Source organism: Candidatus Pantoea communis, assembly GCF_011752685.1.
Lineage (GTDB): Bacteria > Pseudomonadota > Gammaproteobacteria > Enterobacterales > Enterobacteriaceae > Pantoea > Pantoea communis.
In genome coordinates, this window is the sequence record NZ_VWXC01000005.1 from 172,556 (window position 1) to 230,226 (window position 57,671).

The following is a 57,671-nucleotide window of genomic DNA, read 5'->3' on the forward strand; positions in this document are numbered from 1 at the left end:
AGGGCAATGTGCCTGGGCTAAAGCCTATCAGGATGCGGCCAGCCCGCAGCCGCGTACCAACTGTGCGATGGCGATTTATCGTGATGGCACGGTGTGGGGGGTATCAACCATCGACGTAACGCTCGGTTTCTTCAACCAACTGGCGAAACAGATGGGCGACGCCATTCACGGACGTGTGTTGATCGTTGAAGCGGATGGCAAAGTGGTGGGCAACGCCGCACTGCTGGAAGGTGCACCGAAGCTGGAAAATCTCGCGGATACGCAGCTGCCGATGGCGGGCGCGCTGAAAGGTCTGCTGAGCCAGGCAGGTCATCAGCCTACGCAAACCACCTTTAAAGGCGAAGATGGCGAACACACGCTGTTCCTGCAGGCGATCGCCGGTAGCCCGTGGTATCTCGCCAGCGATGTGCCGTCCAGTTTGCTGGATGCGCAAACCCACAGCATGCTGACTCGCCTGGGGCTGGTGCAGATCCCGCTGGCGGTGATCCTGCTGCTGGTGCTGCTCGGCTTTGTGCGCGCCATGATGAAACGTCTTAGCCTGCTGAACCGCAATATCGAAGCCCTGTCGACCGGCGGCGCGGATTTAACCCAGCGTCTGCCTGCCAGCAACAGCCCGGAATTTAACGCGGTGGCGCAGAGCTTTAACCAGTTTATTGAGTATCTGCAGGGGCTGATGCGTCAGGTGGGCGACAGCGCACTGGCGATTACCTCTGCCTCGCGTGAAATTGCCAGCGGCAATGCCGATCTGTCTGCGCGTACTGAATCGCAGGCGAGTTCGATTGTCGAAACCGCCGCGTCAATGGAAGAGCTGACCGGCACGGTACGTCAGAACGCCGACAATGCTACCCATGCCAATCAGCTGGCGGACGGTGCCTCGCAGGTGGCGGCGCGCGGAACGGACGTGGTGCGTCAGGTGGTCACCACCATGGGTGCGATTAATCACTCATCCCGTAAAGTGGTGGATATCATCAGCGTGATTGACAGCATCGCCTTCCAGACCAATATCCTCGCACTTAACGCGGCGGTGGAAGCGGCGCGTGCGGGTGAGCAGGGGCGTGGATTTGCTGTGGTGGCGTCAGAAGTGCGTAATCTGGCGCAGCGCTCCGCTAACTCGGCGCGTGAGATCAAGAAGCTGATTGAGGAGTCGGTGGCCAATATCGATACCGGCAGCCAGCTGGTGGAACAAGCCGGTCAAACCATGGATGAGCTGATGCAGGGCGTGAGCAGCGTGACCACCCTGATGAGTGAAATCATGTCTGCCAGTCGCGAGCAAAGCATGGGCATCGAGCAGGTTAATCTGGCAATCACGCAGCTGGATGGCAGCACCCAGCAGAATGCCGCACTGGTCGAGCAGGTGTCGGCTGCCGCACGCGCCATGGAAGAGCAGAGCGTGCAGCTGGAGCTGGTGGTGCAGAGCTTTAAGTTGTAAGGCTGGTTCAGGGCAGGCTGCTGAACGACAGGTGATAACGCAATCTGGTGCCGCTCAGGGGCCGGCGGTCCTCGCGCCGCTGACGCGGTACCCTCACGTCATTCGTCCGCCTTACGGACCGGCTGGGATGGAACATCCCTGTTCCAGCCCAGCCTTTCGACCGCATCCTTGCGGTCTCTCCTGGCAGACTCACTCTGTTCGGCGCTGCGGATTGCCTGCCCCTGAGCGGCACCAGCCTGCTTTTTAGCTTTGGTGTGACTTTTAGAGAAGGCTATGTGTTTCAGGCTTGAAAGGATTGGTGACTCAAAGGGCTATTACCAGCGTTGAGGTTTTGATGTTGGGTTTGGATGTACAGGCACGATGCGCTGATGACGTGCGTTTCTGCTTTAGGGCATCTCACGAAAACGCGTTGCGGATCTCTTCTCGTGCCGCATGGCGGGTGGCATTCGCCACCGTGCCGCGATCCACCAGTTTCCCCTGCAACAACAGATTGTAAATCGACGACTGCGGACGATTGAGGCGATTCTGGATCAGCTGGATTGCCTCATAACCCAGTTCACGGCACGGCACCGCAAAGCCGGTGATGGGCATCTCTGGCGATCCTTCCAGCCGGCTGGCTAGATCCGTGGTCATCAGCGAAATGTCTTCGGGAATGCGCAAGCCGCGTGACAGCAGTGCATTCTGCACACCAGTAATAATGCCTTTGCCGCCGGGCAAAATCACATCAGGCCACTGATCGCGTGGGTGCGTATCCAGCCAGTGATTCAGTGCGATCTCGGTGTCCTGCGAGGAGTAGGCTTCGATGACAATCAAATCCTGCTGTGCATTAAACGGCATATGAAAATGGCGGTAGGCGTCTTTGATCCCTTCCAGGCGCAAAAACAGCGTCTCACGTCGCAGACAGGTGACGGTCAACACCCGGCGGTGGCCTTGCTCAAACAGATGCTGCATAGCGCTGAAACCAATCGCCCGATGATCGGGTGACACCGCATCCAGCCGCATATCTTTATCGCGTGAGTTGATCAGCACACAGGGTTTACCAAGTGACGCCGCCAGGCTGAAGATCGCTTGATCGTCGGTGCCGATAATGATGATGGCGCTAATGTTTTTTGCTGCGGCTTTTTCCAGAAACAGCTTCACATCGGCGCGCTGTTCCTCCAGTGGGCAATAGCTGATATGTACATCATGCGACGCGCAGGCCTCAGCAATCCCGCGTGTCACTTCATGGTAAAAGTGATCGCCGCGTGGGGTGAAAGTGCGCCCTGGGGCAAACACCACAATGTCATTGATCAGCAGGCGACCACTCACCATTTCCTGCAATACACCTAGCCTGCGCGCGCAGTCGACAATCGCCTCACGCGCTTTTTCGCTGGTGTAGGATTTCCCGCTCAACACGCGTGAAACCGTACTCACCGAGTAGCCGGTGATTGCTGAAATTTCGTCCATTCTGAGCTTGCCAGCCATAGTGTGATCCCCATCCCAATCAATTTTTGCAAATTTTTGCAGACGCAGTGGACTGATATTAAGACGGTTTTACATTTGCTTCACAAACTCCCGCATCGCTCTGCGAGCATTCTCACAAAAACAGATTGTCCGACCCGCAGCGCTTTTTTATGTTCCTCGCAGACACCTCAACAGCGGTCATGAGCGGAGAATCACCATGTTAAAAATTGCGATAGTGGGCATGGGCAATATTGCCAATTCACATATCCAGGCGTTTCTGCAGTTTCCTGAGCGCGGCAAAATTGTCGCGGTAGCGGACGTGTATCCCGAAAAAGCGCGGGAGAAATTGCAGCGCTACGGCCTGCACGATGTGCGGGTTTACCAGGATCACCGCGAGATGCTGGCCGAGGGCGCAGATATCGACGTGGTCGACGTCTGTACGCCGCCTTATGTGCATGCGGAAAACACCATTGCGGCCCTGAAGGCGGGCAAGCATGTGCTGTGCGAAAAGCCGATGGCGGCGTCGCTGGAAGAGTGCGATGCGATGATCGCCGCGCAAAAAGCCAGCGGCAAAATTCTGTCAGTGGTGGCGCAGAACCGCTTCACCGACGCGTTCTGGCAGTTGAAAGCGGCGGTGGATTCGGGCCTGGCGGGCAAAATTTGCCACGCGCAAATCGATTCATTCTGGTGGCGTGGCCATTCGTACTACGACCTGTGGTGGCGCGGCACCTGGGAAAAAGAGGGCGGCGGCTGCACGCTTAACCATGCGGTCCACCACATCGATGCGATGCAGTGGATGCTCGGTGCGCCCAGTGAAGTGGTGGCGATGATCGGCAACGTGGCACATGACAATGCCGAAGTGGAAGATCTCAGTGCCGCGATATTTCGCTATCCCAACGGCACGCTGGCGCAGTTGACCGCTTCCGTTGTGCATCACGGTGAAGATCAGAAAATCGTGCTGCAGGGAGAAAAAGCGCGTCTCTCGGCACCGTGGAAAGCGGTCGCCATGCAGGCGGCAGAGAATGGCTTCCCGGAAAAAGAGAACAATCTGGCGCTGGAGCAGGAGCTGGAACGCTTTCATGCCAGCACGGCACCGCTCACCTGGACACTGCACGCCGGACAGGTCGATGACTTCTTCTCAGCGATCGAACAGCAGCGTGCACCGCTGATTGATGGTGAGCAGGGCAAACGCTCGCTGGAACTGATTACCGCCATCTACAAATCGGCTATCACCAAAAGCACCGTCTCGTTACCGATCGCCAAAAATGATGCCTTTTATCGCACTGGCGGGCTGATCGCCCATGCACCGCACTTCTACGAAAAACAGGCTTCAGTAGACAACTTCGCCGATGTCGATGACATCCCACTGGGTAAAAACTTTGCGTGAGGAAACAACCATGAATAAGCAGGATGGCATGAACTACGCGCCGAAAGGCAAACCGCAACCGGTGGTGCAACCGGGGGAATTTGTCATTGCCGCCGCCGGGCTGGATCACGGCCACATTTACGGTATGTGCAATGGCCTGACCGAAGCCGGGGCCACGCTGAAGTGGGTATACGATCCCGATGCCGCCAAAGTCGATAAGTTTGTGCAGCAGTTTCCGCAGGTGCAGATCGCCGATTCGCTGGAGACCATTCTGGCCGATACGCAGGTACAACTGGTGGCAGGCGCGGCGATTCCCTCGGAACGCTGTGCGCTGGGGCTGAAAGTGATGGCAGCGGGCAAGGATTACTTCACGGATAAAGCCCCGCTCACCAGCCTGGAGCAGCTGGAAGACGCCAAAGCGATGTGCGCTAAAACCGGGCGCAAATATGCGGTGTATTACAGCGAACGTCTGCACGTGGAGAGCGCGGTGTTTGCCGGGCAATTGGTGGAAAAAGGGGCTATCGGGCAGGTGGTACAAACCCTTGGCACGGGTCCACATCGTGAAGGCACCGGACGGCCCGACTGGTTCTATCAGCGTCGCTATTTCGGCGGCATCCTGTGTGACATCGGCAGCCATCAAATTGAGCAATTCCTCTACTACACCGGCAACAGCGACGCCACGGTGGTGGCGAGCCAGGTGCGGAATTTCCGCCATCCACAGCACCCGCAATTTGAGGACTTTGGCGATGCGATGCTGGCGGGCGAGAACGGCGCCACTGGCTACTTCCGCTGCGACTGGTTTACGCCGGATGGCTTATCCACCTGGGGTGATGGGCGCATGACGCTGCTCGGTACCGACGGTTATATCGAGATCCGCAAATACACCGATCTCACACGTGGCGAGCAGGATGTGGTGTATCTGGTGAACAAAGAAGGAGAGTTCCGCTATGCCGTTTCCGGCGAAGTGGGCTTCCCGTTCTTTGGACAGCTGATTAACGACTGCCTCCATCGTACAGAGCACGCCATGACGCAAGCCCATGCCTTTAAGGCGGCGGAACTCTGTGTCAAAGCGCAGATGCTAGCCAATGCGGGATAGCATCCCGGCCCTATAAGTTGATTTCCAATTCTGTTGATAACAACGGCGGCAGGGCATAGCACCTTGCCGCTATTACATACCCTACCAGAACAGGAATCGGATCGATGGTTAAACCTACAGAACGTCGCGTCGGTTATGGCGTCGCGATCGGCTACGGCCTGACGGATCTCTTTGGCGGCGGTGCCTTTGCGGTGATTGGCACCTGGTTGCTGTTTTTCTATACCACCTACTGCGGATTATCGGTGTTTGAAGCGGGCTCGATATTTGCCATCGCCCGCGTCATCGATGCGATATTAAGCCCGATCATGGGCTACATTACTGACAACTTCGGCAACACCTGGCTGGGGCGTAAATTTGGCCGCCGCCGTTTCTTCCTGCTGATCTCCTCTCCCTTGATGCTGCTGTATGGCGCTTTGTGGGTGACGGATATGGGCTACTGGTACTATCTCGGCACGTATCTCACCATCGAGCTGCTGTCGGCAATGGTGCTGGTGCCGTGGGAAACCTTGTCCTCGGAGATGACCAATCGCTTTAGCGAGCGCACGCGTCTTTCGGGCGTGCGCCTGATGTTCTCGGCGCTTGGCAGTTTTCTTGCCGTCTCAGTGCCGGGCATCATCATGACCTATACCGGCAAAGACAACGCTATTACCTATACGCTGACCGGCGTCATCTTCTCGGTGATTTACTGCGTGGCGGTGTTTATTACCTGGTTGACCACCTGGGAAGCCAAAGATATTCAGCCGGAAGAGGATGTGGCGCAACATTCGGCGCGCCAGGGGAGCCTGAAGGCCCACCTAAAGTATCTGTTTGTCGATTTGGCATCGTCGTTCAAAATCAAAGCCTTTCGTCAGCATCTGCTGATTTATATCTGCTCCTTCACCGCGATGGATGCCTTTCTGGCGGTGTTCACCTATTTCGTGATCTACGGCCTGAAGCAGGATGCCTCACTGGCTTCACTGCTGCTAAGTAACATGATGTTTATGTCGATTCCCGGCACTTTCATTTTCATGATGCTGCTTGGCCGCTTTAATATGACGCCCTCCAACGCGCTGCGTATGTCCTACCTGAGTATCGTCGCTATCTTCCTGTTCCTGTTTGCCGTGTATCTGTGGCAATGGCAGGTGCCCACGCTGCTGTTCAGTGCAGTCTTTCTGTTTTTGGGCATCGTGCGGGCCGGGCTGTTTTACATCCCGTGGAACATTTACAGCTTCATTCCCGATATTGATGAGATGGTCACCTGTAAACGGCGTGAAGGGATTTTTGCCGGGGTGATGGTGTTGACGCGCAAAAGCTCGGTGGCCATCGCCATTTTCATGATTGGCATCGTGCTGCAGGAGAGTGGTTTTGTGAAAGGCAACGGCGCGCAACCGGAGAGCGCCATCCATGCGATTGTCGGGTTGATGGTGTTTGTCACCACGGCACTGCTGGCGGCGAGCTTCTGGCTGACCTTTAAATTCAAACTGACGCAGCGTAGCCATAAGTTGCTAATCAAAGAGGTGGCGCGCCGCAAACTGGGTGGCACGGCAAGAGGTTGCGATGCTGAAACGCGTGTGGTGATTAAAGATCTCACTGGCTATGAATATGATGAAGTGTGGGGCGCAAGCCGGCATACAACTGCCCGCGATACGACAATCGAATCCGAGCTAAAACTGAAGGGGCGGCTTTAAGGGCGAATGCCTGTCAGGTAATCACTCAGTCAAATCAGGCTGCCCTTTAAGAGAGGGCAGCCTTATCTGTGCGCATAGGCGGAATTGAGCGTTTCAGAGCGTGGCGACGTCAGACTCAAGGCGGCCCGGGACTGTGCACGCCTCCTTATCCTGGCTGATAACGATGACGACTTTATAGCGCCCATGGTTGGCCGATTTGAATTCTACATCCTGAGTCGTTACCGCTTTGTCTGATGACTGCTAAGCTTAAATTTCTCTACTTAAGCGCACGGAATGTGCGCGATTTCCTCAGTTTCAGTCTTTGAGGTTGTGTACAATAGCTGAGAATTATCTGAAGGAGTTGTCATGCCCGCCATTGAAGTTATTCTCGTCGACCACCTCGATCGTCCCACCGGCAAGATGGAAAAGCTGGAAGTACATGAGAAAGGATTGCTGCATCGTGCGGTGACGGTTTACGTGTTCAATTCGCGCCATGAACTGCTGCTGCAACGTCGTGCTAACGGTAAATATCACTGTGGCGGCTTGTGGAGCAACACCTGCTGCGGCCACCCTTATCCGCAGGAATCGACCCGGGATGCCGCTGAACGTCGCTTGCGTGAAGAGATGGGGATGGAAGTGGCGCTGACGCCGGTGTTCGAACTGAGCTACAACCTGCCATTAAGCAACGGTCTGACCGAGCACGAGTATGGCCATGTATTCTTCGCCACCAGTGATGTTGAACCCGATCTGAATCCGGAAGAAGCGGATGCCTGGTGTTATCGCTCGATTGAGCAGATTCAGCAGGAGATGCTGGATCAACCCGAACAATTTACGCCCTGGTTCCTGCACACCTTCCCGCGCATTCCCCATACGTTCGGCGATTTCCGCCTGACCGCATAAAAAACGCCCCTTAACGGGGCGTTGTTGTCTTAAGTGAAGTCTTCCGCATCCACATCGTAGCCTGAGGGCTCCCAGCGGATCGCCAGCAGCGCCAGCAAGCCAATCAGCGGGGCGAGGAAAATCACCCAGAATACGCCGGTGCCGAATGCCGCCACCAGTAGTGGGAACAGGAACAGAGACACGGTTGAACTGCCGCGCATCAGCGTCTGGTTAAAACCAACCCCCACGCCGCGCAGTGAAGCAGGGTAGCTCAGCGAGGCAAAGGTCATGGTGTGTGAGCCCGGGCCAAACCCCTGACCAAACAGGAACAGCGCCAGCATCGCAATCGCCAGTGCCGCTTGTTCACCGCCTTCCGGGCGACCAATCAGCGCTAACCCCAGAAGGGCAATGCACTGACAGCTGTAACCCGCCACCGACATCTTCCACGCGCCGAGACGCGGCACCAGACGCACGGCCAGCAAGCCACCCACGAAAGCGAACAGCAGATTCAACGCCAGCGACACCAAAATAGTGGTCAGCATCGATTGCGCAAAGAAGCTGGAGATGATCACCGGCAGGCCAAAGGCCACCGCGTTGTAGGCGAACGAAGAGGCGATGGAGGTGACGGTCGCCAGAATAGTACGACGACGATAAACCCCCTGCAGCAGCGCGCCATAGTTACGCCAGCTGGCTTTGCGCACCGGCTTGGCCTGCGTCAGTTCGGCATCTTCCGCGACATGGGCATTGATGTTGTAGGAGCGCTGCAGGATCTGCGCGGCGCCGTGCAGGTTGCCCTGATTGGCCGCCCACACTGGAGACTCACTCATATAACGGCTGCGAATGGCAATAATCAGCAGCGCAGGTGCCGCGCCGAAACCAAGAATCAGCCGCCATAACCAGTCGGTGTGACTTTCCGGCAATACCGCATACAGCAGCAACACCAGCAGGTAGGAAATACTGATTGCCGCATACCAGGTGGGACACCACATCGCCACGCTGGCCGCTTTATTCCCTTGCCCGCGCAGTTTAGAAAACTCGGCAAGAAACGCCATGGCAACCGGCAAATCGATGCCAACACCGAGCCCCATCACAAAGCGCGCACCGCCTAACACATATTCGTTAGGGGCAAAGGCGCAGGCGAGGGCGGCAATCACAAAAAAGAACATATCCGCCATAAACACGCGGTAGCGGCCAATTTTATCGGTGAGATAACCGCCAATCAGCGCACCCACAATCGCGCCGAAGGTAATCGCGGAGGCCACCATCCCGGTGCCGGTCGGCGTCAGGTTAAATTCGCGCGTGACATCTTTGATACCAAAGGCCAGTGCGCCGAGGTCGTAGGCATCGAGGAACACACCGCCGAGGGCGATGGCCACCACGATGCGCGCATTGCTGCGAGACTCGTTGCTGTTGTTCACGAGATTCGATACGTCAGCCGCGCTGCGAATCCATTTGGTTTCGCCAGTCGGCGTATTCCCTGCCAGCGCGACGTGCGCCGGAGAAGCTAAATCGGACATGATGTTATGTATTTTATTGTAAAGAGTGGGCCTATGAGAATAAGCCTACTGATATCCAATAAAAATTCCATTTGGTTATATGTCCTGCGAATGGGTTATAAGCAATGTGCGTTAAATAGCAGAAAAAGCTCGAACTGAGGCGCTTGACCGCCCCCATCCTGTTTCGCCAGGCTACGCTTGATAGTCACAGACTGAAATATAAGCAGAGGACAGCGGCATGATTAAGCAGGGTTTATGGGGGATGATCGCATTAGCGATGAGTGTGGGCGCTGCAAATGCGGCCGATCCGGTTAAGGTCGGTTCAAAGATAGATACGGAAGGCTCGCTGTTAGGCAACATTATTCTGCAGGTGCTGGATAAACATGGGGTGAAAACCGTTAACAAGATCCAGCTAGGCACCACGCAGGTCGTGCGCGGAGCCATCACCGCAGGTGAACTGGATATCTACCCGGAATACACCGGCAACGGCGCCTTCTTCTTCAGTGATGAGAAAGATGCTGCCTGGAAAAATGCGCAGCAGGGCTATGAGAAGGTGAAAAAGCTCGATGCGGATAAAAATCATCTGGTGTGGTTAACGCCAGCGCCCGCCAACAATACCTGGACCATCGCGGTGCGCGGCGACGTGGCACAGAAAAATAGTCTCAACTCCCTCGACGATCTCAGCGCCTACCTGAAAAAAGGCGGCACCTTTAAACTGGCGGCGTCGGCGGAATTTATCGAACGCAGCGATGCGCTACCGGCATTTGAAAAAGCCTACAACTTCAAGCTGGATCAGTCACAGCTACTTTCGCTGGCGGGCGGTGATACGGCGGTAACCATCAAAGCGGCGGCACAGCAAACCTCTGGCGTCAACGCAGCCATGGCCTATGGCACCGATGGCCCGGTGGCGGCGCTCGGTTTGCAAACGCTGACCGACCCTAAAGGCGTGCAGCCAATTTATGCCCCTGCGCCAGTGATTCGGGAAAGCGTGCTGAAACAGTATCCGGAGATCGGCAACTGGTTGCAGCCGGTGTTCAGCAAGCTGGATGAGAAAACCCTGCAACAGCTCAATGCGCAGATTGCGGTTGACGGTCAGGATGCCAGCCAGGTGGCGAAACAGTGGCTACAGCAGAATAAGTTGCTGTAAGCGGTGCCGTTACTGTTATCAAGACCGCGCCAGCAGCCGGTGCTGCTGGTGTTAACGCTGCTGATCACGCTGGCTCTGGCTACCTTGCCGTTACTCAGTTTCGCCGCCAACCGTCTGGTGTCCGGCCAGCCGCTGATGTTATGGCAAGTGGCGCAATCCTGGCTGTTGCTGCTGCCGTTACTCTGGTTATGGCAAGGGTTATGGTGGAAGCCACGGCGTCGCAATCTGGTGATGGCATTGCTGGACGCTGAGATTCTGTTTGCGCTGCTGATCTTTATTGGCGGGCACACGGCGGCACAGCTGGCCACTGACGGTAGCCCGCTGGCACGTACGGCCTTTGGCAGTGGTTTATGGTGTGCGGCGGCGCTGGCGTTATTGCTGGCCGCTGAGGCTATCCGCCAGCTCACGGCCAGTACGCCATGGCGTATCCTGCTGAATCTGCAAATCTGGATTGTTCCGCTGCTGTTATTGCTCAGCGGTCACCTCGACCATCTCTCCCTGATGAAAGAGTATGCCAACCGCACGGCGGTGTTTGATGCGGCCTTTAGCCAGCATCTGCTGTTGCTGGCTGGCACGCTGTTGCCGACGGTATTCATTGGTTTGCCGCTCGGCCTGGTGATTGCCCGGCGATCGCGCTGGCAAAGTGCCGCCTTCAGCGTACTCAACCTGATCCAGACCGTGCCTTCTGTGGCGTTGTTTGGTTTGCTGATTGCGCCGCTGGCGGGGCTGGTGGCTCACTTCCCGGTGCTGGCAAGTTGGGGCATCAGCGGTATTGGTCTGGCTCCGGCGCTGATTGCGCTGGTGCTGTATGCGCTACTGCCGCTGGTGCGCAGCGTGGTGGCCGGATTGCAGCAGGTGCCGCAGGAGGTGCGCGAAACCGCACGCGGTATGGGCATGAGTGCACTGCAACAGTTCTGGCACGCCGAACTCCCGCTGGCGCTGCCGGTGTGGCTTTCGGGCTTGCGTGTGGTGGTGGTGCAAACCATTGGCCTGGCGGTGGTGGCGGCGCTGATTGGCGCCGGTGGATTTGGCGCCATTGTTTTTCAGGGATTACTCAGCAGCGCACTGGATTTGGTGTTGCTGGGCGTGATTCCGGTGGTAGCGCTGGCGGTGGTGTTTGATGCCGCATTGCGTTTACTGTCGGCACTGCTGGAGAGAACTGATGATTGAGTTTCACCAGGTAAGCAAAATGTTTGCGGGCAAAGCAGCGGTGCGCGATCTCACTTTGCATATTGAGAAGGGCAGTTTCACCGTGCTGATCGGCACCTCCGGCTCGGGCAAATCCACCACGCTGAAAATGATCAACCGGCTGGTGGAGCATGACAGCGGCGAAATCCGCTTTGCCGGTGAACCGATTGAACGCATGGATGCACGTGCGCTGCGGCGGCGTATTGGCTATGCCATCCAGTCGATTGGCCTGTTCCCGCACTGGAACGTGGCAAAGAACATTGCCACGGTACCGTCACTGCTCGGCTGGCCGCAGGCAAAAATTCAACAGCGCGTAGAGGAGCTGCTGGCGCTGCTCAATCTGGATACGCATCTGGCGACGCGTTTTCCCCATCAACTTTCCGGCGGACAACAGCAGCGGGTTGGCGTGGCGCGCGCGCTGGCTGCCGATCCCGAATTGTTGCTGATGGATGAGCCCTTCGGTGCACTCGATCCGGTGAACCGCCAGGCACTGCAACAGGAGATGCTGCGTATTCAGAAGCTGTCAGGACGCACGGTGGTGCTGGTGACGCACGACATCGACGAAGCGCTGACGCTGGCGGATCAACTGGTGCTGATGGACGGCGGTGAAATCGTGCAACAGGGCAAGCCGATTGAGTTGCTGACGCAGCCTGCCACGGATTTCGCCCGCGAATTCTTTGGCCGCAGCGAGCTTGGCGTGCGACTGCTGGCATTGGGACGTGCTGGCAGCGCGGCGCGGCGCGGCGAGTGGCTGGACGGTGAGCCAATAGCCGCGCACCTGACGCTGCGCGAGGCGCTGTCACAGTTTATCGCTCGGCGCACCGACAAACTGCCGGTGATCGATCAACATCAACAGCCGTTGGGTGTCCTGCACTTCAGCGATCTGCTGCGCCAGCGGGAGGCGATCTGATGCGTGTCTGGCGCGATCCACTGTACTGGCTGCTGGCGGTGTTTCTGCTGCTGCTGTGGGGGTTGCCGCACAGCGGACCGCTGTTTGCCCACTGGTTCCCGCAGCTGGAACGTCCGCTGTATCAGCAAGAGAGCTTCTGGCGGCTGGCCCTCGCACATCTGTCATTGGTGATCAGCGGCAGCGCACTGGCGATTATTTTTGGCGTAGGCAGTGGTGTTTTTGCGACGCGCCGCGCCGGGCGGGCGTTCAGGCCGTTACTGGAGACGCTGGCGGCAGCGGGGCAGACCTTTCCGCCGGTAGCGGTGCTGGCGATAGCCGTGCCGGTGATGGGCTTTGGCGCGACACCGGCCATCATGGCGCTGTTTCTTTACGGGTTGTTGCCTATTTTGCAGGGAACGTTGGCAGGTTTAGACAGCGTGCCGGACAGCAACCGGGAAATTGCCGTGGGGCTGGGCATGGGGCCATGGCGGCGCTTATGGCAGATTGAGCTGGCGCTGGCCGCACCGGTGATCATGGCAGGGGTGCGTACCTCGGTGATGATCAGCATCGGCACCGCGACCATCGCGTCGACAGTGGGCGCAGAAAGCCTGGGCTCTCCGGTGATTATCGGACTGAGCGGCTTTAACACCGCTTATGTGATTCAGGGGGCGCTGCTGGTCGCCCTGTTGGCACTGATTTGCGACCGCGTGTTAGAACGCGTGCAACGTCAACTCAGTGGCTGGGAAGGATAAGACTGTAGCCTACCAGCATCATGCCACCCATGCCGCCAATGGCCATCACAGCAAACAGGGAGCCAATGAGAATTTTATTCCAGTTCATAAGGGAAACCTGAGAAGAGTCATGGAGTGCGGCATGATAACGCGCACACCCGGCGAGGCAAAGGCCGTGTGTGCGATTTTTTGTCAGGCGGGATCGTGAATGTGAGTGGCAAACCCTTGTGCCTGCCAGTGTTCAAACTGCTCCAGCTGCCGACGAGTCGGTTTTTTACCGGTCCAGATAAACAGATTTTGACCGGGGAACAGTTCAGGACGCGGCATATCCAGCGGCTCGGCTAAGACATCCATGCGCCAGCCCTGCTGCGACAAGCGCCAGGCTTCAAGCCACAGGCGGGTGCGATCTTCTACGCCCCAGCCAATCATCAAAGCATCTTTGCCGGCTTTTTTACGGCCGCCCGCGAGACAAAACGCCACGTAATCAATCAGCGCGCCATCTAACAGGCTACACATGGTACGGGCGGTGTGTTGATCCAATCCCAGGCGCTGACGCACGGGCACAAACACGTGATCGATTAGCGCATCTACCGGATGTTCGCGGCCTATGGTGGCAATTTTGGTGCGCAATTTAGCCGGACGAACGTGACGCAGCACGCTCATCAGCTCTTCCTGCAGCGCGGTCCAGCCATCGTGCACATTAACGGTTTGGCCTTCCAGCAGGGCTTTCACCTTGCCAACAGGCACACCGCTTTCTATCCAGCGCTTGATCTCCTCAATGCGCTGAACATCTTCATCATCAAACTGGCGATGACCGCCTTCTGTACGCTGGGGTTTTAGTAAACCGTAACGGCGCTGCCAGGCGCGTAGCGTTACCGGGTTGATTCCACAGCGTTCGGCAACATCGCCGATACTGTATAAGGCCATGGCGTCCTCGAAAATTCTGACCTGCATTACAACACCTTAACCGCCTCGTTTGGGTTGTACAACTCTTTTATATTTGTACAACTTGACGTTTTAAGCAAATTGAGGCTTTATTTCATATGTGAGAATTATTTCCCAAATATGAGAGGTGGACATGTCTGTACCGGATACCGAAGATCGACTGGCCGCACGATTAGCCGAATTGCGTGTGCAACGTGGCTGGTCACTGGACGAACTGGCGATGGCTACCGGCATCAGCCGGGCTTCATTGTCGCGCATTGAACGGGCGGAGACCAGCCCCACAGCCGCTTTGCTTAACCGACTATGTGTCGCCTATGGCTTGACCATGTCGCGCCTGTTGAGTGAAGTGGAAGAGGAGGCCGCGCTGCTGCTGAAAGCGAGCGATCAGAGCGTTTGGCGCGACGATGCCAGCGGTTATCTGCGTCGCAGTGTCTCGCCGCCCGCCAGCCATTTCAAGGCCGAGCTGGTTGAGAGCGTGTTGCAACCCGGTGCGCGTATCGATTATGACGCACCGCCAATACAGGGGCTGGAACAGCATATCTGGCTGCAATCCGGCGAGCTGACGTTCACCATGGACGATCAACGCTGGACATTGCAGGCGGGGGATTGCCTGCGTTTTCATCTCACCGGCAAATCATCATTCCAGGCGCATCCTGAAGGCGGCGCGCGTTACATTCTGGTGGTGTGCAAACCATGATTGAAATTGAACAGTTAAGTGCCACTCAGGCACAGCCCCTGCTAGCCGCGTTGACCGAGGTGCTGCAGGGTTGCGTGGCTGACGGGGCCAGCGTCGGTTTTATTGATGCCGACGATCGCGCAGCGATGGAACGCTTCTGGCAGGATAAAATCTACAGCCTGGCAAGCGGCGATAATCAGCTGCTGGTGGCGCGGCAGCAGGGTGTGATTGTTGCGACGGTAATGGTCGGGTTTAGCGCCATGCCGAATGGGCGTCATCGCGCGGAGATCAGTAAATTGCTGGTGCATCCCCATGCCCGACGTCAGGGAATTGCGCGTCGTCTGATGCAGCAGGCTGAGCAATTAGCGGTTGAGCAGGGCAAAACGCTGCTGGTGTTGGATACGCGCAGCGGCGATGTGGCTACGCAGCTTTACTTATCGATGGACTGGCAAATTGCGGGTTCCATTCCGTTGTACGCCGAATCGACGGAAGGGGCGTTAGATGCCACCACGGTGATGTATAAAGTGGTGGGGTGATTGCACCAACTTAGTGCACCTCTTCGGCCTCGGCCAGGCCCAGTGATTGCATGAACAGCCGGATAATCGGATTAATTTTCCGGCCTTTTTTCATCATCAGGCAGAACGGATTTTCCCGACGTACCGATTCATCGCCCAATTCACACAGCTGCCCACGCGCAATAAAGGGCGCGGCATAGTGCTCGGGTAAATAACCAATAAAGTGCCCGGTTAAAATCAGCATGGCGACGGATTCCACTTGCACCGCCTGCGCACCGCTGTCCTGTAATGGAATGAGGCGGCGGTCATCGCGCGGCGTGACATATAAATGATTAATGATTTTCTGCTCACGTAATATTTCCACCGATATATTCTTATCACAAGATCCAGAATATAAAGGATGTGACATGGAGCAATATAATTTCGAATATTCTTTATAAAGCGGGAAGTAATCAAAATCACTTTTCATTTCATAAACCGGCGCAATGCCACAATGAAAACGGCCTTCACTCATCCCGCGTTCAATATCATCTAATTGCGCAGTCTGTAAGCGAATCTGCACCTTTGGTGCTTTCTGGTGCAACTGTTGCACCGCTGCGGTGACCGGGGAGTGCGGATCAGAAATGGTGTTGTCCACCACACAGATGGCGATGTCACCCAGCAACTCATTGCGGCTGTTGTGCAGACGTTCACGGAACAGATTCAGGGAGACGAACAGCTCCAGTGTGGCCTGATAGACATTAATGCCGTACTGCGTCAGTTCAAAGCCTTCGCGCCCACGGCTACATAACGTCATGCCGAGACGAATCTCCAGATCGGAAACCTGCTTACTGATGGCGGCTAAACCAATATTCAGTTCATTGCTGGCAGCGGTTAATCCCCCGGCTTCCACCACGCATTTAAATACGCGAAGCAATTTTAAGTCGATATTACTCAGTGCCAGAACCGCATTATCGCCGCGATTATTTGCATTGTTTCCAGACTGGGAAACTTTACTTTCCATCTTTGCTATTCAACTCCGGAATAATTGCGGTGAAAGTACAGTGAACCTGAAATATGACGTATTTACCAGTGTGAGTGTGAAATAAGTTTTTATTATCACTGCTGGTTTATTCATATCTTTTCCATATCGCTGACGAGTATCTGTAAGGGGAAATAGCATGTCTGATAATGCCGAACTGTTATGGGGCGCGCGCTTTAAAGCGGCACCGGCGGCCAGTTTAACCGCGCTGTCGCGCAGCCCGGATTATTACTTTGCCCTGGCACCTTACGATTTAGCAGGCTGCCGGGCACATGCCCGTGAGCTGGCTCGCGGCGATCTGCTGAGCAGCGAAGAACTCCATACCATGCTGGCGGCGATTGATGCGCTGGATGCCGATTATCGTGCGGGTAATCTGCATCCGATTGCGGCTGACGAAGATGTGCACACTTTCATTGAACGCGCACTGACCGAGCGCTTAGGACCATTGGGCGGCAAACTGCGCGCCGGCCGTTCGCGTAACGATCAGACCGTCAACGATTTGCGCCTCTACTTGCGTGACAACGGCCGCAAAGTAGTCAGTGCTTTACTGGCTCTGCAGCAATCTCTGGTCGAGCAAGCCGCACAGCACACCGAAAGCGTGGCGCCAGGCTTTACTCATTTACAGCAAGCACAGCCGATTGTGTTCGGTCATCAACTGCTGGCTCATGCGCAATCTTTTGCCCGCGACATTGAGCGCATGCAGGACTGGGATCGCCGCAGCGCGCGCTGCCCACTCGGTGCCGCAGCGATGGCCGGATCGGCGATTGCACGCCAGCCGGAAAAAGCCGCTGAAGACCTGGCTTACCTCGCACCGTGCGAAAACTCTATTGATGCGGTGGCCAGCCGCGATTACGCCGCAGAATTCCTGTTCGTCACCAGCATGATCGGTATCAACCTGTCGCGCCTGTGCGAAGAAGTGTGCATGTGGGCTTCGCGCCAGTTCCGCTGGGTGGAGTTGCATGACAGCTATGCTACCGGCAGCTCAATCATGCCGCAGAAGAAAAACCCGGACATTGCCGAACTGACACGTGGTCGTTCTGGTCGTCTGGTCGGCAACCTGATGGCACTGCTCACCACCATGAAAGCCATGCCGCTCTCCTACAACCGCGACCTGAGCGATGACAAACGCAACGTGATTGATGCCGTGGATACCCTGCTGCTGGTGCTGCCTGCGATGGCCGGCATGATGTCGACGCTGAAATTCAACACCGACGTCATGCGCGAACAGGCACCGGACGGTTTCACTCTGGCCACCGAAGTGGCCGACTGGCTGGCGATGCGCGGCGTGCCGTTCCGTGAAGCCCATGAAATCACCGGTCAGCTGGTGCAACTGTGTGAACGCGAAGAGTGCGGCCTATCGGACCTGAGCGATGCGCAGTTGCAAGCTGTCGATGCACGCTTAACGCCAGAAGTGCGCAGTGCCCTGACGCTGGAAGCGGCACTGGCGGCACGTAGCGGCTATGGCGGCACTGCACCGGCACGCGTGCGCGAACAGCTCGCGCGTTTGCAAATCCTGATGCAGGACCAGCAGCGCTGGACTGAAGATTACGCTGGCCCGCGCGCCTGAGGAGACGTCTATGTCCCAATCCACTCCGGTTGAACCCAGCTTGAAAAATAGCCGCGAGCAGATGCATTACGATCTGGATCGCTATCAGGTGGTGCCACGTCGCTATTACGGCCGCATCACGGCTTCAGCGGTGATCCTGGTGCTGCTGGCGTTGCTGGTGAATGCCTTCGCCCACGGCAACATTGAATGGTCGTTTGTCGGCCAGTTCTTTACTGCCCAGGCAATCCTTAACGGCGTGGTGAACACGCTGATTATGTCGGTGCTGGCAATGGGACTCGGCATCCTGTTCGGCGTGATCACCGCGATTATGTATATGTCGCCCAATCCGGTGCTGCACTACATCGCCGTGGGTTACGCCTGGATCTTCCGTGGCACGCCGCTGATTCTGCAACTGCTGCTGTGGTTCAACCTCGCGCTGGTGTTTCCCACCATCAGTATTCCCGGCGTGTTCAGCGTGCAAACCGTCACCATTATGACCCCGTTCCTCGCGGCACTGCTGGGTCTGAGCATCAACCAGGGGGCTTATACCTCCGAAGTGGTGCGCGCCGGGTTGTTGTCCGTGGATACCGGACAGTACGAAGCGGCGAAGGCGATTGGCATGCCGCGTCTGCAAGCGCTGCAGCGCATCATTTTGCCGCAGGCGATGCGCGTGATTTTGCCGCCGGTAGGTAACGAATTCATCAGCATGATCAAAACCACCAGTCTGGCCAGCATGATTCAGTACTCCGAACTGCTCTACAACACACAAACCATCTACTTCGCCAATGCGCGCGTGATGGAGCTGCTGTTCGTAGCGGGCATCTGGTACCTGATCATCGTCACTGTGCTGTCGTTTGGTCAGAGTCGCCTTGAGCGTTTCTTCTCACGCGGCCACCGCCAGCGTCAGTAATTGGGAGAGAGAGATGAGAAACATCGTGCGCGCCGTCAAGGTGAACAAATATTTCGACCAGTTCCATGCGCTGAAGGATGTCAGCCTCGAAGTGAATTACGGCGAGGTGATGTGCATCCTCGGGCCATCCGGTTCCGGTAAAAGTACCTTCCTGCGCTGCATCAACCAGCTGGAAAAGGTCGATCAGGGTGGCATTTGGGTCGACAACGAATTAGCGGGCTATCGCATTGCGGGCAACAAACTGCATGCACTGAGCGATAAGCAGATTGCCCGCCAGCGTCTGCAAACTGGCATGGTGTTCCAGCGCTTTAACTTGTTCCCGCACAAAACCGCGCTGGAGAACATTATCGAAGGGCCGTGCCGCGTCCTGCTGCGTCCAAAACGCGAAGCCAGTGAAGAGGCGATGGCGCTGCTGGATCGCGTCGGTCTGGCGCACAAAGCGCACGACTATCCGCAGTCACTGTCTGGCGGGCAGCAGCAGCGTGTGGCGATTGCCCGTGCGCTGGCGATGAAACCGAAACTGATGCTGTTTGACGAACCCACTTCGGCGCTGGATCCGGAGATGGTCGGCGAAGTGCTGGCCGTTATGCGCCAGTTAGCAAAAGAGGGCACCACCATGCTGGTGGTCACTCACGAGATGGGCTTTGCCCGTGAAGTGGCCAATCAGGTGGTGTTTATGGACGAGGGACGCATTATCGAGCAGGGCGCACCAGAAGACATTCTGCTGAACCCGCAAAACCCACGGATGAAAAACTTTATTAACGCGATTCTTCTTTAACGTGACCGGGGTGAAAAACATGAAAAAACTGTTATTGAGTGCCATCAGTGCCGCGCTGTTACTGCAATCTTCTGCCTGGGCGGATATCGCCGTGCCAGCCGCCATCAAAGAGAAAGGCCTGACTGTGGCGATCATGCCGAACTATCCGCCAATGGATTTTAAAGATCCGGCCACCAACCAGCTTACCGGTGTGGATTACGATCTCGGCCAGGCGATTGCGGCCAAGCTGGGCGTGAAGGTCAACTGGCAGGAGATCGCCTTTGAGCAGATGGTGAACGCGGTGGTGACCAAGCGTGTCGATTTAGTGATGTCCGGTATGACCGACACCAAAGAGCGCCAGAAGGTGGTGAACTTTATCGACTACTTCAAAACCGGTCCGCAGTTCTACACCCAGGCCGCTCGCAGCGACATCAACAGCGCCATGGATCTGTGTGGTAAGAAGGTTGGCACCAGCCGTCGTACTACTTTCCCGGTAGAGATTGCCAACTGGTCTAAAGCGCACTGTGAAGCCGCCGGTAAGCCAGCCATCATCGTCGTTGGCGCTGAAGGGACGGCGGATGCGCGTACCCAGCTGCGTCAGAACCGTCTGGATGGTGTAGTGCAGGGGAGCGAAACGCTGCCGTACATCATGGACCTTGAGAAAGGAAAGTATAAGCCGCTCGATAAAGCCTTCTCCTTCCAGTACACCGGCATGGCGATTGGTAAAGATGCCAGCGAGCTGACCACTGCGATACAAGCGGCGATTGACGCGATGATTGCTGATGGCAGCTACCAGAAGATCCTCGCGAAATGGGGCCTGGCTGACAATGGCGTGACCCAGGCGACCGTGAACCAGGGCTAAAGGAGCGTAGCGATGCAACAACCGGGCGCAGTGCGCTGGCCGCAGGGGAAACGCGGCTGTATGGCGCTGGCGTTTGACCTTGATGGTCCCACCGGCGATGCCATGTTGAATGGCAGCCTGTGGTCAACGCCAGAATATTTCACCTTTGGTGCGTATGGGCCGTACCGTGCGCTCGGGCGATTGCTCGACCTGCTGCGCGCTTTCCAGATTCCCGCCACGTTTTTTGTACCAGCGTGGGTGGTGGAGCAGTGGCCGCAGCAGTGTCAGGCGATTATCGAACAAGGCCACGAAGTGGCCTATCACGGCTATCGTCACGAATCTTTCTGGGCGATTTCGCCGGATGAACAGCGTGCTGTGATGGCGAAATCCGCTGAAATCTTTAAACAGCATTTGGGCATCACCGCCTGCGGTTTCCGCACGCCGTCAGGTGACTGGCATGCCGAAACGCCACAAATTCTGCGTGATGCTGGGGTGATTTATTCCAGCAGCATGCGCGGCGACGATCGTCCGTACAGCATCCCGGTGGCGGGTCACACGCCGCTGGTCGAGATCCCCGGTAAGTGGGAGATGGATGATTACGCCTCGCTGGCCTATACGCGCCAGCCTGACTTCCCGAAAGGCGGCGATCGTATTGCCAGCTATGCGCATACCCGTGATAACTGGCAGCGCGAATTCGACGGCGCAATGGATGAAGGCTTGTGCCTGACCACGCTGTTCCACCCGAAAATTTCCGGCCAGCCGGGACGTATCCTGCTGCTGGAGCAGTTGTTTGAACATATGACGGCGCGTGACGATGTGTGGTTTGCGCGCTGTGATGCGGTGGCGCAGTGGTATCTGCAGGAGCAACAGCATGACTGAATCTTCCCGCTGGCCGCTGGGCTTCCAGTCCGCCGCCGTTTTGACTATCGATTTCAATGATATCCACGGTATTTTGACCCAGGCACCTGCCGTCGCCGGACGCGATAAAACCCTGTCGGTATGGCGTTATGGCACCCTGCGCGGTGTGGATCGCTTGCTGGCGTTACTGGCAGAAAAACAGCTGCAAGCCAGTTGGTGCTTACCGGCAATTGTGGCGATAGAGCAGCCGGAACTGATTAAACGCATCGTGGCCGATGGGCATGAAATTGCCTGTAGCGGCGAGCGCCATGAAGACTTCTCGGCGTTGTCGCTGGAGCAGCAGATCGCCAGCGTGACGCGCGGCTGCGACCAGCTGGCACAGTTTACCGGCAAACCGATTCAGGGTTTCCGCACCCCCGCTGGCCAGTGGAAACCGGGGCTGGCAGACGCGCTGGTGGAGCAGGGTATTCGCTGGTCATCAAGCTGGCGCGGCGACGATCTGCCGTACTTCCATCCCGGCACACGGCTGGTGGAACTGCCGATGCACTACACCCTGGAAGACGAACCCTATTTTGCTTTTAACCTGAGTCCGGCTATCCCGCCGGGACAGTCGCGGATTGCGCCTTATGCCGAAACGCTGGCGAATATGACGCAAGACTTCCAGGGTTTCCACCGCTTTGGGCTGTGTTATCTGCTGCGCCTGCATCCGGAAATCATCGGCACCGCCGGGCGTATTGGCTTGCTACGTGAACTGATCGAGACGCTGCAACAGCACAACGTGTGGATTGCTACGGCTGAGCAGGTGGCGGCGCATTGGCAAACGCAGCCGGACAATGATTTTTCCCATCCGGCAGAAGTGTTTACCCGCATCACGGGAGGTGCGCATGGCCTCGACGCTTGAACAACTGGCGGCATTTATCGCTGACACCCGTTTTGAACAGTTGCCTGAACCGTTGGTGGAGCAGGCGAAGCGCCATCTGCTGGATACACTCGGGGCTTCACTGGCGGGCAGCGACAGCCCAATCTGGCGCGAATGTCTGGCATTGGCGCTCGCAGAAGGCGGGCATCAGCAGGCACAAGTATGGGGAAGCACAGAGCAGGTCAATCCGCGTCAGGCGGCATGGCTCAATGGCGTGGCCGCACATATGTATGAGTTGGATGATACCGGCGGCTGCGATCACTCTGGCGCGGTGGTGATTCCCGCTATTCTGGCGGCACTGCCGCTGGCGACGCAGCCGGTTGACGGTCAGGCGCTGCTGGTGGCCATGGTGATCGGTTATGATGTCGGACGCCGGGTGCTGGAAGCCTGCGGCGGCTACTCTGCCCACAACGTTGCAGGCTGGCACTCCACCGCCAGCTGTGGCGTGTTTGGCGCGGCAGCCGCGGTGTGTTCACTGCTGCAACTGGATCGCGCTCAGTGCGCGTCGGCCATGGGCATTGCCGCCAGTTTTAGCGGTGGGCTGTGGGGTTTTATTCACGACGGCTCACACACCAAAAAGCTGCATGCCGCACGCGCGGCAGAAGGTGGCGTGCAGGCGGCCTTGTTGGCGCAGCGCGGTATCAATGGACCCTCGGCGGTATTTGAAGCGAAGTGGGGTGGATTCCTGCAAACCCTGGCATCTGAAACACAGCAACCCGCTGCATTAACCGCCGACCTTGGCGTGGTGTGGAAGCTGGCGCGCTGCTCGATCAAGCCGTATGCCGCTTGTCGCGGGACGCATTCGGCGATTGATGCACTGGGGTTGCTGCTGAAAGAACACCCGGTGCGTGTCGAGCAGATTGAACGTATCGTGGTAGGGCTGAATCCGTTCCTGCTGGAGATGTGCGGCGGACGTGAGCTGCAGAGCCTGGCGAGTGCACAAATGAGTCTGCCGTATGCACTGGTGGCGCGAGCGCTTTACGGCTCCGCTGAATTGTCCAGTTATGATGATGCCAAACGTCTGCATCCTCAGGTTGAAGCCTTTATGGCGCGGATTGAGCTGGTGATTGATGAGCAGCAGGGCCGCGACGACGAGCCGTGGGTGCGGATTGAAACCCAGCAGAGCGAGCAGTGGCAGCAGCATGTGCCGGTACCGTCTGGTGCGCCGGCTAATCCGCTAAGTCTTGAGGCGTTGCTGGCTAAATACCGTAGCTTAGCGGGGCGCGTGTTGCCGGTTGAGCAGGTTGAACAGCTGGAAGCGATTTGCATGGAGTTGGATGACGTCGCGGATGTGCAGGAAGTGGTGGCGTTGTTGGCTCGTGCATAGGGTGTAGGTGTAAAAATTTGCACCTAAACCTGTCGCAGTGCCTTGGGTATGCAGGTTAATTTTTATCTCCGCAATTCAATTTTCAGGCGCTGCTGTTACTAATAGGCGGTGACGCAGGCTGGGGGCGCTTTGGCGCTGGCGTCCTCGCGCCGCTGACGCGGTACCCTCACTTCGTTCGTCTGCCTGACGGAACGGCGGGGGATGGCACATCCATGTGCCGCCCCGCCTTCCGCCCGCGTCCTGCGGGCTATCCTGGCAGACTCACTCAGTTCGGCGCTGCGGATTGCCTGCGCCAAAGCACCCCCAGCCTGCTCATTAACCATTGTGCTTGCTGTTAACGGCAGCCTGGTTTAGTCCATAGCGGGCATGTTGATCCAGATCTTACATCCAGCTGATCAGCTTAAGTGATTGCTGTTGGAAGGGGCACAATATTTGAGGCCGTAGCACCTCTGATGCTGCAAGGGCTATCCGCAGCGCTGAGGCTTCTACGTTGGGATGAGAGATCCACACAGGGATGACCCAAATGTTACAGTCTGCTGATGAGCTGAAGTGAATGCTGTTAAAAGGGGCACAATATTAGAGGCCGTAGCACCGCTGATGCTGCAAGGGCTATCCGCAGCGCTGAGGCTTTTACGTTGGGCCAGGAGATCCACGCAGGGATGCGTGGATCAGTTCGGGGCCGACCAGGGATGGTCGATCCCCGAACGTTCCGTAGGCACGACGTGGAAGCCGAGGGCACCGCGTCAGCGGCGCGAGGACTGCCCGGCAGCAGCAGAGGTGTTACGGCCCGCACCCAGCACAGGACTCAGCCCCCAAACTAAACACACCTATACTTTTCGTTCTCACTCCGCATAAGTACTCGTCTCATCCTGCTCAAGTACTTAGCTCAGATTTAAACCCGATCAGCCAACCCTTCAATCCGCTGCATCGCCGCCAGCAGGCGGGCTTCGGTCACTTCGACCGACATATTCTCCATATCCGGTGCGTGCACGGATTCACGCACAACCAACGCCAGCTCGGCATCATCCAACTCGGCAATCTCACGCAGCGTCAATGGCACACCGCAGTCACGCGCCAGACGCATCTCATCCAGCACCTCTTCATCGCTGCGATCTTCCAGCGCCAGCAGGCACAGATTACCGAAGCCCACCAACAGGCCATGACCAAACTCACGCGTCTTATCGCAGAAGGTAAAACCTTCATAAATCGCATGTGAAGCCGCTGCGTGGGCGCCGTTGCTCATCAGCGAGGTCAATCCCGCCCAGGTAAAGATGGCATCCAGCACCTGATCCAAAGAGGCACTGCTCTCACCGCGCAGCACTGCTGCATAAGCTGCCGGGCCGTGTTCCGCGATCACGTCATAGCAAATCTGGCTATGTGCCAGCGATGACAATGCATTGCCTTCGCGCGCCGGATGGCGGACGCTCACCGCGCGGAACTCATACCATTTCGCCAGGGTGTCGCCCAGACCAGCAGCCAGCCAGCGAGCAGGGGCTTTAGCCAGCAACTCACTGTCGATGATCACTGCTGCGGGTGCCTGTGGCAGCGGGAAAATATCGAAGAAATTGCCGTTATCGTCGTAGCGAATGGTCAATGGCGTCACTGCCGAACAGGTAGCGGCAATGGTCGGGATGGTGATAAACGGCAAGCCCAACTGCGCTCCCACGGCTTTTACGGTATCCAGCGATTTACCGCCGCCGACACCGATAATCACGTCAGCTTGCAGTTCGGTAGCGATCGCCGCCAGACGGTTAATCTGATTGATTGAAGTCTCACCACCAAACCACTCCTGCGCCAGCAGCGTCACGTTGGCTGCCAGCAGTTGAGCGCGCACCTGCGCTTCCACCGATTGCAATGCCTGATGGCCGCCGATCAGCAGGGCGCGTTTGCCCAGCCCCGCACAAATCTCGCCCAGTTGATTGATCACACCCGCACCGCGCAGCACGCGCGCCGGAAACACCAAATTCTGTTGTGTCATGCTTTCTTCTCTGTGTAACGGACGCCGGGCAATACGCACAGCATCTCATAAAGGATATTGGCCGCCAGCTGGGAGGTCATGCCGCTGATATCGTACGGCGGTGACACCTCGACCAGATCGCCACCGACCAGATTGAGTCCGCGACAGCCGCGCACAATCTCCAGCCCCTGCATCGAGGTCAAACCACCCACTTCCGGTGTACCGGTGCCGGGTGCCCATGCAGGATCGAAACTGTCGATGTCATAGCTGAGATACACCGGACCGTCGCCGATGCGTGCACGCACCTCAGCCATTAATGGGGCCATGGAGCGATACCAGCACTGTTCGGCAGGCACCAGATGGAAGCCCTGATCGACGCCCCACTGGAAATCATCGGCGGCGTAGCCTTGAGCACGCTGACCAATCTGCACCACGCGCTGGCAGTCAAGCAGGCCTTCTTCCACCGCGCGGCGGAACGTGGTGCCGTGGGCAATCTTCTCGCCAAACATCTCATCGTTGGTATCGGTATGCGCGTCAATGTGGATCAGGCCCATCGGCCCGTGCTTCTTCGCCAGCGCGCGCAAAATCGGCAGCGTCAGCGTGTGATCGCCACCGAGCGTTAACGGGATAATCGGCCAATTATTCAGCTCGGTATAATAGTTTTCGATGATGTCGACCGACTTCAGCAGACTGTAGGTATTGATCGGCACATCGCCGAGATCGCCAACGCGCAACGAATCAAAAGGGGCTGCGCCGGTTGCCATGTTATACGGGCGAATCATCACTGAATCGGCGCGAATGGCGCGTGGCCCATAGCGCGTACCGCTGCGTTGCGATGTTCCGATATCCAGCGGAATGCCTACAAACGCCACATCAAGATCGGCAGGGGATTCGACAGAGGGCAAACGCATCATGGTGCCACGGCCGGCGAAACGGGGCATCTCGTTGCCACCCTGCGGCTGAGGAAAATCGGTCATCACGAACTCCTTCGGCTAAGTGAGTCTTATCATGGCCTGAGGGAGGCGCGGGAAAAATCCTTGACAGCAAATAATCACTTCATAGATTGGTTAACTTTAGTCAGCAATCACTGAAGGAAATGCGGTGCAGACACTACCTAATCTCAAACTGCTGCAGGTGTTTGCCAGCGTGGTGGAAAATCAGGGCTACTCGCGTGCACAGCAGGCGCTGAATATGACCACGCCCGCCATCAGCGCTTACATGAGTGAGCTGGAAACGCAGCTGGGGTTTATTCTGTGCCAGCGCGGACGTGGCGGCTTTACCCTCACTACCAAAGGCGAGCAGTTTCATCGCTACAGCCAGGAAATGCTGGCCACGCTGGCGGGTTGGCAGGAGCAGGTCGAGACGCTGAAAAGCGCGCAAGGTGGCACCTTTTCGTTGGGCGTAGTGGATGCGACAGTGACTGACAGTACGCTGGATCTGCCGGCAGCAATTGCGCGCTTTAACCAGCGCTTTCCAGCCGTGTTTTTCAATCTCAGCGTGCGCGATCCCAATGAACTGCAGCAGCAGTTACTGGAAGACCGCCTTGATTTGGCAATCGGGCACTTTCCACTACGTGCCAGCAATCTGGTCACCATTCCGCTTTATGAGGAGCAACACTGGTTGTATTGCAGTCCGCACCATCCACTGGCGCAGGGCGATCCGGATATGCGCACCGTGCAGCAAACCGGCATGGTGACGCGGCGTTACTGGAATCAGCAGGAGTTAAACAAGCGCGGCTTCCGCCAGACTAACGCCTCAGTGGAGAGTATAGAGGCGCAGTTGACGCTGATCCTCTCCGGGAGATATATCGGCTATTTGCCGGAGCATTACGCACAAAGCGGGGAGCAGCAGGGCACGTTGTGCCGCTTGTTGCCACAGCATTTTCACTTCCGCGCACCGTTTTCGTTTGCCTTCCGCCGTGGACGCGCGCGCGAAACGCTGATCCGCGCGATGCGTGAAATTCTGAATCCAGCGCGAAAAAATAGCAGTGAAAGCTGACGCTGCGCCGATACTGTGTAAAAATACAGGCCAATTCAGCAAACAGTAATCAACATGGCCCTGACAGCAGCGATAAAAAGCCAGATTGCGCAATGGTATAAGGCGCTGCAGCAGCAGGTTCCTGACTTTATCCCCCGTGCGCCACAGCGTCAGATGATCGCTGAAGTGGCGAAAAGCCTGGCCGGTGATGAAGGCCGCCATCTGGCGATTGAGGCCCCCACCGGCGTGGGCAAAACCTTGTCTTATTTGATCCCCGGCATCGCGGTAAGCCGCGCCGAGGAGAAACGGTTAGTGATCAGCACCGCCAACGTCGCGCTGCAGGATCAAATCTTCAGCAAAGACCTGCCGCTGCTGAAAAAAATCATCCCCGATCTCACCTTCACTGCCGCATTCGGCCGTGGCCGCTATGTCTGTCCGCGCAATCTCGCGGCACTGGCGGCGACGGAAGATCAGCAAGGCGATTTGCTGCTGTATCTCGATGAAGAAGCGGTGACCGGCTCGAAAGAAGAGCAGAAGTTCTGTGCCAAACTGGAAAAGCAACTCAGCAGCTACAAATGGGACGGCCTGCGCGATCACTCCGATGTCTCAATTGATGACAGCCTGTGGCAGCGCCTTTCCACCGATAAAGCCAACTGCCTGGGGCATCACTGCCGCTGGTATCGTGAATGCCCGTTCTTTGTCGCGCGTCGTGAAATTGAGCAGGCCGATGTGGTGGTGGCGAACCATGCGCTGGTGATGGCGGCGATGGAGAATGAATCCGTATTACCGCCGCCTAAACATCTGATGCTGGTGCTGGACGAAGGTCATCATCTGCCGGAAGTGGCGCGTGACGCGCTGGAGATGAGTGCGGAAATCACTCCCGGCTGGAGCAGTTTGCAGCTCGATCTGTTTGTGCGGCTGGTGGAAACCATCATGGCACAGTTCCGCCCGAAATCGCCGCCACCGCTGACCAACCCTGAGCGGTTAAAAGGCCATTGCGATGAGATGCGTGAACTGCTGCAAATCCTGTGCGACGCGCTCAATCCGCTGTTACCCGCGCACAATCAGCCGGGTGAGTTTCGTTTTGTGCTGGGTGAGTTGCCGGAAGAGCTGATGACGATGTGCGCACGGCTGTTCAAACTGAGCGATGCATTGCGCGGGTTGAGCGAAGGGTTACTCAATGAGTTGGGTGAGCAAACCGGCAAAGCCGACATCATGCGTCTGCATCGGGCAATCATTCAGCTTAACCGCCAGTTTGGTTGGTTCGAATCGATCAGCAAACTGTGGCGACTGGCGGCCATGGAGAAAGCCTCTAATGCGCCGGTATCGAAATGGATTACCCGTGAAATTCGGGACGGCCAGGCGCATCTGCTATTCCACTGCGCCGGGATTCGCGTCAGCGATCAGCTGGAGAAACTGCTGTGGCGCAAGATTCCGCATGTGGTGGTGACCTCGGCGACCTTGCGTTCACTGAACAGCTTCAATCGGCTGCAAGAGATGTCAGGGCTAAACGAGAAAGCGGGCGATCGCTTTGTGGCGCTGGATTCGCCATTTAATCATGTCGATCAGGGCAAGCTGGTGATCCCGCAAATGCGCTATGAACCGCTGATGGCTAATGAAGCGGAGCACATTGCCGAGATGGCAGGCTTTTTCCTGCAACAAATGGCAGAAGAGAAGCACAAAGGCGTGCTGGTGCTGTTTGCCAGCGGGCGCGCGATGCAGCAGTTTGTCAGCCATGTCAGCGCATTACGCTTATCAATGTTGGTGCAGGGCGATCAACCTCGTTCGCGCTTAGTGGAGCTGCATCGCCAGCGAGTCGAAGCGGGGCAAACCAGTATTCTGGTTGGACTGCAGTCTTTTGCTGAAGGCCTGGATTTAAAGGGCGATCTGCTGACGCAGGTGCACATCCATAAAATCGCTTTTCCCCCGGTAGACAGTCCGGTAATTTTGACCGAAGGGGAGTGGCTGAAGAGCCTGAAACGCTACCCGTTCGAAGTGCAGAGTCTACCGAGCGCTTCGTTTACGTTGATTCAGCAGGTCGGCCGTCTGATTCGTAGCCATCACTGCTTCGGGGAGATCGTGATATACGATCGGCGTCTGCTTAACAAAGCTTATGGCAGTCGGCTGCTGGCCGCCTTACCGGTGTTTCCGATTGAGCAACCGATGGTGCCCGAAGCCAGCATCAAACCAGCGGTCAAAGCAGTGGTTAAAGCCCCAGTAAAATCAGCGAAGCGTAAAAGTAAGAAATCTTAGGTGTGCCCAGGCGCACCTCAATGACCTTTTGGCAGCCGGTTATCGGCGCGCCCTGGAAGCGGGAATGCCCTGATGGAACTGAATAAAATTATCAAAGAGATTGGGCGCGGTAAGAACCACGCGCGCGATATCGATTTCGACACCGCCGTTGCACTGTACAGCGCCATGCTGGCGGATGAAGTGCCCGAACTGGAGCTCGGCGGTGTGCTGATCGCCCTGCGTATCAAGGGCGAGGGCGAAGAGGAGATGCGCGGTTTTTACCACGCTATGCAGCAACAGATGATGCAGTTGCAGCCTCCCGCCAATCGTCCGATGCCGATTGTGATTCCCAGCTACAACGGCGCACGTCGTCAGGGCAATCTCACGCCGCTGCTGGCCTTACTGTTAAGCAAACTCGGGTTTCCGGTATTGCTGCACGGTGTGAGTGACGACCCGACGCGCATTACCACCGAAGCGGTACTGGCGGCGCTGGATATTGCGCCGGTCACCACAGCGCAGCAGGCTCAAGCGAAGCTGGACAGTGGCGAACTGGCGTTTATCACCATCGATCACCTGTGTGCACCGATGGCAAAACAGCTGTCGCTGCGCTGGCGTATGGGCGTGCGCAACAGCGCGCATACGCTGGCGAAGCTGGCCACGCCTTTTGCCGAACGCGCCGCGTTGCGCCTGGCGAGTGTTTCCCATCCGGAATATGTGCCGCGCGTCGGCAAGTTCTTCCAGGATATTGATGCACCCGCCATCCTGCTGAATGGCACCGAAGGTGAAGTGTATGCCAACCCACAACGCTGTCCGGCGATTAACTACATTGGCGGTGCGGGCGCAGAGGCGGAAGTGTGGGTTGAGCGCCAGCCAGAAATCAGCGTGGAACTGCCAGAAAGTAAAAATGCGCAAGACACTGCAGACTGGATCAAACAGGTGCTGGCCGGCGAACGTGCCGTGCCGCAGGCGCTGCGTTTACAGCTGGCGTGCTGCTTAGTGGCCACCGGGGAGTCAGCGACGCTGGATGAGGCGGAAACGCGATTGCAGCAAGCTGGGATCTGACGGGTAAATCAATACCCGCAGCCTTGGGTTGCGGGTCAAACGCACAGTCGAGAGAGGATATAAAATCAATCGTGCAATCGTGCATCGAGGGGTTTTGCGGGGGTGGGTGCATAGCGGGCACGTAACCGATTCCCCTCAGCTTGAGTCGCGCCGTTGAATCTATTGCTGCCTGATACAATGCCGCTTGAGATTGCTGGTTTTGGAAATCCGCCAGTCAGGCTTTAACCAACATGTCACCTCGATTGATATTCCTGGGTTCCGCGAATCCTGCCAGTCAGGCTTTGACCAGCACGTTCTCCACCAGTTGCTGCCAGAAGCGGATACCAATCGGTATCAGATCATCATTGAAATCATAATGCGCGTTGTGCAATGGGGCGGAGGGGGATGCGCCATCGGCACCGAGCCAGAAATAAGCACCCGGACAGGATTCCAGCATACAGGCGAAATCTTCCGATGCCATGGAGGGATTCACCTGCCAGTGCACCTGCGATTCGCCTAACACGCGCTGGGCAACCTCGCGCACCTGTTCCGCTGGGGCGGCATGGTTGGCGGTGACGGGATAACCCGGATACCAGTGAATCTCGCCGCTGACGCCAAACGGGCGCGGCAGGGTAGTGACAAAATCCTCAATCAGACTGCGCACGCGGTCACGTACGTCAGTCTGCAAACATCGCACCGTACCACGCAGCACAATCTGTTCGGGAATCACATTGATCGCTTCACCGCCGTGGATCTGCGTCACGCTTACCACCGCTGACGCCAGCGGTGACAAACGGCGTGACGGGATGGTTTGCAGCGCCATGATCAGCTCTGCTGCCACCACCATCGGGTCGGCACCGCTCTCCGGCATCGCCGCATGACAGCTTTTGCCGTTCAGGGTGATTTCAAAGGAATCGAGCGAGGCCATCATCGCACCTGGATTCACCGCCAGCGAACCCACCGGCAAACCCGGCCAGTTGTGCATGGCGTAGACCGCATCCATTGGGAAACGGGTAAACAAACCTTCTTCCACCATTTTCCGCGCACCGCCAAGATTCTCTTCCGCGGGCTGAAACAGGAAGTGCACCGTGCCTTTGAAGTTGCGCGTCGCGGCCAGTTGGCAGGCCGCCGCGAGCAGAATGGCCGTGTGTCCGTCGTGACCGCAGGCGTGCATCACGCCTGAGCGGGTAGATTTCCACTCCGGCGCGCCTTTTTCGGTAATCGGCAATGCATCCATATCGGCGCGTAAACCAATCACCGGGCCTGGGCCGTTTTCCAGTGTGCCAATCACGCCAGTGCCTGCCAGGCCACGGAACACCTGTAACCCTGCTTCAGCGAGCACGTTCGCAACCAGTTCACTGGTTTGTTGCTCCTGGTAACCGAGTTCAGGATGTTGGTGTAACTGGCGACGCCAGTTCAGGGCGTTTTCCAGCAGGACGGCAGGCAGGCTCATAAAGTAAGGCTCTCCATCAGCAGCAGTTGCTGCGATTTCTCTGACACGTAACGTGATGTCTCCACTGTAGTGGTAAGCGCAGGGCGGCGTCTATCGTGGAAAGGAATAATTTGGCTATAGGGTATAGCGGAATGGAATATACCCGGCAGCATGCAGCATGCAGCATGTTGCATTTAAGGATTTAAGGATTTAAGGATTTAAGGATTTAAGGATTTAAGGATTTAAGGATTTGAGGGTTGCGGGTTGAGAGTAGAGAGTAACGAGGAAATTTGGCGGCTGAACTAAGGTCGCCCGGTTAAGGGCGACTTCAGTTATCACGACAAATTACTTCTGCATCGGCAGGTTCAAGCCATGTTCTTTCGCGCAGTTCTGCGCCAGTTCATAGCCCGCATCCGCGTGACGCATCACGCCGGTTGCCGGGTCATTCCACAGCACACGGCCAAGGCGTGCGTCGGCTTCGGCGGTGCCGTCACAGACAATCACCACGCCGGAGTGCTGCGAGAAGCCCATGCCAACGCCGCCGCCGTGATGCAGGCTAACCCAGGTCGCGCCGCCTGCGGTGTTTAGCAGGGCATTCAGCAGCGGCCAGTCGGAGACGGCATCCGAACCGTCTTTCATCGCTTCAGTTTCACGGTTTGGTGAGGCGACGGAACCACAGTCGAGATGATCGCGGCCGATGACGATAGGCGCTTTCAGTTCACCGTTGCGCACCATTTCGTTGAATGCCAGTGCGGCTTTATGGCGCTCGCCCAGTCCCAGCCAGCAGATGCGCGCTGGCAGTCCCTGGAAGGCAATACGTTCCTGCGCCATGTCGAGCCAGCGGTGCAGGTTCTTGTGCTCCGGGAACAGCTCCTTCAGCTTGGCATCGGTTTTGTAGATATCCTCTGGATCGCCTGACAGCGCCACCCAGCGGAACGGACCTTTGCCTTCGCAGAACAGCGGGCGAATATAGGCGGGTACGAAGCCTGGGAAATCAAAGGCGTTTTTCACCCCTTCATCCAACGCTACCTGACGGATGTTGTTACCGTAATCCACGGTCGGCACGCCCATATGATGGAAGTCGAGCATCGCCTGCACATGCACCGCCATTGACGCGCGAGCGGCTTTTTCGACCGCTTTAGGATTGCTGACGCGCTCGGCCTGCCAGCGATCCAGATCCCAACCCACTGGCAGATAGCCATTGATTGGATCGTGTGCAGAAGTCTGATCGGTGACGATATCCGGCTTCATGCCACCCGCTTTGGCGCGCTTCACCAGCTCCGGCACGATTTCCGCGGCGTTGCCCAGCAGGCCAACGGAAATTGCCTGCTTCGCTTTGGTGGCTTTCTCAATCAGATCCAGCGCTTCGTCTAAGGTATAAGCTTTATGGTCAACGTAACGGGTGCGTAGACGGAAATCGATGCGGGATTCCTGGCATTCAATCGCCAGCACGCTGGCACCGGCCAGTACGCCCGCCAGCGGTTGTGCGCCGCCCATGCCACCTAAGCCCGCTGTCAGGATCCAGCGGCCGCTCAGATCGCTGTCATAATGCTGGCGACCGGCTTCGGCGAAGGTCTCAAAGGTGCCCTGCACGATGCCCTGTGCACCGATGTAGATCCAGGAACCGGCGGTCATCTGGCCGTACATCATCAGGCCGGCTTTATCCAGTTCGTGGAAATGATCCCAGTTAGCCCAGTGTGGCACCAGGTTAGAGTTAGCCAGCAGCACGCGAGGTGCATCGGCATGAGTACGGAACACGCCCACCGGTTTACCCGACTGGATCAGCAGGGTTTCTTCAGGCTGCAACGCACGCAGTGAACGCAGAATCTGCTCAAAGCACTCCCAGTTACGCGCGGCTTTACCGATACCGCCGTATACCACCAGATCTTCCGGGCGCTCGGCCACATCAGGATCGAGGTTGTTCTGGATCATGCGGTAAGCCGCTTCAATCAACCAGTTCGCACAATGCAGTTCGTTACCGCGCGGCGCACGGATTTCACGGGCAACAGCCTGAGATAAAGTTTCGCTCATCATCAATTCCTTAAAGGGAAGGTGAACGCTGGCTTGGCAGCAGCGCAGTCAAAGATTCAGGCCAGGCGTGACTGCTGGCCCACAGACGCATGGATTCGATATCCGGCGCCATTAAACGGTCTTGATCAAGGAAGGCAACGTTCTCGCGGATGCGACTCATCTCTTGTTCCAGCGCAGTCGAGCTTTGCAGTGGACGATGGAAGTCGATGCCTTGCGCCGCAGCCATGGCTTCAATGCCGACCACGGCAGCGGTGTTAAAGCACATATCACCGAGGCGACGCGCGGCGTAGGTGGCCATCGACACGTGATCTTCCTGGTTCGCAGAGGTCGGCAGGCTATCCACGCTACCCGGATGCGCCAGCGATTTGTTTTCAGAAGCCAGTGCGGCAGCGGTGACCTGAGCAATCATAAAGCCAGAGTTCACACCACCATCGCGCACCAGGAATGGCGGCAGGCCTGAGAGACCGGTATCCAGCAACAGGGCCATACGGCGCTCGGAAATCGCGCCAATTTCGGCAATCGCCAATGCGATGATATCGGCGGCAAACGCCACAGGTTCGGCGTGGAAGTTACCGCCCGAAATCACATCACCGCTTTCACTGAACACCAGCGGGTTATCAGAGGCCGCGTTGGCTTCGATTTGCAATACACGCGCCGCATGGCTGAGGTTGTCTAAACACGCGCCCATCACCTGCGGAACGCAGCGAATCGAGTAGGGATCCTGCACGCGACCACAATTGGTATGTGAGCTGAGGATTTCACTGCCTTCCAGTAAGGAAGAAACGGCAGCGGCCACCGCGATTTGCCCGTGCTGACCGCGCGCCTGATGAATACGTGCATCGAAAGGTTTTACCGAGCCTTTGATCGCTTCCAGTGACAGTGCGCCGGCCATCAGACCTGCGGCGAACAGGTTCTCAGCTTCAAACAGGCCACGCAGTGCCAGGGCGTTGGAAACCTGGGTGCCATTCAGCAGTGCCAGACCTTCTTTCGGTCCCAGCACAATCGGCTGCAGGCCGACGCGTGCCAGCCCTTCGGTGGCAGGAATCAGTCCTCCGTCAACGCGTACCTGGCCTTCGCCCAGCAACATCAGTGACAGATGGGCCAGCGGTGCTAAATCGCCGGATGCGCCAACCGAACCTTTTTCCGGGATACACGGCATCACACCAGCATTAAACAACGCCAGCAGGGCTTCGATTAACTGGATACGTACGCCGGAGTGACCGCGTGCCAGGCTGATGATTTTGGTGGCGACCACTAAGCGCGTGACGTTATCGGGCAGTAAATTGCCCAATCCCACGCTGTGCGACAGCACCAGATTACGCTGCAACTCTGCCAGACGCTCAGCAGGAATCTGTGTCTGGGCCAGTTTGCCGAAGCCGGTATTGATGCCGTACACCACTTTGCCTGATGCCACGATGGCATCGACGGTTTCATTCGCGCGATCGATGGCCGCACGAGCGTCATCCGCTAACGTGAGCGTCACCTTGCTTTGATAAATCGCCCGCAAGGTCGCGAGGTCCACTTCACCGGGAACGAGGCGAATTTCCTGAACCGAACCTGACATAGTCTACTCCTGTCTATACAAGTGATCGGGTACTACCTGCAAGCCCTGGGTTTACGATGTGGCATGGGGTAGCACCATTGAATGAGCTGAGTGAAGCATAAGTGTCTAATCTTGTCTATACAAGTAGCAAGGGCTGTGCCAGATTGATTGGATTCTGTGAAATGCGCCGCAATGCGGGATGTGTCATCCAGCCGCAGCCGCATTGCACCGAAACAGGGAGAACGCTGCACTGTTAACGGGCTGTCTGCACAATTGGATGTATATACATTTACGTGCTGAGACAGTAAACTTTGGGCATTATTCGGAAAAGGAACAGGATATGGCGGAGCAAACGGCAATAGCGCAGCTGGCCGCAGCGATGGGCGATGAGCCAGCACCGATTTATCAGCGCGTGAAACAGGCGATCGTCAGCCAGATCCGTGAAGGTCACTGGAAAGCGAATCAGCGCGTACCGTCCGAAAGTGAGCTGGTTAACGAGCTGGGCGTGAGCCGCATGACCATTAACCGCGCGCTGCGTGAACTCACCAGCGAAGGTTTTTTGGTACGCATGCAAGGCGTCGGCACCTTTGTCGCGGAGATGAAGGGTTACACCGCGATGCTGGAAGTGCATAACATCGCCGATGAGATTGCTCAGCGCGGTCATCGCCACAGCTGCAAAATTTTGTCGATTGGGCAGATGAAGGCCGATCCGGAGCAGGCCGCTGTGTTGGGCTTATCCACCGGGCAGACGCTGTATCATTCGTTGATTGTGCATTACGAAAACGATATGCCGGTGCAACTGGAAGATCGTCTGGTCAACCCGCTGGTGGCGCCGGATTACCTCAGTCAGGATTATCATCAACTGACGCCCTACACCTATTTGATGCGCGTGGCGCCGTTGACCGCCGGTGAGCATATTGTGGAAGCGGTCCTGCCCGATTTGCGCCAGCGTAAACATCTGGCGCTGGATGAGCACGAACCCTGCTTGTTAATCCGTCGTCAGACCTGGAGCGACAACAAGATTGTGACTTACGCGCGCCTGCTCTATCCAGGCTCGCGCTATAAGTTACTCGGTCGTTTCAGAGGACACGGCTAAGCGCCACAAACAGCAGGCTGGCATCCGAGGTTCGCGGTGCCAGCTGCGTCTCTTCATCCAGCCACCACATTCCCTGATTAACCGTGATGCGTTTGCCGTCCGTACTCTGCCATTCGCCGGATAGCACCCACGCGACACCGTGTTGGCTGGTAGCGGCGTGTTGCACGACCTCCACCTGCGCCTGCCAACTGTCGCGGCGCGTCATGATATTGAAATCCTGACAGCTGCCGTTAATCTGGGCGTCGATCGACCATTCGCCAGGAAACGCCCACGGCTGATGCGGCAACAACCTGTGTTCGACACTCTCGCTGCGCAGTATCACGCTATCGCCATTCAGCAGCGTGATCACACGATCGATACCGGGGAACGGCGAGAAAGGTCCGTCAGCATCGATGGTGGCAATACTGGCGCGCCAGCCAAACTCTGCCTCACCGGGCGGAAAGCTGACGATTTCACGCGTTTCGCCGCCGCCGTTGCGCCAGCGGCTCACGGGCAGCTGGCCGTAGTCGAAATACGTTCTCATTGCAGTGCACTCATGGCCTGGGCGAAGCGCGCGGCTGCGGCTTCTTCAGCGGGATGATGGCCCTCGCTGATGACCTGATTACCGGCAACAAACACATCGCGGATCTGGCTCTGGCTACCGCCAAACAGCCAGCGGTTAAGAAGTGATGCTGAACTCACGCTGCCCAGGAAGGCATCGTTTTCCAGCACCAGCCAGTCGGCGCGTTTGCCCACCGCCAGTTCACCGGTGTTAATCGCGCATGCCTGTGCCCCGCCTTGTGCCGCCTGCTGCCACAGCAGATCGCCCACAGAAGGCTGATGGGGCAGGGTGATTCGGTTGCGACGACGATCGCGCAGGCGCTGACCGTACTCCAGCCAGCGGAGCTCCTCCTGCGCGCTGAGCGATACATGGCTGTCCGAGCCAATGCCCCAGCGTCCACCCTGGGCAATGTATTCCACCGCCGGGAAGATGCCGTCGCCAAGATTGGCTTCGGTGGTCGGACAGAGTCCGGCAATCGCACCGCTGGCCGCCATGCGTTGAATTTCGCTGTCGTCCAGATGGGTGGCATGAATCAGGCACCAGCGCTGATCTACCTCGAAGCGATTGTAGAGCCAGTCCACCGGACGTTCACCGCTCCACGCCAGACTGTCATTCACCTCTTTTTCCTGCTCCGCCACATGAATATGCACCGGCACATCAGCAGCGCTGGCGGCCAGCACTTCACGCATCTGGGTTTCATTCACCGCGCGCAGCGAGTGGAAACAGATGCCATGATTAAGCAGCGGCTTATTGGCGCTCCATTGCGCTGCGCGTTGCTGTTGTTGCAGATAAGCATCGGTCTGCTGGATGAAACGGCGCTGGCCATCGCTGGCCGGTTGCGATCCAAATCCGCTGAAGCTGTAAAGCACCGGCAGCAGCGTCTGACCGATCCCGGCCGTCTCGGCGGCGGCGATCAGGTTGAGCAGCATCGCGTCATCGGCATAGGGTTTGCCCTGCGCATCGTGGTGCAAATAGTGGAATTCCGCCACCTGGCTATAGCCGCCTTTCAGCATATCGATATAGAGATGGGTGGCGATATCGCCGACCTGCTCAGGCGACAGGCGCTGCACCATGCGGTACATCAGATCGCGCCAGGTCCAGAAGCTGTCCTGCGGATCGCCCGCCACTTCTGCCAGCCCGGCCATGGCGCGCTGGAAGGCGTGCGAATGCAGGTTAGCGATAGCAGGGATCACCGGGCCAGCAAGGCGAGTGGCGCTGCCTGGCGTGCTGTTAGGGGTAAGTTCAGCAATCTGTCCGGATGCGTCAGTGGTAATCAATACGTCTTCATGCCAGCCGTCGGCCAGCAGCGCGCGTGGGGCAAAAAAAACGGCCATGGTTGATCCTTAAGGGCGGAAAGTTGTATATACATATACATACTTTGAGACGCACTGTAAATCGTCAGACGTGAAGGGGAGTGGGATGGCAGAAGCGAAGCAGATCGACAGCCTGTGGCTGGGGGCCGATATCGTCACCATGCGAGACGGGCACTATAACCTGATTGCCGATGGCGCACTGGCGGTGGATAACGGCGAGCTGATTTGGGTAGGACCGCGCAGCGAACTGCCGGATTTTGCCCCGCGTACGCAGCAGCAATTTGACGGTGGCATCATCACGCCAGGTTTAGTCGATTGCCATACGCATCTGGTGTTTGGCGGCGATCGCAGCCAGGAGTTCGAACAGCGTCTGAACGGCGTCAGCTATGCCGAGATCGCAGCGCAGGGCGGCGGTATTCTCTCCACGGTGCGTGCTACCCGCGCGGCATCACAGCAGGAGTTGGTGGCAAGCGCGCGCTGGCGTCTGGATCGATTGCTGGCAGAAGGCGTCACTACAGTGGAGATTAAATCGGGTTATGGCCTCGATGAAACCAGCGAGCTAACCATGCTGCGCGCCATCCGCGAATTGGCGGAAACGGTGCCCGCCGATGTGCTCTCCACCTGTCTGGCCGCACACGGCTTCCCGCCCGAGTTTAAAGAAAATCCACAAGGCTGGATCGATATCATCTGCAATCGCCTGTTACCGCAGGTGAAGGCGGAAGGGCTGGCGGATGCCGTCGATGCCTTCTGCGAACATCTCGCCTTTTCCCCTGAGCAGGTCAGCGCGGTGTTTGATCAAGCCAAAGCGCTGGGGATGCCGGTTAAACTGCACGCTGAGCAGTTGTCCGCGCTCGGCGGCGCCACGCTGGCGGCTGAATACGGCGCCTTGTCAGCCGATCATCTTGAATACGCCACCGAAGCCGATGCGCAAGCGATGGCGCAACACGGCACCGTTGCGGTGTTGCTGCCGGGCGCGTTCTATCTACTGCGCGAGACCCAACGCCCACCAGTGAATCTGTTCCGCAAACACGGCGTGCCAATGGCGCTGGCCAGCGATGCCAATCCCGGTACTTCTCCGGCGCTGTCGCTGCGTCTGATGCTCAATATGGGCTGCACGCTATTTGGCATGACCCCGGAAGAAGCGCTGGCGGGTGTGACCTTATGGGGCGCGAAAGCGCTGGGATTACAGCATTCGCACGGTTCGCTGGAGGTCGGGAAGGTAGCGAACTTTGTACACTGGCCGCTGGCACGTCCGGCAGAACTGGTTTACTGGTTGGGCGGCGAGTTGCCGTGCCAGGTTATTTATCGTGGAGAAGCGCAATGACACCTTTTCATTTCACCGCCGGTAAGCTGCCGCTGCTGGTCAGCATCCCGCACGCGGGCACCCAGTTAAAGCCTGAAGTGGATGCAGGATTAAGCGACGCGGCACGCGGTTTGCCGGATACCGACTGGCACATTCCGCTGCTGTACGATTTTGTGCGCGATTTAGGGGCCAGCGTGCTGGTTGGCCACTACTCACGTTTTGTCATCGACCTGAATCGTCCGCCGGATAACCAGCCGCTGTACACCACCGCCACCACCGGCCTCTATCCTGAGACGCTGTTTGACGGCACGCCAACCTTCGTCGAGGGGAAAACCCCCAGCGCCGCCGCGCGTCAGGGTTATCTCGATAATATCTGGCAGCCGTATCACCAGCAGATCCAGCAAGAGCTGGCGCGATTGAAAGCTGAACACGGTTATGCACTGCTGTTTGACGCCCACTCCATTGCTTCGGTGATTCCGCGCTTGTTTGATGGTCAGTTGCCGGATATCAACATTGGCACTAACAGTGGTGAGAGTTGCTCGACAGCGGTGATCGAAGCGATCAAAGAGGTTTGTGCCGCGCAAAGCGATTACAGCTGGGTGGTTAATGGTCGTTTCAAAGGCGGCTATATCACGCGTGCCTACGGTCAGCCGCAGCAGGGCGTACAGGCCGTGCAGCTCGAACTGGCGCAGCTGAATTACATGGATGAAACCCCGCCGTTTGCCTGGCAGCAGGATCGCGCCGCGCAGCTGCAGAAAGTGTTGAAACCGATGATGCAGGCATTTTTACAGGCCGGAAAGCCGCGTTAATTGCCTGAGTCGTATGGCAAGACGTCGTGCTTGCCAGGGCTCATTTGCATCAGACTGCCACCTTTAAAGGTGGCAGTTTTTTATGGGTGTTGAAGTGCAAACTCATGCCACGCGCCATCCCCATCTCGCTTCCATCTTAAACCCTGACATCCCCATAACAGTGCAATTGCGCCCCAAAAATGTGCACCCATACGTCCACACCGGGACCATTCCCTGATTCCGCCGCCTCTGCCGATCTGGCACACCGCTTGCTAGGTTGTATGTACAAGTAAAGACCACGTGGTAATTATCACTTTTTATTCTGGCTGGCTCACAAAAAGCTTATGCCGACAATGATCTGCCGCAAGCTAACTTGTATATACATGAAATGTCATCTGCGCTGTATCAGCCAACAGAGACAGCCTATTCGATTAATGACCAGGAGAAGCCGCATGACGCACCGTGCCCCGATTCGCCGTTTTTGCCTCACGACCCTGTTTGCCAGCCTGATGATCAGCGGTGTTGCTGTTCAGGCCAAAGAGTGGAAATCGATCACCATCGCTACCGAAGGCAGCTATGAACCCTGGAACCTGACGCTGCCGGGCGGCAAGTTAGGCGGCTTTGAACCTGAACTGATGGAAGACCTGTGTAAGCGCATGGGCATCCAGTGCAAGCTGGTGGTGCAAAACTGGGACGGCATGATCGCCGGACTCAATGCTGGCAAATATGATGTGATCATGGATGCCATCGTCATCACGCCGGACCGCAAAAAAGTGGTCAATTTCACCGTGCCTTACGCGTCGACTCCCGCCACCTTTATCACCACCAAAGACAGTCCGCTGATGCCGGCCGATCACAACATCATCAAGCTGCATGACGATGAGAAAGAGATCAACACCGCGATTGCGCCTCTGAAAGCGGCGTTAAAAGGCAAAACCATTGGTATCGCGTCCGGCACGGTTTACACGCCCTTTATTGATAAGTACTTCAAAGATGTCGCCGACGTGCGCGAATACACTTCCTCAGCAGATGCGATTCTCGATCTTCAGGCGGGGCGTATTGATGCGGTATTCGACGATGTGACCTTCGCGCAATCGATGCTGGCGCGCAAAGAGAACAGCAACCTGACCTTCAGTGGCCCGCAGTTGGGTGGCCCGATTTGGGGTGAGGGCGAGGCGATGGGCGTGCGCATGGCTGACAATGATCTGAAAGCCAAACTCGACGAGGCCATTAAAGGCGCACTGGCCGATGGCACCGTGAAAAAGCTGAGTGAGAAGTGGTTTAAAACTGACGTAACCCCGTAAGTGAGGTGAAAGATGATGAGCCTGCTGAGTTTTGGTGCTGATGGCTGGGGCCGCCTGATTTTGGGGGCTGCCTTCACCACGCTGCTGCTGTCGCTGGCGGCGTTGATGATTGGCGCGGTGGTCGGTTCCGGCGTGGCGGCAGCGAAACTGTCGCCGCAGCGCTGGGTTCGCTGGTTGGGTGAAGCCTATTCCACGGTGTTTCGCGGCATCCCGGAACTGCTGGTGATCTACCTGTTCTATTTTGGCGGATCGGGCCTGATTACCCTGGTGGGACAGATGTTTGGCGCGGATGGTTTTATCGAAGCGCCGCCGTTCCTGATTGGTGCACTGGCTATCGGGCTCATCTCTGGATCCTATCAAGGTGAGGTGTATCGTGCGGCGCGTCTGGCGCTGGCCAAAGGTGAAGTGGAAGCGGCAGTCGCGATCGGCATGCCGCGCTGGCGTATTGCCCAGCGCATTTTGCTGCCGCAGATTGTGCGCTATGCGCTGCCAGGCATGTCAAATGTCTGGCAGATGAGCCTGAAAGATTCGGCGCTGGTGTCGGTGACCGGCATCGTCGAGCTGATGCGTGCCAGCCAGGTGGCGGCGGGATCCACGCGCGATTACTTCACTTTCTATCTGATTGGCGGTGGCTGCTATCTGGTGCTAACGCTGCTGTCTAATCATGCGTTCCGCCGGGCAGAGTCTCGCCTTGGACGCGCGTGGCAAAGTCGCACTGCGGCACAGCATTAAGGAGCAGCAGTATGATTGACTTCGCCTTTCTGACCGATACCTTTCTCAAGCTGAGCGCCGCGCTGCCGGTGACGCTCGGCCTGTTTATCAGTGCCTTTCTCTGCGGTGGCATTCTCGCTATCGGCATTCTGTCACTGCGCATGAGCCGCTGGCGGGTGCTGAGCGGCTTTGCGCGCGGCTACATTCTGGTGTTTCGCGGCTCACCGCTGCTGATCCAGCTGTTCCTGATCTATTACGGATTGGGGCAGTTTGGCGTGATCCGCCATAGTTTTGTCTGGCCGTTCCTGCGCGAGCCCTTTACCTGCGCCGTGCTGGCGCTGTCGCTGTGTACCGCGGCTTATACCGCTGAAATCCTGCGCGGTGCCTTGCTGGCGGTGCCGCCGGGGCAAGTCGAAGCCGGGTTGGCCTGCGGCATGTCGCGCTGGCTGCTGCTGCGTCGCATCATCGCGCCCATCATGCTGCGTTATGCATTGCCCGCGTATTCCACCGAAGCGATCCTGCTGGTGAAGTCCACGGCGCTGGCCAGTCTGGTCACCGTGTGGGATGTCACTGGTGTGGCGCAGCAGATCATTCAGCGTACCTATCGCACCATGGAAGTGTTTATCTGCGCCGCCGCCATTTATCTGATCCTCAACTTTATTATCGTCCAGCTTTACGCGTTGTTAGAACGCCGTTTAACCCCGGTGCATCGCGTTGAAAAAAAGCCGTTACCCGCCGTTAAACCGCTTGCCGGAGAGTGATATGCAATCCACATCCCCCGTAACCTTAAGCGCCACCGATATCCATAAATCCTTTGGCGCAATGGAAGTACTGAAAGGCATTTCGCTGCAGGCGCATCAAGGCGATGTCATCTCAATTCTCGGCGCCAGCGGCTCGGGTAAAAGTACCTTATTGCGCTGTATCAACCTGCTGGAAACGCCGGATGCTGGCGTGGTGAGCGTCGGTGGTGAAACCATTGAGATGAAGCGCCATGCGCGTGGTCATCAGCTGGCGGCCAATCCCAAACAGATTGAGCGCCTGCGTTCGCGTCTGGGCATGGTGTTCCAGAGTTTTAACCTGTGGTCGCATATGACGGTGCTGCAAAACGTGATTGAAGGGCCGCACTATGTGTTGAAGCGCGATAAGAAAAGCTGCATTGCCCAGGCGGAGCAGTTGCTGGATCGCGTTGGCCTGTTGAATCGCAAAGATTTTTATCCGGCACAGCTTTCAGGCGGCCAGCAGCAGCGTGTGGCGATTGCCCGCGCGCTGGCGATGGACCCGGAAGTGATGCTGTTTGATGAGCCAACCTCAGCACTTGATCCCGAGCTGGTGGGCGAAGTATTGAAAGTGATGCGCAGCCTGGCGGAAGAGGGGCGTACCATGCTGGTGGTGACCCACGAAATGGGCTTTGCGCGCAATGTCTCTAATCGTGTGGTGTTTATGCATCAGGGGACCATTGATTGTCAGGGGACGCCAGAAGAGATGTTTGGCGCACAAGGCTCGCAGCGCTTTAAGCAGTTTATCTCCAGCCATCAGAGCCATCACACGGAGCAACCAGCATGACATTAGTGTGGGGCGATGAAACGCTTTCCTGGCAGGATGTTGTGCAGGTGGCACGGCACAATGCCGAACTGACGTTAAGCGCCAGCGTCTGGCAGCGTATTGCTCAGGGACGTGAGATCGTCGAGCAGATTGTGGCCAGCGGGCATATCGCTTATGGCATCAATACCGGGCTGGGGGCGCTGTGCAATATCACTTTGCCGGAAGAGCAGCTCAGCCAGTTGTCGCGTAATACGCTATTGAGTCACGCTTGTGGCGTGGGCCCATTACTGGCGCGTGAACAGGTGCGTGCCATTCTGTGTGCGGCGATTGCGAACTATAGCCATGGCAAATCGGGCGTCTCCGTGGCACTGGTGCAGCATTTGCTGGCGCTGCTGAATCATCAGATTACGCCGCAGGTGCCGTCGCAAGGTTCAGTGGGCTATCTCAGCCATATGGCGCATATCGGACTCGCGCTGATTGGCGTGGGCGATGTTGAGTATCAGCAACAGATCGTGTCTGCAGAGCAAGCGCTGGCGCAGGCTGGATTAACGCCTTATCGACCTGGCGCGAAAGAGGGCTTGAGCCTGGTGAACGGCACGCCGTGCATGACCGGGTTGTCGTGTCTGGCGCTGGATGATGCGGCGCGGCTGTTGGATTGGGCTGACGTGACTGGCGCGATGAGTTTTGAGGCGCTGCGCGGGCAGTTAGTGGCGTTTGATGCCGAAGTGATTGCGCTGAAAGCCAGTCCTGGCATGCAAGTGAGTGGCCTGCGTTTGCGTCAGTTGCTGAGCGACAGCCCGCTGCTGGCGAAAAGCGTGGGTGTGCGCACCCAGGATGCACTGAGTTTGCGTTCGATGCCACAGGTGCACGGTGCCAGCCGCGATCAGTTTGATCACGCGGCGCGCCAGGTGAATACCGAGTTGAATGCCTGTACCGATAATCCGTTGGTACTCGGCACCGTGGATAACTGGCGTGTGGTGTCGCAGGCCAATCCGCACGGTGAATCGGTGGCGATGGCGGCTGATGTGTTGGCCATTGCCATGGCGGAGGTTGGCAGCATTGCGGAGCGACGTCTGGATCGTTTAGTGAATCCACTGGTCAGCGGTTTACCGGCGTTCCTGGTGGCGCAGCCGGGCGTGAATTCCGGCATGATGATTGCGCAGTACGTGGCGGCGTCGTTGTGTGCGGAGAACCGTCAGCTGGCGCAACCGGCGGTGCTGGATAATTACGTGACCTCGGGTTTGCAGGAGGATCATCTTAGCTTGGGTACGGGAGCTGCGTTGAAACTGCTGAAGCTGGTGGGGAACGTGTGGCAGATTCTGGCGATTGAGTACCTGCTGGCGGCGCAGGCGCTGGATTTCCATGGCGAGTCGGAGTTGGCTGAAGGCACAAAACAGGCGTTGCGCCATTTACGTGCGGTGGTGGCGAACTGGCAGGAAGATCGCTGGCTGGCACCGGAAATTGCCCGGGCGGTTGAGGTGATGAAGAACGGTGCTAGTTGAGAGCCTTTAAGTGATGCTTAACTGCTTAACTGCTTAACTGCTTAACTGCTTAACTGCTTAACTGCTTAACTGCTTAACTGCTTAACTGCTTAACTGCTTAACTGCTTAACTGCTTAACTGCTTAACTGCTTAACAGCTGAATGCGTGTGGGTGCGGGCCGTAGCACCTCTGCTGCTGCCGGGCAGTCCTCGCGCCGCTGACGCGGTGCCCTCGGCTTCCACGTCGTGCCTACGGAACGTTCGGGGATCGACCATCCCTGGTCGGCCCCGAACTGACCCACGCATCCCTGCGTGGATCTCCTGGCACAACGTAAAAGCCTCAGCGCTGCGGATAGCCCTTGCAGCATCAGAGGTGCTACGGCCTCAAATATTGTGCCCCTTTCAACAGCATTTACTTGAGCTCATCAGCAGACTGGAAGACATGAATCATCCCCGCGTGATCTCCTGGCCAAACGTAAAAGCCTCGGCGCTGTAGATAGCCCTACAACATCAGAGGTGCTACGGCCTCAAATATTGTGCCCCTTTCAACAACATTCATTTCAGCTCATCAGCAGATTGTAAAATTTGGGTCATCCCTGCGTGGATCTCCCGACCCAACGTAAAAGCTTCAGCGTTGCGGATAGCCTTTGCAGCATCAGAGGTGCTACGTCCTCAAATATAGTGTCCCTTTCAACAGCGTTCACTTGCGCTCATCAGCAGACTGGAAGATTTGAATCATCCCTGCTTGGATCTCCTGGCTCAATGCAAAAGTCTCAGCGCTGTGGTTAGCCCTGCAGCATCAGAGGTACTTCGGCCACTAACACTTGTGCTGTTTTTGACAACGCGTATTGAAGTTTTTGAGCTGGCTTGTGAGCCGATGTGAGTTCTTATTGGCTGATAGTCTAATTAGCATCACAAAATAAAGCTTATGCACAGAAATACGCTTGGTGACAAACGGTCTGAAGCTCATTGAAGTGAGAGTGCTTTTTAACAAAACGCACGAAAGTTTATGAGCAGGCTGGGGGCGCAGGGGGGCAGGCAATCCGCAGCGCCGAGCAGAGTGAGTCTGCCAGGATAGCCCGCAGGACGCGGGCGAAAGGCGGGGCGGCACAGGGATGTGCCATCCCCGCCGTTCCGTGAGGCAGACGAACGAAGTGAGGGAACCGCGCCAGCGGCGCGAGGACGCTAGCCCCCCTGCGCCCCCAGCCAGCGTTAACTCGATTTTAAGCCAACCCGTATTTCAGTCAGCAATCCAAACTCGTGTTTCAAACTGCATTCAAACCCGCAGTCCAACCGCAACCGCCAACCCTCACAATTTAATCGCGGCGCGCATCCGGGCGTACCAAATCAAACCGCAAATCCTCACTGATGCCGTAATACGCCGATGGGCCGCCGGCTCGCAGAATAGGCTGTGCCTTGGCGGTCTGATAAATGCCATCTTCCAGCAGCGTTTCATCAATATGAATTGCCACCACTTCACCCAACACCAGCCAACTCTCCAGTTCAGTGCCTTGCACATCCTGCAGGCGAATTAGCTGGGTCAGGCGGCACTCAAAATTCACCGGGCTCTCTGCCACCATACTGACGTTCACGTGCGAGGCAGAGATGGGTGTCAATCCCGCGAGTGCGAACTCATCTTGTTCAGGCGGCACAGAAGCCGAGCTTTCATTCATCGCTTCGGCGAGCGGGCGAGTAGCCAGATTCCAGACGAATTCTTTGCTTTCACTGATATTGCGTACACTGTCTTTCCAGCCGCTACTGGCAAACCCAATAATCGGCGGATGATAGTTAAAGCAGTTAAAGAAACTGTACGGAGCCAGGTTGCGCTGGCCACTGGCGCTCAGCGAACTCACCCAGCCGATCGGGCGAGGACCAACAATGGCGTTCAGCGGATCGTGTGGCAAACCATGCCCACTCCTTGGCTGATAAGTATAACGTTGTCGCATTAGCGCTCCTGGCTTGTCTGTTAAACTTCGCACAGCAACGGTGTTATGGCATTCCTGTCGCTATCATCAGGAAACGCTAGCGGATGACCATCACGACAGCTTGCTGCAGCACGAATTATTTTGGACTCAATTTTGGGATATCAGGTTTAAATGCAATACAGATAATCGTGTAAGCGGATTGTGCGATGCCGCCATCCAGCGTATCTTACGCCCGCGCTACTATCCGGAGAATCTATGAACAAGCCAACCGCCACCTCGCCATTCCATCCCCGTAATCGCCATCAGGGCCGTTATGATTTTGCTGCTCTGACCGCGGCTCATCCGCCGCTGGCGGTGAAAGTCCGTCCTAATGGCTACGGCGAGTTGTCGGTGGATTTTGCCGATCCTGAAGCGGTAATGCTACTCAATCAGGCACTGATTAAGCTGTTTTATAACCTGAACTGGCAGCTACCGGAAGGCTACCTGACGCCACCCGTACCGGGCCGTGCTGACTATGTGCATGCGCTCGCAGATTTGCTGGCCAGTGACAACGGCGGCAAAGTGCCACGCGATGTCGATGTGATGGATATCGGTTGCGGTGCCAACCTCATTTATCCATTGATCGGGCATGCGGAGTACGGCTGGCGCTTTACCGGTACCGATATCACGGCGGAAGCTATCACGGCGGCAAACCAGATTGTCGCGAGCAATCCCGGCTTGCAGCGCGGCGTGCGTCTGCGTCGTCAGAAAGACGAGTCCGCCATTTTCGCCGGTGTGGTGCACAAAAATGAACGCTATCATGCGGTGCTGTGTAATCCACCGTTCCACGGTTCGGCGCAGGAAGCGGCGATGGTCGGTCAGCGCAAAACGCGAAATCTGGGCTTAGGCAAAGATGCACCGCTTAACTTTGGCGGTCAACACAAGGAACTGTGGTGCGAGGGCGGCGAGCGCCAGTTCGTGGGTAAGATGATCGATGAAAGCGTGGCTTATGCCGATCGTATTGTCTGGTTTACCTCACTGGTTTCGCGCAAAGAGAACCTGCCTGCGTTGCGCGATCAGTTGCGCGATCTCGAGGTTGAGGAAGTGCGCATCATCGAGATGGCACAGGGGCAGAAACAGAGCCGCTTTATCGCCTGGACATTCCTGCCGCCAGCCGCGCGCAATAAACGCTTCGCGCGCTGAACCAGCGAATCCTGAGGCCACATTCCACATTGTGTCGTTAGTGGGTGCGAACTCGGGATCGCTCATTTAAATATTTGTGCTGAATCGTACGGACTCAAGACCGTAGTCCACATCGGTTGAACATTGAGGCGAGCACTGGAAATATCCCACTTGAGTTCTCGCGTTGAGACTGACGGTTAAAGGCTGCAGCCTGCATGTGTTCGGATGCAGGGGCGAGTCTTAGCCCGCGAATGTAAGCGTTTATTCCGGTGTCCTAAGGTTTCAACCAACGTGTTTTTATGATGGATTGGGCGGCGGCAGCGCTGCCAGCGTGGCCGCGGAACCCACATCGTTGCCGGTCTGCATCACTTCCACCGTCTGATGCGGCGCTTTAATCCCTGCGGCATCAAAATGCTTCTTCACCTTGTCATCCAGCGCAAAACGCACTGTCCACTGCTTCAGCGGTTGGGTGGTGAACGACACACGCACGGTAAAGGACTGGTTGGTCAGGCCCACCAGTCCGGAAAAACTCGGTTCGCCAATCACCATGCCGCGAATATCCGGATTCTCCAGCAACTCCTTCACCGCTGCCTGCAAGGTCGCATTCACACGCTCGGTGTCTTCACTGCGGTCTACATCATAGTTGGCGACAAACGAGCCAATACCGCGCACAAAGTTGGCGAAAGTGGTGATCGAAGACCACGGAATGATGTGATATGCGCCGGTATCCTGACGCACGCCGACGGAGCGAATTGACATGCGCTCCACCGTGCCAGTGATCGGGCCAATGGTCACCAAATCGCCGGTGTTCATGCCGTTCTCAAACTGAATAAAGATACCGGTGATAATATCCTTCACCAGTGTTTGCGAACCGAAAGACACCGCCAGACCGAGCGCCCCGGCACCCGCCAGCAGCGGCGCGATGTTAACACCCACTTCTGACAGCAGAATCATAATGGTGATGGTGCTGATCACCACCGCCAGCGCATTACGGAATAGCGTCAGTAAGGTGCGCGTACGTGCGCTGGGCATCGGCCTTCCGTGTGAATCCGAAGCCAGACGGCTTTCGATCAGGCTGGCCAGCAGCGTCCAGCCGATGGCGGAGAGCAGCAAAATCATCACGATACGAATCAGCACATCCACCATCTTCTGCCCGGCGCCCTGCGTGAGCCAGTGCCAGAGATCAAACAGATTCCAGGCGTTGAGCAGCAGCAATAGCGTGGCGAACACGGTGATCACACGCGCCAGTTTTAGCAGCGCTTTGACCCAATCATTGACGCGTTTTTGCAGTTCCGGATAGTTACGGCGCAGATCCGGCGACAGCGTCAGCGTTTTGCCAATCCAGCGCGTTAGCATGCCGGAAATCAGCGCGGCGATAACAATAATCGCCATGCTGCGCACCGTGGCCGACATCATAAACTTCAGACTGTCACCCGGATTGAAGATCGAGAACAGGAACAGCGCGATAAAGTAGGCACTCGCCAGCCAATGCCACACCATACCGAAGGCGCGGATAAACAAGGCAAAGAAGCTCATACTGCGATCGGCCAAACGCGACAACTCGTCGTGGATGTTGCGTCGATTGCGGAAAATCAGCCACAGCGCCCAGCCAGTCATGATGCACATGATCAACACATTCACCAACGCAGCGATTTGCATATTCACCTGATTGCCGACAATCGGCACCACCACGAGCAAACCATAACCGATGATGCCGCTGAGCCAGCTAAGACGCGTATTCCAGTAAGCGGCACGCACATCGGAAAGATGAAAGAAGCGCAGGGTGGGGAAGCGTGGGCAGAATATCAATCGCAACACCGCTTTGAAAAACTCAATCAACGCGAAGGCATTGAGGAATAGCCCCTGCTGATAGGCAATGGTGCGGTTGTTGTAGTGGTAGTTGTCACTAATGATCTGACCAACAAACAGCGTCAGCGCCAGAAGCACTAAGTCGAGAAGAAAGGCGACGATAATGGTGGCAGGAAGATGCAGCCACTTGGTGCGATCCAGATTATGATTGCGCCCCCAGCGGCCCATGCGCTGCCACACGGGATACATCAACAGCCGCGTGAACCAGTAGAAAGCAAAAACGGCAGCGGCGAGCCCGGCGAAATACTTCAGTGCATTGAAGAAGGTTTGCTGATTAAAGGATTTGTGCGGCGCGTTAACGATGTTGTCGTGCAAACGGACAAACTGCGAGGCAACGGCGCCTCCGTATTCGCGTGTAACGTTGGTGACGCTCTCCAGTACCGTGGGATCTTCCTGATCGGCCTGCGGTGGAGCCAATACCGGCTGTTCATTATTGGCTTTGCTGGTGGCGGCCTGACGCAACTGATCGATCAATTCCTGACGCGAGTCGTTATTCTCCAGAATATTGGCCAGCGCGGCATAAGCGGCTTTTTTATCTTCCAGCGTCGGCTCACCCTCAGTGGTGGTGCTGGCAGCAGGCGTTGATGTTTGTTGAGCGGCGACGGCGGCCTGCGGTAGATTGACCGCGTTTGCGGTGGGAACGAGGAACAGACAGATCAGCATCCATATGGTAAGGCACCATGATGGGCGGGCAAACGACATGACCTTCTCCTTGAGCAACGCACAACGGCACAAGAGAAAAAGTATAGTCAGTGATGGAAGGTGAAGATTCTGAAAGGAAATTTCTTTACGGAAGAAGAGGCGGCTTTACAGCCGCCTCGTCATTTATGACACGTGCTGCAGGAACTCGCGCAGACGATCGCTCGGTGGGTTGGTGATCAACTCATCCGGGTTGCCATCTTCCGCGATGGTGCCTTTATCAATGAAGATCAGGCGCGAAGCCACTTTCTGAGCAAAGCCCACTTCGTGCGTTACGATGACCATCGTCATGCCTTCTTCGGCCAGATCCTGCATCACCTTGAGCACTTCATGGCGCAGTTCTGGATCGAGTGCAGAGGTTGGCTCATCAAACAACATCATCTTCGGTTTCACCGCCAGCGCACGGGCGATGGCAACACGCTGCTGCTGACCACCGGACAGTTCGGCAGGGAAGTGGTGCGCACGCTCGGCGAGGCCGACTTTACCCAACAGTTCACGTGCCAGTTTCTGTGCGTCGTCCTTCTTCGCACCGCGCACGCGAATCGGGCCGAAAGCCACGTTATCCAGCGCACTCATCTGCGGGAACAGATGGAACTGCTGGAACACCATGCCCGCTTCCTGACGAATCAGGCGTTCGTCGACTTTAGGATCGTTAACTTTCATGCCATCAACGATCAGGTCACCGGTAGTGATCTCTTCCAGCTTGTTGATGCAGCGCAGCAGGGTCGATTTACCTGAGCCAGATGGCCCAATAATCACCACCACTTCGCCCTGATTGATCTTCAGGTTGATGTCATGCAGGACTTTGGTCTGGCCGAAGTTTTTAGAGACGTTTTTAAATTCAATCACAGGATTTTCACCTTCTTCTCAATACGGCGCAGTACAAAGCTCAACACCAACGTAATAACCAAATAGATAATGGCAACGGCACTCCAGATCTCCAGCGCGCGGAAGTTTCCGGCGATGATTTCCTGGCCCTGACGGGTCAGTTCCGCCACGCCGATCACGATAAACAGCGAGGTATCTTTGATACTCACGATCCACTGGTTACCGAGCGGTGGCAGCATACGACGCAGTGCTAACGGCATGATGACGTAACGCAGGGTTTCACGGCGGGAAAGACCCAGCGCCAGGCCTGCTTCACGGAAGCCTTTGTTGATCGACAGCACGGCACCACGCGTGATTTCCGCGATATAGGCACCGGAGTTAATCATGATGGTGACCACGGCGGCGGTAAACGGATCGATACGCAGGTCCGGGAAGGCCATCGGCAAGGCGAAGTAAATAAACATCACCTGCACCACGATTGGCGTACCGCGGATCAGCTCGATAAACACCAGCGCGATATTATTGGCGATCCATCCGCCGTACGCGCGCGCGAAACCGGCGACTAAACCAATGATTAACCCGCCAATTAAGCCGAGTACAGAAATTATCAGGGTCATTTTGGCGCCTTCGATCAAAATCGGCAGGGCTGGCCAAATGACGCTCCAGTCAAACTCCATGGTGTAACTCCAAAATCTGTTGCAATGGAAATGTAAAAAGCAGGGAGACTAAGCTCCCTGCTGGAAAAATCGGCTTAGGCCGGAATTATTTTGGCTCGCTGCCGAACCATTTTTTATAAATTGTGTTGTACGTGCCGTTGTCGCGCAGGGTTTTCAGCGCGCCATTAATCTGGTTACGCAGGTCATCGCTGCCTTTTGGCAGGGCGATACCATACTGCTGAGCTTCGATAGACTCGCCAACCGCTTTGAAGCGACCTTTACCGGCGGTGTGGATGAAGTACAGGATGTTTGGCGTGTCGTGCAGCACGGCGTCAGCACGATTGGTGCCCAACTCCATGTAAGCGTTGTCGATGTTCGGGAACTGGCGCAGATCCTTAGACTTGATGTGCGCTTTTGCGTAATCAACAGAACCGGTACCGCTCTTCACCGCAACCACTTTGCCGTTCAGATCGTCGATGCCTTTGATGTTGTTTTCGTTCTCACGCACCATCACCAACAGACCACTTTTGTAGTAGCCGTCAGAGAAGTCGATGGCTTTTTTGCGCTCGTCGGTAATGGTGATGCCGGCCAGAGCCACGTCAACGTTTTTGGTTTGCAGTGCTGGGATGATGCCGCTGAAATCCATTGGCTTCAGGGTGTAATCCAGCTTCAGTTCTTTGGCGATAGCGGCCCACAGGTCGATATCGAAACCAACGTAATCGTTACCCTGTTTGAATTCAAAAGGAACGAATGCGGTGTCGGTCGCAACGACCAGTTTCTTATCTGCTGCAGTGGAAGAAAGCGAGAAGGCCAGCGCCAGCGCGGCCACGGAGACTTTAATCAAAGACTTCATCATTATTTTCCTTATTACCCTTCAGACCTGATGGCCTGATGTACGGCTATTCATATGAAAAAATTATGCCAACTTTTCATTTTGGTCGAAATCAGCAGGATGCAGGGCCTGGCTGAAGCGATTTTGCTGTAGTCGAAAAGTCTGCACTAATATGGCTCACCAAAATAGTGCATCGTGCTGTTGTGGTGCAGGCACAGTGTGCACCAAGGGCTGAGCAAGGGAAAGGCAGGATTAAGATTTTGTTAAGGACGTCAAAAAAAGCACCAAAATGTTACAGATATAAAAAAAGGCGGGATAACCCGCCTTCGCTGTAACGTGCATTATTCAATGTTGGATTCGATAAACCACAGGAATTTATCTAAATCACGCGATGCCGCCGTGAAAATATCAGCGGTATCTTCATCACTCACTTCACTGATGGCCTTACGCGTGTCGTTCGCGACAATCGCGTAACGATCGGCCAGCGCCTTCAGGTGATCCTGAACGGTATGAATGTTGAGCGGATAGCTCTTCAAAGGCGTTTTATCGTTAACGATCTGGGTGGTACCCAGCGCCACGCCGCCGAGCTGTACAACACGCTCTGCAATAGTGTCCTGATGATCGGTAATGGCAGTACGGAAGCCATCCAGCATTTCGTGTACTGCAATAAAGTTGGCGCCACGCATGTTCCAGTGCGCCTGTTTGGTGATCAGTGACAGGTCAATATATTCCACTACCAGACGGTTGAGCACCTCGATGGTCGCTTTCTTATCGCTATCAGCAACATCATTACGGGTGTAAATGAGATCAGACGATTTAGTTTTAACCAGTTTTGCGGTACTCATCATTAATGTCCTCTAATTGATGGTTGTCCTAATCAAGCACGGGAATAAGTATAGCAGCAGTTTTCTGCTGTGCCGGATTGTTTAAACCGATGACAGGAATAGATAAACCTTAATGTTGTTTGGGATTTGAGCGTTTAATTTATTTGTCTTTTATAACAAGTGGTTATGCTGTGTGTTAATTATTTTTCAATGATGTTGCAAAATAATAACAAAGAGGGAGTCTGAGATGAAAAAAAGGAATGAGAATGCTTATATATTCAGCCTGCAGCTTAACAGGCTGAATTTGGCATTATTTATTGCGGATTATTAATATCCACTTCGCTTATTTTGGCACTCTTCTGTTTCATGGTGAGGGTCGAACCCGCCGAAGCGGCAATAATGGCCAGCAGCGCAACCCACTGCTTCAGCGTCAGTAATTCCCCGAGGAACAACATCCCAGAAAGCGCTGCCATCGCGGGTTCCAGGCTCATCAGCGTGCCAAAAATGCGAGCGGGCAGACGGGTCAGGGCCATCATCTCCAGTGAATAAGGAATCGCACTGGAGAGCAGGGCGATAATCAGCGCCAGGGGCAGAATTTCCCAGTGCCAGATGCCGGGTGCCGCAAAGGTTAATCCAAGCGGAACAAAGATCACCGAAGCAATCAACGATCCCATGGCAACGGTTGCTGGACCATGCTCCGCACCGGCACGTTGCCCCGCCAGGATATAGACCGCCCAACAGGCACCGGCTCCCACCGCTAGCAGCGCACCCAGTGGATCAATATGGCTGATGCCATCACCAATCGGCAGCAGAAACCACAAACCGGTGACCGCCAGAAGCACCCAGAGGAAATCGAGCGGACGTCGCGCACCGGCCAATGCCAGGGTTAAGGGGCCAAGAAACTCCAGGCCAACGGCAACGCCCAGCGGCACGGTGCGAATGGATAAATAGAAGAGATAGTTCATACAACCGAGCGCCAGACCGTACATCAAAAGCGGTTTGCGCTGTGCAGGAGTGAAACGAAGGCGCCACGGCTTAAAGATGATGCACAGAATCAGGGTGCCCAGTCCGAGACGCAATGCGGTGATGCCAGGAGCCCCTACGGTAGGAAACAGTGATTTTGCCAGGGAAGCACCGCCCTGAAGCGAGAGCATGGCAATCAGTAGCACGGCAATCGGGAACAAAACCGGGGCCATTTTGGTGTTCGTCTGAGGCGTAGACATCCTGTAATTCAATCCTGTAGTGATTAACAACACAGCAACAAAACGCCAGTGTAAAGGAATCTTCAGGAAATAAGGAGGTGTGTAAGAGGGAAAATAAATGCGGTGACCGCCTGGGAAATAACCGTTTTCCGGACCATTTAAGTAAAGAAATGTCAGGTTAGTTTAGGAATATCCTTAAAGGCATTATTTGCAGCCCGAAATATTATTGCAGGAAGATGACGCTTTTTATAAGTAAAATGAATGACATAGGAAACTTCATTAACTTTCTGTTACACCAAACAATCTGTTAGACAACAAATAGCGGGCAGAGTTTCTTGCTAATTTTTGTTATATTTTCAGCGTTGTCAGGAGAGAAGTATATTCACATTTGAGGTGGTTTATGAAAAAAATTGCATGTCTTTCAGCACTGGCTTGTGTACTGGCAGTTTCAGCAGGTTCAGCCATGGCGCAGAGCACCGTTTCTGCTGGTTACGCGCAGAGCGATTATCAGGGCGTTGCTAACAAAGCAAACGGCTTCAACCTGAAATACCGTTACGAAGATGGTACTAACCCACTGGGTTGGATCGGTTCTTTCACCTACACCGAAAAAGACCGCACTGACGCTGGTGTTTACAACAAAGGCCAGTACTACGGCATCACCGGTGGTCCTGCTTACCGTCTGAACGACTGGGCAAGCATCTACGGCGTGGTCGGTATCGGTTACGGTAAATACCAGGCGAATGACGCTGCTGCACAGTCTAAATCTGACACCAGCGATTACGGTTTCTCCTACGGCGCAGGCATGCAGTTCAACCCAATCCAGAACGTTGCTGTTGACGTGGGTTACGAGCAGAGCCGTATCCGTAGCGTAGACGTAGGCACCTGGATTGCTGGCGTAGGCTACAGCTTCTAAGTTTTTGCTTAGACCAGAGTTGCACAAGAAACGGCCCTTTACGGGCCGTTTTTTTATGCTTACTTTTGCGGGGCGGGAGGAAGCGTGGCGCGGATCTTCTTCACCTGATCGGCCGTTACCGGTGCCGCTTTGTTACCCCATCCATTGCGAATAAAGTTAGCGACATCAGCGACCTGCTGATCATCCAGGCGCCAGGCGAAATCTGGCATGGTGAAACCGGTCGGCGCCTGTTGCGTAATCGCACGCTGGCCGCCTTTCAGAATCACACTGATCACTGATGACGGGTCTTCACTCAACAAGGCCGGATTGTGTGCCAGCGCCGGGAAGGTACTGGCATAGCCTTTACCGTCCGTACGATGGCAGGCAGCGCAGTTATCCACGTACACCTGCGCGCCTGGCTGGCTGACATCCCCTTTGAACAGCGCTTGCGACGTCGTATCGCTGGCCTGTGGTGCAGCGGTGTTATCCGCAGCCGGTAAAGACTTCAGATAAACGGCAATCGCATTCAGATCTTCATCACTGAGATACTGGGTACTGTGCGCGATCACATCCGTCATCGAACCAAAGGCAGCGCCTTGCTTATTCGCGCCGGTTTTCAGGAAGGTGGCGATATCTTGCTCAGACCAACTGCCCAAACCCGCTGCCGGGCTGGCGGTCAGATCTGGCGCATGCCAGCCTTCCAGTGTGCCGCCGGTCAGATAGCCTTTGCTGTTCTGATCCATGGCTTTCTCCTGGAAGCCGATGCCACGAGGCGTATGGCATGAGCCACAGTGGCCAAGCCCCTGCACCAGATAAGCACCGCGTTGCCATTGTGCCGATTGACCGGCTACAGGAGCGTAAGTGCTG

General features: G+C 56.4%; 51 protein-coding genes (2 of these 51 running past the window's edge). 31 read left to right on the top strand and 20 right to left on the bottom strand.

Annotated elements, in window-relative coordinates; genetic code table 11:
* A protein-coding gene (locus F3J37_RS09340) for a methyl-accepting chemotaxis protein (RefSeq protein ID WP_097117347.1) crosses the window boundary here: on the top strand, window positions 1-1,429 show its 3' portion. 467 nt of this gene lie to the left of the window's left edge; the window shows 1,429 of its 1,896 coding nt (coding positions 468-1,896); the start codon falls outside the window, past its left edge; it ends in the stop codon at window positions 1,427-1,429.
* Window positions 1,430-1,825: 396 nt separating this feature from the next.
* On the opposite strand, the gene F3J37_RS09345 is transcribed toward F3J37_RS09340, so the two are convergent.
* A complete protein-coding gene (locus tag F3J37_RS09345) occupies window positions 1,826-2,893 on the bottom strand; it encodes a LacI family DNA-binding transcriptional regulator (RefSeq protein ID WP_166933108.1) in 1,068 nt (355 codons plus the stop codon).
* 196 nt (window positions 2,894-3,089) lie between these two features.
* Here F3J37_RS09345 and F3J37_RS09350 point away from each other — a divergent pair, with 196 nt between their 5' ends.
* From F3J37_RS09350 to idi, 4 genes are all read left to right on the top strand, one after another.
* Window positions 3,090-4,259 (top strand): Gfo/Idh/MocA family protein, encoded by a 1,170-nt coding sequence (locus F3J37_RS09350; protein ID WP_166933109.1) that lies wholly within the window; start codon window positions 3,090-3,092, stop codon window positions 4,257-4,259.
* Between the two features lie 10 nt (window positions 4,260-4,269).
* Entirely contained in the window at window positions 4,270-5,334 is a 1,065-nt protein-coding gene (locus F3J37_RS09355; RefSeq protein WP_166933111.1) for a Gfo/Idh/MocA family protein, read from the top strand.
* A 104-nt stretch (window positions 5,335-5,438) separates the two neighbouring features.
* Window positions 5,439-7,001, top strand: a complete 1,563-nt coding sequence (locus F3J37_RS09360) for an MFS transporter (protein WP_166933113.1) — start codon at window positions 5,439-5,441, stop codon at window positions 6,999-7,001.
* A 345-nt stretch (window positions 7,002-7,346) separates the two neighbouring features.
* Window positions 7,347-7,880, top strand: a complete 534-nt coding sequence (gene idi, locus F3J37_RS09365; RefSeq protein ID WP_166933115.1) for an isopentenyl-diphosphate Delta-isomerase — start codon at window positions 7,347-7,349, stop codon at window positions 7,878-7,880.
* A 29-nt stretch (window positions 7,881-7,909) separates the two neighbouring features.
* Here idi and F3J37_RS09370 read toward each other — a convergent pair whose 3' ends face one another.
* Window positions 7,910-9,376, bottom strand: a complete 1,467-nt coding sequence (locus tag F3J37_RS09370) for an MFS transporter (protein WP_166933117.1) — start codon at window positions 9,374-9,376, stop codon at window positions 7,910-7,912.
* Between the two features lie 217 nt (window positions 9,377-9,593).
* Here F3J37_RS09370 and osmF point away from each other — a divergent pair, with 217 nt between their 5' ends.
* From osmF to F3J37_RS09390, 4 genes are read left to right on the top strand one after another with little or no spacing between them, the layout of a single operon-like run.
* Window positions 9,594-10,502, top strand: a complete 909-nt coding sequence (osmF, locus tag F3J37_RS09375; RefSeq protein WP_166933119.1) for a glycine betaine ABC transporter substrate-binding protein OsmF — start codon at window positions 9,594-9,596, stop codon at window positions 10,500-10,502.
* A gap of 3 nt (window positions 10,503-10,505) precedes the next feature.
* A complete protein-coding gene (locus F3J37_RS09380) occupies window positions 10,506-11,672 on the top strand; it encodes an ABC transporter permease (RefSeq protein WP_166933121.1) in 1,167 nt (388 codons plus the stop codon).
* Window positions 11,665-12,600 carry an ABC transporter ATP-binding protein gene (locus F3J37_RS09385; protein ID WP_058961580.1) on the top strand — a complete coding sequence of 312 codons (936 nt, stop codon included), beginning with the start codon at window positions 11,665-11,667 and terminating at the stop codon, window positions 12,598-12,600. The genes F3J37_RS09380 and F3J37_RS09385 overlap by 8 nt, the downstream gene beginning before the upstream one ends.
* Entirely contained in the window at window positions 12,600-13,331 is a 732-nt protein-coding gene (locus F3J37_RS09390; protein WP_034821000.1) for an ABC transporter permease, read from the top strand. The genes F3J37_RS09385 and F3J37_RS09390 overlap by 1 nt, the downstream gene beginning before the upstream one ends.
* On the opposite strand, the gene F3J37_RS28660 is transcribed toward F3J37_RS09390, so the two are convergent.
* Together F3J37_RS28660 and F3J37_RS09395 are read right to left on the bottom strand one after the other, a co-directional pair.
* A complete protein-coding gene (locus F3J37_RS28660) occupies window positions 13,312-13,419 on the bottom strand; it encodes a YohO family small membrane protein (RefSeq protein ID WP_230598998.1) in 108 nt (35 codons plus the stop codon). The genes F3J37_RS09390 and F3J37_RS28660 overlap by 20 nt on opposite strands.
* Before the next feature lie 83 nt (window positions 13,420-13,502).
* A complete protein-coding gene (locus tag F3J37_RS09395; protein ID WP_058961622.1) occupies window positions 13,503-14,237 on the bottom strand; it encodes a MerR family transcriptional regulator in 735 nt (244 codons plus the stop codon).
* Window positions 14,238-14,388: 151 nt separating this feature from the next.
* Between F3J37_RS09395 and F3J37_RS09400 the strand changes: the two genes are divergently transcribed.
* Both F3J37_RS09400 and F3J37_RS09405 read left to right on the top strand, forming a co-directional pair.
* On the top strand, window positions 14,389-14,952 hold the full coding sequence (locus F3J37_RS09400; RefSeq protein WP_166933123.1) for a helix-turn-helix domain-containing protein: 564 nt from the start codon (window positions 14,389-14,391) through the stop codon (window positions 14,950-14,952).
* Window positions 14,949-15,467: a GNAT family N-acetyltransferase gene (locus F3J37_RS09405; RefSeq protein ID WP_166933125.1), complete on the top strand. Its 519-nt coding sequence runs from the start codon at window positions 14,949-14,951 to the stop codon at window positions 15,465-15,467. The genes F3J37_RS09400 and F3J37_RS09405 overlap by 4 nt, the downstream gene beginning before the upstream one ends.
* 10 nt (window positions 15,468-15,477) lie before the next feature.
* Here the strand turns inward: F3J37_RS09405 and F3J37_RS09410 are convergent, their stop codons facing one another.
* Complete coding sequence (locus tag F3J37_RS09410; RefSeq protein ID WP_166933127.1) at window positions 15,478-16,449, bottom strand: LysR family transcriptional regulator; 972 nt, start codon at window positions 16,447-16,449, stop codon at window positions 15,478-15,480.
* 157 nt (window positions 16,450-16,606) lie between these two features.
* Here F3J37_RS09410 and argH point away from each other — a divergent pair, with 157 nt between their 5' ends.
* The 7 genes from argH to F3J37_RS09445 are packed head-to-tail and all read left to right on the top strand — an operon-like array spanning window position 16,607 to window position 23,625.
* Window positions 16,607-18,034: an argininosuccinate lyase gene (gene argH / locus F3J37_RS09415; RefSeq protein WP_166933129.1), complete on the top strand. Its 1,428-nt coding sequence runs from the start codon at window positions 16,607-16,609 to the stop codon at window positions 18,032-18,034.
* A 10-nt stretch (window positions 18,035-18,044) separates the two neighbouring features.
* Window positions 18,045-18,923 carry an amino acid ABC transporter permease gene (locus F3J37_RS09420; protein ID WP_160832550.1) on the top strand — a complete coding sequence of 293 codons (879 nt, stop codon included), beginning with the start codon at window positions 18,045-18,047 and terminating at the stop codon, window positions 18,921-18,923.
* Window positions 18,924-18,936: 13 nt separating this feature from the next.
* Window positions 18,937-19,701 (top strand): amino acid ABC transporter ATP-binding protein, encoded by a 765-nt coding sequence (locus F3J37_RS09425; RefSeq protein WP_034820986.1) that lies wholly within the window; start codon window positions 18,937-18,939, stop codon window positions 19,699-19,701.
* A gap of 19 nt (window positions 19,702-19,720) precedes the next feature.
* Window positions 19,721-20,542, top strand: a complete 822-nt coding sequence (locus F3J37_RS09430; RefSeq protein WP_166933131.1) for an ABC transporter substrate-binding protein — start codon at window positions 19,721-19,723, stop codon at window positions 20,540-20,542.
* Window positions 20,543-20,554: 12 nt separating this feature from the next.
* Window positions 20,555-21,400, top strand: a complete 846-nt coding sequence (locus F3J37_RS09435) for a polysaccharide deacetylase family protein (RefSeq protein ID WP_034820981.1) — start codon at window positions 20,555-20,557, stop codon at window positions 21,398-21,400.
* Window positions 21,393-22,280, top strand: a complete 888-nt coding sequence (locus F3J37_RS09440; RefSeq protein WP_166933133.1) for a polysaccharide deacetylase family protein — start codon at window positions 21,393-21,395, stop codon at window positions 22,278-22,280. Before F3J37_RS09435 ends, F3J37_RS09440 begins: the two co-directional genes overlap by 8 nt.
* Window positions 22,264-23,625, top strand: coding sequence for an MmgE/PrpD family protein (locus tag F3J37_RS09445; RefSeq protein ID WP_166933135.1), 1,362 nt, complete (start codon window positions 22,264-22,266; stop codon window positions 23,623-23,625). The genes F3J37_RS09440 and F3J37_RS09445 overlap by 17 nt, the downstream gene beginning before the upstream one ends.
* A gap of 892 nt (window positions 23,626-24,517) precedes the next feature.
* Here F3J37_RS09445 and F3J37_RS09450 read toward each other — a convergent pair.
* Both F3J37_RS09450 and speB read right to left on the bottom strand, forming a co-directional pair.
* Window positions 24,518-25,603 (bottom strand): iron-containing alcohol dehydrogenase family protein, encoded by a 1,086-nt coding sequence (locus F3J37_RS09450; RefSeq protein ID WP_166933137.1) that lies wholly within the window; start codon window positions 25,601-25,603, stop codon window positions 24,518-24,520.
* Complete coding sequence (gene speB, locus F3J37_RS09455) at window positions 25,600-26,559, bottom strand: agmatinase (protein WP_166933139.1); 960 nt, start codon at window positions 26,557-26,559, stop codon at window positions 25,600-25,602. The genes F3J37_RS09450 and speB overlap by 4 nt, the downstream gene beginning before the upstream one ends.
* A gap of 124 nt (window positions 26,560-26,683) precedes the next feature.
* Between speB and F3J37_RS09460 the strand changes: the two genes are divergently transcribed.
* From F3J37_RS09460 to ybiB, 3 genes are all read left to right on the top strand, one after another.
* The gene (locus F3J37_RS09460) at window positions 26,684-27,580 is read left to right on the top strand and encodes a LysR family transcriptional regulator (RefSeq protein ID WP_058962201.1); all 897 of its coding nucleotides are present in this window, start codon (window positions 26,684-26,686) and stop codon (window positions 27,578-27,580) included.
* Between the two features lie 54 nt (window positions 27,581-27,634).
* Window positions 27,635-29,812 (top strand): ATP-dependent DNA helicase DinG, encoded by a 2,178-nt coding sequence (gene dinG / locus F3J37_RS09465; protein ID WP_166933141.1) that lies wholly within the window; start codon window positions 27,635-27,637, stop codon window positions 29,810-29,812.
* 72 nt (window positions 29,813-29,884) lie between these two features.
* Window positions 29,885-30,853: a DNA-binding protein YbiB gene (gene ybiB / locus F3J37_RS09470; RefSeq protein ID WP_166933143.1), complete on the top strand. Its 969-nt coding sequence runs from the start codon at window positions 29,885-29,887 to the stop codon at window positions 30,851-30,853.
* Between the two features lie 274 nt (window positions 30,854-31,127).
* On the opposite strand, the gene F3J37_RS09475 is transcribed toward ybiB, so the two are convergent.
* From F3J37_RS09475 to hutH, 3 genes are all read right to left on the bottom strand, one after another.
* The gene (locus F3J37_RS09475; RefSeq protein ID WP_166933145.1) at window positions 31,128-32,285 is read right to left on the bottom strand and encodes a M20 aminoacylase family protein; all 1,158 of its coding nucleotides are present in this window, start codon (window positions 32,283-32,285) and stop codon (window positions 31,128-31,130) included.
* A 324-nt stretch (window positions 32,286-32,609) separates the two neighbouring features.
* Window positions 32,610-34,295 (bottom strand): urocanate hydratase, encoded by a 1,686-nt coding sequence (gene hutU / locus F3J37_RS09480; protein WP_166933147.1) that lies wholly within the window; start codon window positions 34,293-34,295, stop codon window positions 32,610-32,612.
* A gap of 10 nt (window positions 34,296-34,305) precedes the next feature.
* On the bottom strand, window positions 34,306-35,859 hold the full coding sequence (gene hutH / locus F3J37_RS09485) for a histidine ammonia-lyase (RefSeq protein ID WP_166933149.1): 1,554 nt from the start codon (window positions 35,857-35,859) through the stop codon (window positions 34,306-34,308).
* Window positions 35,860-36,178: 319 nt separating this feature from the next.
* Between hutH and hutC the strand changes: the two genes are divergently transcribed.
* The gene (gene hutC, locus F3J37_RS09490; RefSeq protein ID WP_034820947.1) at window positions 36,179-36,934 is read left to right on the top strand and encodes a histidine utilization transcriptional repressor HutC; all 756 of its coding nucleotides are present in this window, start codon (window positions 36,179-36,181) and stop codon (window positions 36,932-36,934) included.
* On the opposite strand, the gene F3J37_RS09495 is transcribed toward hutC, so the two are convergent.
* Complete coding sequence (locus tag F3J37_RS09495) at window positions 36,918-37,457, bottom strand: HutD/Ves family protein (RefSeq protein ID WP_166933151.1); 540 nt, start codon at window positions 37,455-37,457, stop codon at window positions 36,918-36,920. The two genes, hutC and F3J37_RS09495, sit on opposite strands and share 17 nt — an antisense overlap.
* A complete protein-coding gene (locus F3J37_RS09500) occupies window positions 37,454-38,809 on the bottom strand; it encodes a formimidoylglutamate deiminase (protein WP_166933153.1) in 1,356 nt (451 codons plus the stop codon). The genes F3J37_RS09495 and F3J37_RS09500 overlap by 4 nt, the downstream gene beginning before the upstream one ends.
* A gap of 85 nt (window positions 38,810-38,894) precedes the next feature.
* Between F3J37_RS09500 and hutI the strand changes: the two genes are divergently transcribed.
* The 7 genes from hutI to F3J37_RS09535 all read left to right on the top strand — a co-directional run bounded on the left by hutI (window position 38,895) and on the right by F3J37_RS09535 (window position 45,938).
* Entirely contained in the window at window positions 38,895-40,112 is a 1,218-nt protein-coding gene (gene hutI, locus F3J37_RS09505; protein ID WP_166933155.1) for an imidazolonepropionase, read from the top strand.
* Window positions 40,109-40,900: an N-formylglutamate deformylase gene (gene hutG, locus F3J37_RS09510; RefSeq protein ID WP_166933157.1), complete on the top strand. Its 792-nt coding sequence runs from the start codon at window positions 40,109-40,111 to the stop codon at window positions 40,898-40,900. The genes hutI and hutG overlap by 4 nt, the downstream gene beginning before the upstream one ends.
* A gap of 431 nt (window positions 40,901-41,331) precedes the next feature.
* Window positions 41,332-42,183, top strand: coding sequence for a transporter substrate-binding domain-containing protein (locus tag F3J37_RS09515; RefSeq protein WP_058962211.1), 852 nt, complete (start codon window positions 41,332-41,334; stop codon window positions 42,181-42,183).
* 12 nt (window positions 42,184-42,195) lie between these two features.
* Window positions 42,196-42,915: an ABC transporter permease gene (locus tag F3J37_RS09520; RefSeq protein ID WP_034820926.1), complete on the top strand. Its 720-nt coding sequence runs from the start codon at window positions 42,196-42,198 to the stop codon at window positions 42,913-42,915.
* An 11-nt stretch (window positions 42,916-42,926) separates the two neighbouring features.
* Window positions 42,927-43,655: an ABC transporter permease gene (locus tag F3J37_RS09525; RefSeq protein ID WP_034820924.1), complete on the top strand. Its 729-nt coding sequence runs from the start codon at window positions 42,927-42,929 to the stop codon at window positions 43,653-43,655.
* Between the two features lies 1 nt (window position 43,656).
* The gene (locus F3J37_RS09530) at window positions 43,657-44,457 is read left to right on the top strand and encodes an ABC transporter ATP-binding protein (protein ID WP_034820922.1); all 801 of its coding nucleotides are present in this window, start codon (window positions 43,657-43,659) and stop codon (window positions 44,455-44,457) included.
* Window positions 44,454-45,938, top strand: coding sequence for an HAL/PAL/TAL family ammonia-lyase (locus F3J37_RS09535; RefSeq protein ID WP_166933159.1), 1,485 nt, complete (start codon window positions 44,454-44,456; stop codon window positions 45,936-45,938). Before F3J37_RS09530 ends, F3J37_RS09535 begins: the two co-directional genes overlap by 4 nt.
* Window positions 45,939-47,232: 1,294 nt before the next feature.
* Here F3J37_RS09535 and F3J37_RS09540 read toward each other — a convergent pair.
* Complete coding sequence (locus F3J37_RS09540) at window positions 47,233-47,862, bottom strand: flavin reductase family protein (protein WP_166933161.1); 630 nt, start codon at window positions 47,860-47,862, stop codon at window positions 47,233-47,235.
* Between the two features lie 234 nt (window positions 47,863-48,096).
* Between F3J37_RS09540 and rlmF the strand changes: the two genes are divergently transcribed.
* On the top strand, window positions 48,097-49,023 hold the full coding sequence (rlmF, locus tag F3J37_RS09545; RefSeq protein WP_166933163.1) for a 23S rRNA (adenine(1618)-N(6))-methyltransferase RlmF: 927 nt from the start codon (window positions 48,097-48,099) through the stop codon (window positions 49,021-49,023).
* 276 nt (window positions 49,024-49,299) lie between these two features.
* On the opposite strand, the gene ybiO is transcribed toward rlmF, so the two are convergent.
* The 6 genes from ybiO to rhtA form a co-directional block, all read right to left on the bottom strand.
* Window positions 49,300-51,534, bottom strand: coding sequence for a mechanosensitive channel protein (gene ybiO / locus F3J37_RS09550; RefSeq protein WP_240154088.1), 2,235 nt, complete (start codon window positions 51,532-51,534; stop codon window positions 49,300-49,302).
* A gap of 162 nt (window positions 51,535-51,696) precedes the next feature.
* The gene (glnQ, locus tag F3J37_RS09555; protein WP_038647952.1) at window positions 51,697-52,419 is read right to left on the bottom strand and encodes a glutamine ABC transporter ATP-binding protein GlnQ; all 723 of its coding nucleotides are present in this window, start codon (window positions 52,417-52,419) and stop codon (window positions 51,697-51,699) included.
* Entirely contained in the window at window positions 52,416-53,075 is a 660-nt protein-coding gene (gene glnP / locus F3J37_RS09560; protein WP_038647949.1) for a glutamine ABC transporter permease GlnP, read from the bottom strand. Before glnP ends, glnQ begins: the two co-directional genes overlap by 4 nt.
* An 85-nt stretch (window positions 53,076-53,160) precedes the next feature.
* Window positions 53,161-53,907: a glutamine ABC transporter substrate-binding protein GlnH gene (gene glnH, locus F3J37_RS09565; protein WP_058961948.1), complete on the bottom strand. Its 747-nt coding sequence runs from the start codon at window positions 53,905-53,907 to the stop codon at window positions 53,161-53,163.
* Window positions 53,908-54,227: 320 nt separating this feature from the next.
* On the bottom strand, window positions 54,228-54,731 hold the full coding sequence (dps, locus tag F3J37_RS09570) for a DNA starvation/stationary phase protection protein Dps (RefSeq protein ID WP_034820903.1): 504 nt from the start codon (window positions 54,729-54,731) through the stop codon (window positions 54,228-54,230).
* A gap of 293 nt (window positions 54,732-55,024) precedes the next feature.
* Window positions 55,025-55,933 (bottom strand): threonine/homoserine exporter RhtA, encoded by a 909-nt coding sequence (gene rhtA / locus F3J37_RS09575; protein WP_166933167.1) that lies wholly within the window; start codon window positions 55,931-55,933, stop codon window positions 55,025-55,027.
* A gap of 379 nt (window positions 55,934-56,312) precedes the next feature.
* On the opposite strand from rhtA, the gene ompX reads away from it, so the two are divergent.
* On the top strand, window positions 56,313-56,825 hold the full coding sequence (gene ompX / locus F3J37_RS09580) for an outer membrane protein OmpX (RefSeq protein ID WP_034820897.1): 513 nt from the start codon (window positions 56,313-56,315) through the stop codon (window positions 56,823-56,825).
* Between the two features lie 59 nt (window positions 56,826-56,884).
* On the opposite strand, the gene F3J37_RS09585 is transcribed toward ompX, so the two are convergent.
* Window positions 56,885-57,671 carry the 3' portion of a c-type cytochrome gene (locus F3J37_RS09585; protein ID WP_370662129.1) on the bottom strand. It continues 482 nt past the right edge of the window, so only the last 787 of its 1,269 coding nucleotides appear in the window; the start codon falls outside the window, past its right edge — the gene reads right to left on this strand; its stop codon occupies window positions 56,885-56,887.

Coding starts and splice junctions, on each gene's coding strand:
- F3J37_RS09435 (WP_034820981.1), top strand. CDS start 20,555: ATGCAACAACCGGGCGCAGTGCGCTGGCCGCAGGGGAAACGCGGCTGT.
- F3J37_RS09385 (WP_058961580.1), top strand. CDS start 11,665: ATGATTGAGTTTCACCAGGTAAGCAAAATGTTTGCGGGCAAAGCAGCG.
- F3J37_RS09515 (WP_058962211.1), top strand. CDS start 41,332: ATGACGCACCGTGCCCCGATTCGCCGTTTTTGCCTCACGACCCTGTTT.
- F3J37_RS09440 (WP_166933133.1), top strand. CDS start 21,393: ATGACTGAATCTTCCCGCTGGCCGCTGGGCTTCCAGTCCGCCGCCGTT.
- F3J37_RS09540 (WP_166933161.1), bottom strand. CDS start 47,862: ATGCGACAACGTTATACTTATCAGCCAAGGAGTGGGCATGGTTTGCCA.
- F3J37_RS09370 (WP_166933117.1), bottom strand. CDS start 9,376: ATGTCCGATTTAGCTTCTCCGGCGCACGTCGCGCTGGCAGGGAATACG.
- hutH (WP_166933149.1), bottom strand. CDS start 35,859: ATGTCAGGTTCGGTTCAGGAAATTCGCCTCGTTCCCGGTGAAGTGGAC.
- F3J37_RS09530 (WP_034820922.1), top strand. CDS start 43,657: ATGCAATCCACATCCCCCGTAACCTTAAGCGCCACCGATATCCATAAA.
- F3J37_RS09450 (WP_166933137.1), bottom strand. CDS start 25,603: ATGACACAACAGAATTTGGTGTTTCCGGCGCGCGTGCTGCGCGGTGCG.
- F3J37_RS28660 (WP_230598998.1), bottom strand. CDS start 13,419: ATGAACTGGAATAAAATTCTCATTGGCTCCCTGTTTGCTGTGATGGCC.
- F3J37_RS09520 (WP_034820926.1), top strand. CDS start 42,196: ATGATGAGCCTGCTGAGTTTTGGTGCTGATGGCTGGGGCCGCCTGATT.
- F3J37_RS09500 (WP_166933153.1), bottom strand. CDS start 38,809: ATGGCCGTTTTTTTTGCCCCACGCGCGCTGCTGGCCGACGGCTGGCAT.
- rlmF (WP_166933163.1), top strand. CDS start 48,097: ATGAACAAGCCAACCGCCACCTCGCCATTCCATCCCCGTAATCGCCAT.
- F3J37_RS09360 (WP_166933113.1), top strand. CDS start 5,439: ATGGTTAAACCTACAGAACGTCGCGTCGGTTATGGCGTCGCGATCGGC.
- F3J37_RS09395 (WP_058961622.1), bottom strand. CDS start 14,237: ATGGCCTTATACAGTATCGGCGATGTTGCCGAACGCTGTGGAATCAAC.
- F3J37_RS09535 (WP_166933159.1), top strand. CDS start 44,454: ATGACATTAGTGTGGGGCGATGAAACGCTTTCCTGGCAGGATGTTGTG.
- glnH (WP_058961948.1), bottom strand. CDS start 53,907: ATGAAGTCTTTGATTAAAGTCTCCGTGGCCGCGCTGGCGCTGGCCTTC.
- speB (WP_166933139.1), bottom strand. CDS start 26,559: ATGACCGATTTTCCTCAGCCGCAGGGTGGCAACGAGATGCCCCGTTTC.
- F3J37_RS09410 (WP_166933127.1), bottom strand. CDS start 16,449: ATGGAAAGTAAAGTTTCCCAGTCTGGAAACAATGCAAATAATCGCGGC.
- hutI (WP_166933155.1), top strand. CDS start 38,895: ATGGCAGAAGCGAAGCAGATCGACAGCCTGTGGCTGGGGGCCGATATC.
- F3J37_RS09525 (WP_034820924.1), top strand. CDS start 42,927: ATGATTGACTTCGCCTTTCTGACCGATACCTTTCTCAAGCTGAGCGCC.
- F3J37_RS09495 (WP_166933151.1), bottom strand. CDS start 37,457: ATGAGAACGTATTTCGACTACGGCCAGCTGCCCGTGAGCCGCTGGCGC.
- F3J37_RS09425 (WP_034820986.1), top strand. CDS start 18,937: ATGAGAAACATCGTGCGCGCCGTCAAGGTGAACAAATATTTCGACCAG.
- idi (WP_166933115.1), top strand. CDS start 7,347: ATGCCCGCCATTGAAGTTATTCTCGTCGACCACCTCGATCGTCCCACC.
- F3J37_RS09420 (WP_160832550.1), top strand. CDS start 18,045: ATGTCCCAATCCACTCCGGTTGAACCCAGCTTGAAAAATAGCCGCGAG.
- F3J37_RS09355 (WP_166933111.1), top strand. CDS start 4,270: ATGAATAAGCAGGATGGCATGAACTACGCGCCGAAAGGCAAACCGCAA.
- dinG (WP_166933141.1), top strand. CDS start 27,635: ATGGCCCTGACAGCAGCGATAAAAAGCCAGATTGCGCAATGGTATAAG.
- F3J37_RS09350 (WP_166933109.1), top strand. CDS start 3,090: ATGTTAAAAATTGCGATAGTGGGCATGGGCAATATTGCCAATTCACAT.
- F3J37_RS09405 (WP_166933125.1), top strand. CDS start 14,949: ATGATTGAAATTGAACAGTTAAGTGCCACTCAGGCACAGCCCCTGCTA.
- F3J37_RS09390 (WP_034821000.1), top strand. CDS start 12,600: ATGCGTGTCTGGCGCGATCCACTGTACTGGCTGCTGGCGGTGTTTCTG.
- glnP (WP_038647949.1), bottom strand. CDS start 53,075: ATGGAGTTTGACTGGAGCGTCATTTGGCCAGCCCTGCCGATTTTGATC.
- F3J37_RS09430 (WP_166933131.1), top strand. CDS start 19,721: ATGAAAAAACTGTTATTGAGTGCCATCAGTGCCGCGCTGTTACTGCAA.
- hutG (WP_166933157.1), top strand. CDS start 40,109: ATGACACCTTTTCATTTCACCGCCGGTAAGCTGCCGCTGCTGGTCAGC.
- F3J37_RS09475 (WP_166933145.1), bottom strand. CDS start 32,285: ATGAGCCTGCCTGCCGTCCTGCTGGAAAACGCCCTGAACTGGCGTCGC.
- ybiB (WP_166933143.1), top strand. CDS start 29,885: ATGGAACTGAATAAAATTATCAAAGAGATTGGGCGCGGTAAGAACCAC.
- hutU (WP_166933147.1), bottom strand. CDS start 34,295: ATGAGCGAAACTTTATCTCAGGCTGTTGCCCGTGAAATCCGTGCGCCG.
- F3J37_RS09400 (WP_166933123.1), top strand. CDS start 14,389: ATGTCTGTACCGGATACCGAAGATCGACTGGCCGCACGATTAGCCGAA.
- dps (WP_034820903.1), bottom strand. CDS start 54,731: ATGAGTACCGCAAAACTGGTTAAAACTAAATCGTCTGATCTCATTTAC.
- F3J37_RS09345 (WP_166933108.1), bottom strand. CDS start 2,893: ATGGCTGGCAAGCTCAGAATGGACGAAATTTCAGCAATCACCGGCTAC.
- ybiO (WP_240154088.1), bottom strand. CDS start 51,534: ATGCTGATCTGTCTGTTCCTCGTTCCCACCGCAAACGCGGTCAATCTA.
- argH (WP_166933129.1), top strand. CDS start 16,607: ATGTCTGATAATGCCGAACTGTTATGGGGCGCGCGCTTTAAAGCGGCA.
- ompX (WP_034820897.1), top strand. CDS start 56,313: ATGAAAAAAATTGCATGTCTTTCAGCACTGGCTTGTGTACTGGCAGTT.
- F3J37_RS09445 (WP_166933135.1), top strand. CDS start 22,264: ATGGCCTCGACGCTTGAACAACTGGCGGCATTTATCGCTGACACCCGT.
- osmF (WP_166933119.1), top strand. CDS start 9,594: ATGATTAAGCAGGGTTTATGGGGGATGATCGCATTAGCGATGAGTGTG.
- hutC (WP_034820947.1), top strand. CDS start 36,179: ATGGCGGAGCAAACGGCAATAGCGCAGCTGGCCGCAGCGATGGGCGAT.
- rhtA (WP_166933167.1), bottom strand. CDS start 55,933: ATGTCTACGCCTCAGACGAACACCAAAATGGCCCCGGTTTTGTTCCCG.